We start from the raw sequence: 57,078 nt of genomic DNA, 5'->3' as shown, positions 1-57,078 counted from the left end.
GTCGCTTCCGACCTGGCCGCCTCCCTCGCCTTCTACCGCCGCCTGGGGCTGACCTTTCCCGAGGGGGCCGAGGAACAGCCGCACGTGGAGGCCGAGTTGCCCGGCGGGCTGGTGCTCGCCCTGGACACCGAGGAGACCGTCCGCTCCTTCCATTCCGGATGGCAGCCACCCGCGGGCGCGGGACGGGCCTCGCTGGCCTTCCGCTGCGGCTCCCCCGCCGAGGTCGACGCCCGGTACGAGGAGTTGGTGGCCGCCGGCCACCACGGGGAGCTGAAGCCGTGGGACGCCTTCTGGGGCCAGCGGTACGCCATCGTGCACGACCCGGACGGCACCCCGGTCGACCTGTTCGCCCCGCTACCCGTCCCCGGCGAGTAGCTCCCCGAGCGGCAGCCCCGCCAGCCGCCGCACCTCCCGCGCCAGGTGCGGCTGGTCGGCGTATCCCGCGCGGATCGCCGTCTCGGCGTACGGCGTCCCGGCGCGGGCCAGGGCCAGCGCCCGCCGCAGGCGCAGGATCCGGGCCAGGGTCTTGGGCCCGTATCCGAACGCGGTGAGGCAGCGGCGGTGCAACCAGCGCTCGCCGACGCCGAGTTCGGCGGCCGTCGCCGACACCGCTCGGCCCTCGCCCAGGCACTCCACCAGCCGTCGCAGCAACGGCTCCGGGGCCTCCGCCTCCGCAGCCCGGTCCAGGGCGATGTCCTCCAGCGCACGCGCCGGGTCGGGAGCCGCGGCGATCCGGTCGCACAGCCGCCGGACCCTCGCCGCGGGCCACAGGTCCGCCAACTCCACGCGCAGGTCCCTCAGTTCGTGCGCCGGCACGCCGAGCAGCGCGGGCGCGGTGCCGGGGAAGAAACGGACGCCCGCCCAGGAACGCGCCGGGCCCTCGGGGGCGTAGGGGCGGGTGTCGGGACCCGCGACCAGCAGCCGGCCCTCGCTCCACAGCAGGTCCATGCAGCCGTCCGGGAGCACGGGCCGGACACTGGCGCCGGTCGGGGACTTGGTCCACACCACCGCGCCGGCCAGCCGCGACGCCCGCTCCGCGTACACGGGAGCCAGCCTACGGGCTTCCCGGACCCGCCCGCGGTGCCGCCGCCTGCGCGGGGGCGCCGAACAGCGGGAGGGCGTGGCATATGCGGAAGCGGCGGGCGTGGACGGCGGTGAGCGCGGCGGTCAGGGCCAGCAGGACGAGGGAGGCGGCGCGGTCGAGCAGCGGCACCGTGTCGGCGGGCAGGGTCGCGGCGGCCACGGCGCCCAGCGCGCCATCGAGGAGTTGCCCGGTCCCCCAGAGCACGGTGAGGGTGCGGAGCGCGCGGCGGAAAGGGGCGCTGTCCCGCCAGAGCGCGGCCCGTGCGTGGACCGCGTCGCCCCGGTGCAGCCGCTGGCCCAGCCGGAACGCCAGGGGTCTCGGGGTGAACGCGGTGGCGAGTGCCCAGCCGCCGACCGCCAGGGGCGGCGCCGCGTTCTTGAACAGCAGGGCGCGGGGGCCGCCACCGGTCAGGGACACCAGCGCGGCGGCGAGCAGCAGGAGCGTGAGGAAGAGGTCCACCCCGTCGGTCCGGCGGTGCCGCACGGCACCCGTCAGCAGGCGCAGGGCAGGCGGTGCACCGCTGAGCAGCAGGGCCGGGCCCTGCTCGGCGCCGGCGGCGCGGGCCGCGCAGTACGCGAGGAGCGGGAGGAGGATGTCCACGGCGAGGGACAGCAGGGGGCCGCGGAGGGTGCCGGGTGGCTTCGGCTGTCCCCGGGACCTCGCGGGTCCGTCCGGCCTGGGGGGCAGGGGCGATGACGGCGGCCGGGGAGACTTTCGCAGGCTGGTCGGTCCGCTCGCCTCGGCTGCCCTGGCGTACCTGGTCGACGGGGGCGTCGCAGCCGGCCCGGCCGCCCCGGTCCGCCTGATCGGCCCGGTGGCGGCGCCGGTCGTCCCCGCTGACCCCGCCTGCCTCCCCGTCCTGCCGCGCCGTTCCTCGCGTAGCGTCCGCTCCGTCATGTCCGCTGCCTCCTTGCCCGGTGCCAGGGCCGTGCCGGGTGGTGCCGCGACGGCGGCACCCGGCTGTCCTGCCGCGGCCGGACGGCTCCGGCCTGTGCGATCACGCTAGGCGCGGGGCGGTCTCCGGCGGATCGGAGCACGGGTGGAGCAGCGGGTGGAAAACGAGTGGAGGGTCACCGGCGTGTTCTCCACCGACGGGTCCAGCTCTCGGGGTGGAGACGGCCGGCCGTCGGACGGCTCGGCCGTCGGAGGGCGGCGGGCAGGCGGGCGGGCTCGGCCCTCACCACTCGGGGTGTGCCGGATCCCTGCCGTCCCCGCCGCCGGCCGCACCGGCCCTCCCGCCGCCGGCGTTGCCGAAACCGCTGCCGCCGCCGTTGTTCCAGTAGCCCCCTCCGCCGGCGCCACCGCCACCCCCGGCCCAGTACCCGCCGGCCCCGCCGAAGCCATCGCTCCCGGCACCCCCTGCGCCGCCCCCGAAGCCGCCGCCCCCACCGAATCCACCGGAACCGCCGGCTCCACCGACGCCCCCCGGGCCGTCGGCGCCCCCGCTGCCCGGACCGTCCTCGGGGCCGCCCGTGCTCCCGTTCTCCGCGTTCCCCTTCGCGTTCCCGTCGCCCCGGTGAGCGTGATGCGGGTTCCGGGCATGGCCGCGCAGGCGCGCGGTCACGTCCTCCGGAGGCAGGAAGCGGGACCAGCGCTCGGGGTACTCGGAGGGCATGTCGGGGTCGTCGGGGTCGGTCTCGCGGGCGGCGGCCGCGGCGCGGGCCACGTACTCGGCGACCTGGGCCTCCCGCATCCGCTCGTTGGCCTCGCGCGCCGCGGCCGTGGCCGCGGCCGGCCACACCCGGTCGATGGCCGCGTTCACGGCCGCGCCGACGAGCACGGCGAAGGCGCCCACGCCGATCCACAGCAGGACCGCGACGGCGGCGGCGAGGGAGCCGTAGATCGTGGCGCCCTCGATGGTGTACGTGAGGTAGATGCGCAGCAGGAAACTGCCCAGGACCCACATCGCGAGGGCGACCAGCGCGCCGGGCACGTCCTCGATCCACGGGGAGCGGACCGGCACCGAGACGTGGTACAGCGTGGTCAGGAAGGCGATGGACAGGACGATCACGACCGGCCAGTACAGGACCTGTACGACCGTCCCCGACCAGGGCACGATCCGGACCACCGCGTCCGGCCCGGCCACCATCAGCGGCAGCGCCACCGAGCCGATCAGCAGCGCCACGATGAACAGCAGGAACGCCATGATCCGGGTCTTGACGATGCCCCGGACGCCGTCGAGCCCGTACATGACGGTGATGGTGTCGATGAAGACGTTCACCGCGCGCGAGCCCGACCACAGGGCGAACAGGAAACCTATCGAGATCACGTCCGGCCGGCCGCCCCGCATCACGTCGTGCAGGATCGGCTCGGCGATCTCCTTGACGCCCTTGTCGGACAGCACCGTGCGGGAGGCGTCCAGGAGGTTGGTCTCCAGGCTGTGGATGGTGTCCGCGCCGGTCCAGTCGTCGACGTAGCCGAGCAGGCCGATCAGGCTCAGCAGCAGCGGCGGCACGGACAGCAGCGTGAAGAACGCCGCCTCCGCCGCCAGGCCGAGGATGCGGTACTCCATGCAGGAGTTGACGGTGTCCTTGAGCAACAGCCAGGCGGTCCTGCGTTTGGAGACGTTCCGGTAGAGAGCTCTGGCCCGGTGGAAGCGGCCGGCCGGGCGCTCGGGGGTTTCACTTGCTGGCTGCACGAGCCAAAGGTATCCGCAGCACGGGACCGCCCTCACCTTCCGGGGCCCGCGACCGGTTCCCCGGGGTCCGGGGAACCGGTTCCGGCCCGCCGCGCGACTCCTTTGTGCCACTCTGGGTACGGTCTTGTCGGAGCCGTCCCCCGCTCCCTTCCCCGAGGCGTCCCTGATCCCCTGCCCGGAGAAGTCCCCCATCGGCCTTCCCGGACAGGTTTCCCGTCGCCTTCCCGGGTAGGTTCCCCACCATGGCAGGCACTCCCACCCACACCGTGACGAACCAGCCGCCCCCGCTGGTCGGCTACGACGTCTTCACCGCCGACCGCGCCCTCACCGAGGCCGTCGACCGGTACACCGGAGCGGACGTGCTGGAGGAGGTGCGCGCGGAGCTGTCCGCGCTCGGCCGGGCCGTGGGTTCGGCGCAGGTGCAGGAATGGGCGGTGCGGGCGAACGAACGTCCGCCCCGGCTGCGCAGCCACGACCGGTACGGCCACCGGATCGACGAGGTGGAGTTCGACCCGGCCTGGCACCGGCTGCTCGGCAAGGGGGTCTCGGCCCGGCTGACCGGCGCCTGGAGCCGGCCCTCCGGGCAGGTGCGCCGGGCGGCCGGGTTCCTCTTGTGGACGCAGGCCGAGGCGGGCACCTGCTGCCCGCTGTCGATGACGCACGCGGCCGTGCCCGCACTGCGCGCCGACGCGGAGCTGGCCGCCGAGTGGGAGCCCCGGCTGACGTCCACGGTCTACGACCCGCAGTTGCGGCCCGCCGGGCAGAAGCCCGGGGCGCTGTTCGGGATGGGCATGACGGAGAAGCAGGGCGGCAGCGACGTCCGCGCCAACACGACCGTCGCCCGGCCGCTCGCGGAGGCGGGCGCGTACCTGCTGACCGGCCACAAGTGGTTCTGCTCGGCGCCCATGTCCGACGCCTTCCTGGTGCTGGCGCAGGCCCCGGACGGGCTCACCTGCTTCCTGGTCCCCCGGGTCCTGCCGGACGGCGGACGCAACGTCTTCCTGATCCAGCGGCTGAAGGACAAGCTGGGCAACCGCTCGAACGCCTCCGCCGAGGTCGAATTCGACGGCACCTGGGCGCGCCGGGTCGGCGCGGAGGGCGACGGGGTGCGGACGATCATCGGGATGGTCGCCGCGACCCGGCTGGACTGCGCGCTCGGCTCGGCGGGGCTGATGCGGCAGGCGGTGGCCCAGGCGGTGCACCACTGCGCCCACCGGGAGGCGTTCGGCGGCAAGCTGATCGACAAGCCGCTGATGCGCAACGTGCTCGCCGATCTCGCGCTGGAGTCGGAGGCGGCGACGGCGCTCGCGCTGCGGCTCGCCGCGGCCTGCGACGACGGCGGGGAACAGGAGCGGGCGTTCCTGCGGCTGGCGGTGCCGGCCGCCAAGTACTGGATCACCAAGCGGTGCGCGCCCGTGGCCGTGGAGGCGGCCGAGTGCCTGGGCGGCAACGGGTACGTCGAGGAGTCCGGCCTGCCCCGGCTGGTGCGGGAGTCGCCGCTGAACTCCGTCTGGGAGGGCGCGGGGAACGTGCAGGCGCTGGACGTGCTCCGGGCGCTGCGCCGGGAGCCGGGCGCGCTGGACGCCTGCCTGACCGAGATCGGCCGGGCGCACGGCGCGGACCACCGGCTGGACCGGGCGGTGAAGGACCTGTTCACCGAACTCGCGGACCTGGAGGGCGTCGAGGGGCGGGCCCGGCGCCTGGTCGAGCGGCTCGCGCTGGTCCTCCAGGGATCGCTGCTCGTGCGGCACGCGCCGCCGGAGGTCGCCGACGCCTTCTGCGCCTCCCGGCTGGGCGGCGACCGCGGCGCGTCCTTCGGCACCCTGCCCGGGGGCCTGGACCTGGCGGCGGTGGTCGAGCGGGCGCGGCCGGCCTGACCCGCCCCGGGGGCGCCGGCCTCTCCGGCGCCCCGGCCCGCGCCGGCCGGACCGTCATCGGCAAGGGGTGGTGCTGCGCCGACACGGCACCACCCCCGCCGCGCGGGCCTGTTGGGCCCCCGCGGACGCGCATCGCGTCGTGGTCAAGTCTCGGCCGCCGCCCTGTGGACCACCAGGGTTGCGGGGGGTTGCAACTTATGGGGGCACATGCGCGGAGTCTGTGCCTCCGCCATGAGCGGAGCGGCACTATGTGAGGACAGTCGGACCGGAAACCGCCGCCCGGACGGCTTGACAGGAGTGTTCGACGCCTTCCGGGAGGACCGCAGTGGGGAATCCGCCGATGGATCTGGCGCGCCTGGCCGCGCGGGACGCGGCGCAGGCGGCGCGGGTGCTGAGCGAGGTGCGCGAGGCCGCGCTCGCCGGGAGACGTGCGCGGATCGCGCCCCGTCCGGTGATCGAGCAGTCGTGGCACCGGGTGCTGCGCAACGGTGTCGATCCGGAACGCGATGTCCGCGCCGGGCTGTTGCCCTCCGACGAGGTGCGGCGACGGCGGGAGGAGTCCCCGCTTCGGCAGGTGCTGCCGGTGCTCCGGGAGGGGCTTCTTTCGGTCGCGGACGTGGCACAGCACATCATGGTCGTCGCGGACGCCGACGGGCGGGTGCTGTGGCGGGAGGGCGCGCCCCCGGTGCTGCGCAAGGCCGACGGGCTGGGGTTCGAGGTCGGCGCTGACTGGCGGGAGGACGTCGTCGGCACGAACGGGGTGGGCACTCCCGCGGTGGTGCGGCGGCCCGTCCAGGTGTTCGCCGCCGAGCACTTCGTCCGCTCGCACACGTCCTGGACGTGTACGGGCGCGCCGATCACCGATCCACGGGACGGCCGGCTGCTCGGTGTGGTGGATGTCAGCGGTCCGTTGGAGACCATGCATCCGGCCACCCTCGCCTGGGTGGACTCGGTGGCCAAGCTGGCCGAGGCCCGGCTGCGGGAGCTGCATCTGACCTCGCTGGAGCGGCTGCGGGCGGTGGCGGCGCCGGTGCTGGCCCGGCTGGCCGGACGGGCCGTGGTGGTGGACCGGGACGGCTGGGCGGCGGCGGTGACCGGGATGCCGTACGTGCGGCGGGTGCCGCTGCCCAAGTCGCTGGCGCCGGGCCACCGGTGGCTGCCCTCGCTGGGCGCGTGCGCGGTGGATCCGCTGGCCGGGGGCTGGCTGCTGCGGGCGGAGGAGCGGCCGCCCGCCCCGGCCCGGATCGTGCTGGACCTCGCCGGGCGGGACCGTCGTACGGTCACGGTCACCGGCTCGGGGGGTTCCTGGTCGCGGGAGTTGAGCCCGCGCCACGCGGAACTGCTGTTCCTGCTCGCCGAGTACCCCGCCGGACGGGGGGCGGCGGGGCTGGCCGAGGATGTGTTCGACGATCCCTCCCGGACGGTGACCGTGCGGGCGGAGATGTCCAGGATCCGGCGGTATCTGGGGGAACTTCTCCGCCATCGGCCGTATCGTTTCTGCGAGGATGCGGACGTGGCGGTCGTCCTGCCGGACAACCCCGTTGACCTGCTCCCGCACTCGTCGGCGCCCGCGGTGGTGCGGAAACGGAATGCCGGGCACGCGGGCCGTGGCGCGCGGCCCCCGGCGTAGACGCCTTCCCGGCGCGGCGCTCCCCGGCTGCGGTCGGCTCCGCGCTCCGGGCCCTGTCCGGCCCGTTCCTGCCGTAGCATCCGTACGGGCCGCCCCCTCTGCTCCTCGCGTCAAGGTACGGACCATCAGGCGCAGTTGGGCCGGCCACTGGAGGAGAGATGAAGCATCGCGGCAGACACCGGCGGCGCAGGCGGGGCGCGGCCCTGCGCGCCGTCCTGGCCGGGACCGCGCTGGCGCTCACCGCCGCCGCCACCGTGATCAGCACCTCCCAGGCGGGGGTCGCCAAGGAGCCCGGCGCGCTCACGCCGCTGACCTCCCCGGCGGACACCGGACGGCTCCGGCTCCAGGAGCACCCGGTACCCGCCAGGTCGCTCGACCGGCTCGCCGCCGCGATGGGCCGCCCGGTCGGCGTGGACGCCGTCCTGCGCGGTGCCGACCGCCGGCTGCGCGCGGCGGACGACTGCTCCGCCGACGACCGCGCGTCGCTGCCGGTCGCCCCGGCCGCCGCCCGCGCCTACTGCTGGGACCCGGCCGACACCGGCGGCGACTGGCGGCCGGCCTCGGTGACCACCTCCGGGGACGCGGACGACGACGGCCTCTGGGGCACCCACCGGGTGGTCCTGGCCGGCTGGACCCACAGCACCACCGCCGGCCGCCCCGGTGAACGGGGCCTCGCCCGGGTCGCCTTCGTCGACGCGGACGACCCCGCGCACCTCGTGTACCGCTGGGCGCTGCTGGTGGTGCCCGTGAACGGCGGCCGGGACTACCGGGGACTGGTCTCCGGCGTCTCGGGCATGGTCTGGCACCGGAACAAGCTGCTGGTGACCACCACGGCCGGCGGCGCCGACGCGCTGTACGTCTACGACCTCGACCGCATCCAGCGCACCACGGTCGACGGCCCCGAGGTCGGCCGGGTGCCCGGCGGCTGGTCCGCCGGCGGCCACGGCTATGTCCTGCCCGCCGTCGCCTCGTACCGCTTCACCGCCGGCCGCTGCTCCCCCACCGGGCCGCCCTGCCCCGGGGCGCTCGCCCTGGACCGCGGTACGGCACCCGACAGTCTGGTGGCCGCGGAGTGGACCGAACCGGACGGCGACCGGCCCGCGCGGCTGTGGCGGTACGCGTTCGGCACCGAACCGGCGCGGCCCGGGCCGCTCGCCACGGACGGCGCGGGGCGGGTGGACGCGGTGGAGGCGTACCGCACCCGGGCGGCCGGGATCACGGGCGTGCTGTCGTACCGGAAGGCCGGGGCGGACCGGCCGTCCTGGTATGTGGGACGGCTGCCCGGTACGCAGGACGGGCACGGCGGGCTGTGGCGGCAGGACACCGGGGGGGCCGGGGCGGCCCGCTGCGGCGCCGACGCCTCCGACCGCTGCTGGGCGCGAGACGCGGGCTCCCTGTCCTACTGGCGGGAGACCGGTGAGGTGTGGTCGCTGTCGGACCGCATGCTGTTCACCCTGCCCCTGGCCGACCTGGACGGTGCGCTGGACTGACCCGGCCCGCCGGGCGTCGCCGCCGTCGCCACCCGGGCGCCGACGGCGGCCCGGTCGCCGGGGGCGCGCCACGTCCGCCACGACCGGGGGCGCACCGGACCGTTCGGCCCGCGGAGCCGGACCGGTCCGACGGCGCGCGCCCGGCGGTCGCGCGCACCAACCCGATCGCGCCCCCGCCGGGCCCCGGCAGACCGCCGACCGGTGCAGGCCCCCCGCCACCGGAACCCCCGCCCCGGCGAAGGCCCGGTCCGCGTCCCCGCCGCCGGCCCCCTGCCCGGTGAAGGGCCGCCGCCGTCGGAACCCCCGGCCCGGCGGGCCCCCGGCTCCGCGCCGGCGGACGTCGACAGACGACGCGGCGGGATGATTCCCTGGCCCGCATGAACAGCGTTCCCGTCACCACCTGGTCCCTCGAGCAGACCGATCCGGCCGACCTCCTTCCCGCCGCCGCCCCCGACGGCGATGTCCGGATCGTCCGCGCCGAGGTGCCCTCCCCCGAGTTCAGCCGGTTCCTGTACGCCTCGGTGGGCGGTGACATCCGCTGGACCGACCGGCTGGGCTGGACGTACGCGCACTGGCGGGAGTACCTGGAGCGGCCCGGCGTGGAGACGTGGGTGGCGTACGACCGGGGCACCCCGGCCGGCTATGTGGAGATGGAGCCGCAGGACGACGGCGCGGTGGAGATCGTCTACTTCGGGCTGGTCCCCGCCTTCCGCGGCCGGCGCATCGGCGGTCATCTGCTCGCGTACGGCACGGCCCGCGCCTGGGACCTGGCCGAGCGGTGGCCGGGGTGGGCGCCGACCAAGCGGGTGTGGCTGCACACGTGCAGCAAGGACGGCGAGCACGCCATGGACAACTACCTGCGCCGGGGCTTCAAGTTGTTCGACACCAAGGTGGAGCTGGAACCGGACGTGGCCACTCCGGGGCCGTGGCCCGGGGCATACCCCGCCTGACCTGCCGGGACAAGCCTCCCGGCAGCACATGTGAGCGACACCACCCCTGTTTCACATAGCGGGACAACCATGTCCGGATGATGGACGAAGCTGGACTGTGTCCAGATCGCCGTGACACGCTTCCGTCATGTCCGGAACTGGAATTGCCTTGGTGAGTCGGCGGCACGTCGACCTCGGCCGCATGTCCAGCGCCATCTGTCCGGCGAGCTGACGCCTCCAGCACCGCCGCGAAACCCGTCCCCCTGCCTCCCGCGCAAAGCCGCGCACGCCTGCCCGCGTGCGCGCGTCGGCGCAGGTCAGAGCTGATTCCCACCGGTCCCGAAGGACGTAGAACCATGGCCGCCACCCCACCGAACCCCGCCGCCTCCGCGCCCCGCCGCAAGGTGAGCCGTCACCGCGGCGAGGGCCAGTGGGCCGCTGGCCATTTCACGCCGCTCAACGGCAACGAACAGTTCAAGAAGGACGATGACGGTCTCAATGTGCGGACACGCATTGAGACGATCTACTCCAAGCGCGGTTTCGACTCCATCGACCCGAACGACCTGCGCGGCCGGATGCGCTGGTGGGGGCTGTACACCCAGCGCAAGCCCGGGATCGACGGCGGCAAGACCGCGATCCTGGAGCCGGAGGAGCTGGACGACAGCTACTTCATGCTGCGCGTCCGCATCGACGGCGGGGCCCTGACCACCCGGCAGTTGCGGGTGATCGGCGAGATCTCGCAGGAGTTCGCGCGCGGCACCGCGGACATCACCGACCGGCAGAACGTCCAGTACCACTGGATCCGGATCGAGGACGTGCCCGAGATCTGGGACCGGCTGGAGGGCGTGGGCCTGTCCACCGTGACCGCCTGCGGCGACACCCCGCGCGTGATGATCGGCTCACCGGTGGCGGGCATCGCCGAGGACGAGATCATCGACGCCACGCCGGCGCTGGAGGAGATGAAGCGCCGCGTCCTGAACAACCCGGCTTACTCCAACCTCCCCCGCAAGTTCAAGACGGCCATCTCGGGTTCGCCGCTGCTGGACGTGGTGCACGAGATCAACGACGTCGCGTTCGTCGGCGTACGCCACCCCGAGCACGGGCCGGGCTTCGACGTGTGGGTCGGCGGCGGCCTGTCCACCAACCCCAAGCTCGGTGTGCGGCTGGGTGCCTGGGTCCCGATCGAGGAGGTCCCGGACGTCTACGAGGGCGTCATCTCGATCTTCCGCGACTACGGCTACCGCCGGCTGCGCAACCGGGCCCGCCTGAAGTTCCTCGTCGCCGACTGGGGCGCGGAGAAGTTCCGGCAGGTGCTGGAGGACGAGTACCTGGGCGGGCGCAGGCTCGTCGACGGGCCCGCGCCCGAGCAGCCCGTCCGGCAGTGGCGCGACCACATCGGTGTGCACCGGCAGAAGGACGGCCGGTTCTACGTCGGTTTCGCGCCGCGGGTCGGCCGGGTCGACGGGGCCACGCTGACGAAGGTCGCCGACCTCGCCGAGGCACACGGCTCGGGCCGGGTACGCACCACCGTCGAGCAGAAGATGATCATTCTGGACGTCGAGCAGGACCGGGTCGACTCCCTGGTGGAGGGCCTGGAGGCGCTCGACCTCACCGCCCGGCCGTCCTCCTTCCGGCGCGGCACCATGGCCTGCACCGGCATCGAGTTCTGCAAGCTCGCCATCGTGGAGACCAAGCAGCGCGGCTCCCAGCTGATCGACGAACTGGAGCGCCGCCTGCCGGACTTCGACGAGCCGCTGACCATCAACCTCAACGGCTGCCCGAACGCCTGCGCCCGCATCCAGGTCGCGGACATCGGTCTCAAGGGCCAGCTGGTCCTGAACGACCGGGGCGAGCAGGTCGAGGGCTACCAGGTGCATCTGGGCGGCGCCCTCGGCCTGGAGGCGGGCTTCGGCCGCAAGGTGCGCGGCCTGAAGGTGACGTCCGAGGAACTGCCCGACTACATCGAGCGGGTGCTGAAGCGCTTCCAGGCACAGCGCGAGGACGGCGAACGCTTCGCGGCGTGGGCGGCGCGTGCTTCCGAGGAGGCGCTGTCGTGAGCGAGCGGGCGGCGCCCTTCTACTGCCCCTATTGCGGCGACGAGGACCTGCGCCCGAGCGGCGAGGGTCACGGCGCCTGGGAATGCGGGGCGTGCAACCGCGCATTCCGGCTGAAGTTCCTGGGACTGCTGGCCCGGGGCGTTCAGCGAGCCGACGACGGAGGGGACGGGCGGATATGACGACGACTCGGGACGAGCGGTCCACCGAGGAGTTGAAGGCGCTCGCCGAGCAGGCGGGCCGTGAGCTGGAGGACGCCTCCGCGCTGGAGATCCTCCGGTGGGCGGTGGACACCTTCGGCGACGGGTTCTGCGTCACCTCCTCCATGGAGGACGCCGTGGTCGCCCATCTCGCCTCGCGCGTGCGGAAGGGCGTGGACGTCGTCTTCCTGGACACGGGCTACCACTTCCCGGAGACCATCGGCACCCGCGACGCGGTCGAGGCCGTGATGGACGTCAACGTCATCACCCTCACCCCGCGGCAGACGGTCGCCGAGCAGGACGCCGAGTACGGCGCGAGACTGCACGACCGCGACCCCGACCTGTGCTGCAGGCTGCGCAAGGTCAAGCCCCTCGAAGAGGGCCTGGCGAACTACCGGGCGTGGGCGACGGGCCTGCGCCGCGACGAGTCCCCGACCCGGGCGAACACCCCCGTCGTCGGCTGGGACGAGAAGCGGCAGAAGGTCAAGGTCTCCCCCATCGCCCGCTGGACCCAGGACGACGTGGACGCGTACATCACCGAACACGGTGTACTGGCCAACCCGCTGCTGATGGACGGCTACGCCTCCATCGGCTGTGCCCCGTGCACCCGCCGGGTTCTGGAGGGCGAGGACGCGCGCGCCGGCCGCTGGGCGGGACGCGCCAAGACCGAGTGCGGACTGCACGGATGACGAACGACTCGATTCAGGAGAACGACGTGACGACCGGAGCCACCGTCTGGCTCACGGGTCTGCCGAGCGCCGGCAAGACCACCATCGCGTACGAGCTGGCGGGCCGGCTGCGTGCCGAGGGCCACCGCGTCGAGGTGCTCGACGGCGACGAGATCCGCGAGTTCATCTCGGCCGGCCTCGGTTTCTCCCGGGAGGACCGGCACACCAACGTCCAGCGCATCGGCTTCGTCGCCGAACTGCTCGCCCGCAACGGCGTCAAGGCACTGGTGCCGGTGATCGCGCCGTACGCGGACAGCCGGGGGGCGGTACGCAAGCGGCACGAGGAGAACGGGACGCCCTATCTGGAGATCCATGTGGCGACCCCCGTCGACGTGTGCAGCGTGCGCGACGTGAAGGGGCTGTACGCCAAGCAGGCCGCGGGCGAGCTGACCGGGCTCACCGGGGTCGACGACCCGTACGAGGAGCCCGAGGCGCCTGATCTGCGGATCGAGTCGCAGCACCAGACGGTCCAGGAGTCCGCGGCGTCGGTGTACGCGCTGCTGAGCGAGAGGGGACTGGCATGACCACGGTCGCCAAGACGGAGGACGGCACGGAGAGCCCGTACGCCCTGTCGCACCTGGACGCGCTGGAGTCCGAGGCGGTGCACATCTTCCGCGAGGTGGCGGGCGAGTTCGAGAACCCGGTGATCCTGTTCTCCGGCGGCAAGGACTCCATCGTCATGCTGCACCTCGCGCTGAAGGCGTTCGCCCCGGCCGCGATCCCCTTCTCGCTGCTGCACGTGGACACGGGACACAACTTCCCGGAGGTGCTCGAGTACCGGGACCGTGTGGCGGCCGCACACGGGCTGCGCCTCCATGTGGCCTCCGTCCAGGACTACATCGACCGCGGTGTGCTCAGGGAACGTCCCGACGGCACCCGCAACCCGCTGCAGACCCTGCCGCTGACGGAGAAGATCCAGAGCGAGAGGTTCGACGCCGTCTTCGGCGGCGGGCGCCGGGACGAGGAGAAGGCCCGCGCGAAGGAGCGCGTCTTCTCCCTGCGCGACGAGTTCTCCCAGTGGGACCCGCGCCGCCAGCGCCCCGAGCTGTGGAACCTGTACAACGGCCGGCACGCCCCCGGCGAGCACGTGCGGGTCTTCCCGCTGTCCAACTGGACCGAGCTGGACGTGTGGCAGTACATCGCCCGCGAGGGCATCGAGCTGCCGCAGATCTACTACGCGCACGAGCGCGAGGTGTTCGAGCGTTCCGGCATGTGGCTGACCGCCGGCGAGTGGGGCGGCCCGAAGGACGGCGAGACGGTGGAGAAGCGACGGGTGCGCTACCGCACCGTCGGGGACATGTCCTGCACCGGCGCGGTCGACTCCGACGCCGACACGATCGAGAAGGTCATCGCCGAGATCGCCGCGTCCCGGCTGACCGAGCGGGGCGCGACCCGTGCCGACGACAAGCTGTCCGAGGCCGCGATGGAAGACCGCAAGCGCGAGGGGTACTTCTAAGCATGAGCACGACCACGACCGAGGCGCTCTCGGCCACGACCCTGCTGCGGTTCGCCACCGCCGGCTCCGTCGACGACGGCAAGTCCACGCTCGTCGGGCGGCTGCTGCACGACTCCAAGTCGGTCCTCGCCGACCAGCTGGAGGCCGTGGAGCGGGTCTCCGCGAGCCGCGGCCAGGACGGCCCCGACCTCGCCCTCCTCACCGACGGCCTGCGCGCCGAGCGGGAACAGGGCATCACCATCGACGTCGCCTACCGCTACTTCGCCACGCCCCGGCGCCGGTTCATCCTCGCCGACACCCCCGGCCACGTGCAGTACACCCGGAACATGGTCACCGGGGCCTCCACCGCCGAGCTGACCGTCGTCCTGGTCGACGCCCGCAACGGCGTGGTCGAGCAGACCCGCCGGCACGCCGCCATCGCCGCCCTGCTCCGGGTCCCGCACGTCGTGCTGGCCGTGAACAAGATGGACCTCGTCGGCTACGAGGAGCGGGTCTTCGCGGGGATCGCCGAGGAGTTCACGGCGTACGCGACCGAGCTGGGCGTGCCCGAGGTCACCGCGATCCCGATCTCCGCGCTGGCCGGGGACAACGTGGTGGAGCCGAGCGCGAACATGGACTGGTACGGCGGGCCCACCGTGCTGGAGCACCTGGAGACGGTGCCGGTCAGCCACGACCTGGCGCACTGCCACGCGCGGCTGCCCGTGCAGTACGTGGTCCGGCCGCAGAGCGCCGAGCACCCGGACTACCGGGGCTACGCGGGCCAGATCGCGGCCGGCACCTTCCGCGTCGGCGAGCAGGTCACGGTCCTGCCGTCCGGGCGGACCACCCGCGTCGCCGGCATCGACCTGCTGGGCAAGCCGGTCGACGTGGCCTGGACGACCCAGTCGGTGACGATCCTGCTGGCGGACGACATCGACGTCTCGCGCGGCGATCTGATCGTGCCGACGAAGGACGCCCCGCCCACCACCCAGGACGTGGAGGCGACCGTCTGCCACGTCGCCGACGCCCCGCTCACCGTGGGCCACCGGGTCCTGCTCAAGCACGGCACCCGCACGGTCAAGGCGATCGTGAAGGACATCCCGTCCCGGCTCACGCTCGACGACCTGTCCCTGCACCCGCACCCGGGCCGGCTCGTCGCCAACGACATCGGCCGGGTGAAGATCCGTACCGCCGAGCCGCTGCCGGTCGACTCCTACGCCGACTCCCGGCGCACCGGATCCTTCATCCTGATCGACCCCGCCGACGGCACCACGCTGACCGCGGGCATGGTCGGCGAGTCGTTCGCCGCCCCCGAGCCGGTCAAGGACGAGGCCGACGACGACGGCTGGGACTTCTGACATGAGGACGCCCGACGTCTACTCCACGTTCGCGAAGGAGGGCGGCCGCGTCGGCAGCGGCGCCCTCGGCAGCGGGCAGGGCGGGGTGGCGCGATGTGTGCGCTGACGTACGCGCACCGCTCGCGCGCCCGCTCCCCCCACCCCGCCCCCCATGCTCGACTTCGCCCGCCCGCGACGGGACACCCGTCCCGGAGGCGACGAAGATCTCTGCCGAACTCCCGGCCACGACCCGTCAGACCGTGACCGCCGGGCCAACGAGAGGAAACCCTCCCGTGCCTGCCATCCGCTCACCGTTCCTGCGCCGCGGCATAGCCGCGTTCGCCGCTCTCCCCCTGCTCACCCTGGCCGCCTGCGGCTACGGTTCCGAGTCCAAGGACACCGGCACCGCCAAGATCGCCGACGGCGCCGAGAAGACCGACGGGCTCGACTCCGTCAAGATCGGGTACTTCGGCAACCTGACCCACGCCACCGCGCTGGTCGGCGTGCAGAAGGGCTTCTTCCAGAAGGAGCTGGGCGCCACCACGGTCAAGCCCGCCATCTTCAACGCCGGACCCTCCGAGATCGAGGCCCTGAACTCCGGCTCCATCGACATCGGCTGGATCGGCCCGTCCCCCGCCATCAACGGCTACACCAAGTCCAACGGCAAGAGCCTGAAGATCATCGCGGGTTCGGCCTCCGGCGGCGTGAAGCTGGTCGTCGACCCGAAGAAGATCAAGTCCCTGAAGGACGTCGAAGGCAAGAGGATCGCCACGCCCCAGCTCGGCAACACCCAGGACGTGGCCTTCCTCAACTGGGCCGCCGAACAGGGCTGGAAGGTCGACGCGCAGAGCGGCAAGGGTGACGTCACCGTCGTCCGCACGGACAACAAGATCACCCCGGACGCCTACAAGTCCGGCTCGATCGACGGCGCCTGGGTGCCGGAGCCGACCGCGTCCAAGCTGGTCGCCGAGGGTGCCAAGGTGCTCCTGGACGAGTCGACGCTCTGGCCCGAGAAGAAGTTCGTGATCACGAACGTCATCGTGCGGCAGGGCTTCCTGAAGGACCACCCGAAGGCGGTCGAGGCCGTCCTGAAGGCGGCGGTCGAGACCAACCAGTGGATCAACGACCACCCGGACGAGGCGAAGGCCGCCGCGAACAAGCAGCTGGCGGCGGACTCCGGCAAGGCGCTCGCGGCGAAGATCCTCGACCCGGCGTGGCAGTCCGTCCAGTTCACCGACGATCCGCTGGCCGCCACCCTCGACACCGAGGCCGAGCACGCGGTCAAGGCCGGCCTGCTGGAGAAGCCCGACCTGAAGGGGATCTACGACCTGTCGATCCTCAACAAGGTCCTGAAGGCCAAGGGCCGCCCCGCGGTCGACGCCGCCGGCCTCGGCACCAGCTGACGCCCCTTCCCGACGCGTCCCCAGGAGGTGACGACCATGGCCACGACCCTCGCCAAGACCGACGAGACCGTCGAGTTCGCGGCACGCATCGAGCACGTCTCGAAGTCCTTCGCGACTCCGGGCGGGCAGCAGCTCGTCCTGGACGACATCAGCATCGATGTCGCGCCGGGCGAGTTCGTCACCCTCCTGGGGGCCTCGGGCTGCGGCAAGTCCACGCTGCTGAACCTGGTGGCCGGCCTGGACCGGCCGAGCGCCGGCTCCATCACCACGGACGGCCGCCCCGCCCTGATGTTCCAGGAACACGCCCTGTTCCCCTGGCTGACGGCGGGCAAGAACATCGAACTGGCCCTCAAGCTGCGGGGCGTGCCCAAGCCCGAGCGGCGCGAGAAGGCCGAGGAACTGCTCGAACTGGTCCGGCTGAAGGGCGCCCACGGCAAGCGGGTGCACGAGCTGTCGGGCGGTATGCGCCAGCGGGTGGCGCTCGCCCGGGCGCTGGCCCAGGAGAGCAACATGCTGCTGATGGACGAGCCGTTCGCCGCGCTCGACGCCATCACCCGGGACGTGCTGCACGACGAGCTGACCCGCATCTGGTCGGAGACCGGGCTGTCCGTCCTGTTCGTCACCCACAACGTGCGCGAGGCGGTGCGGCTCGCGCAGCGGGTGGTCCTGCTGTCCTCCCGGCCGGGCCGGATCGCCCGCGAGTGGCGCGTCGGCCTCCCGCAGCCGCGCCGCATCGAGGACGCGCCCGTGGCCGAACTGTCCCTTGAGATAACCGACGTACTGCGTGGGGAGATCCGCCGCCATGGCCAGCACTGAGACGACACCGGTCCAGGACGCCGGGAGCGTCGAGGCCGGCCTGGACGCGCTGGAGACCACGGCCACCGGCCGCCCGCCGCTGCGCGAGACGCTCGTCAACAAGATCCTGCCGCCGGTCGCCGCCATCGCGGTGGTCCTGGTGGTCTGGTACATCCTGTACCCGGTCGTCGACGACCCGACGAGGCTGCCCTCGCCGGGCGCGGTGGGCGGCGCGTTCCGGGACGCCTGGCTCGCGGGCGATCTGATCGGCTACATCTGGACCAGTGTCTCGCGCGGTCTGCTGGGCTTCGCGTTCGCGCTGGTCATCGGGACCCCGCTGGGTCTGCTGGTGGCCCGGGTGAAGTTCGTGCGCGCGGCCATCGGCCCGATCCTGTCCGGGCTGCAGTCGCTGCCGTCGGTGGCGTGGGTGCCGCCGGCGGTGATCTGGCTGGGCCTGAACAACTCGATGATGTACGCGGTCATCCTGCTCGGTGCCGTGCCCTCCATCGCCAACGGGCTGGTCTCCGGCGTGGACCAGGTGCCGCCGCTGTTCCTGCGCGCGGGGCGCACCATGGGCGCCACCGGCGCGAAGGGCGTCTGGTACGTCACCCTGCCGGCCTCGCTGCCCGGCTACGTGGCGGGCCTGAAGCAGGGCTGGGCGTTCTCCTGGCGTTCGCTGATGGCCGCGGAGATCATCGCCCAGTTCCCCGATCTCGGCGTGGGCCTCGGCCAGTTGCTGGAGAACGGCCGCACCGCCAGTGACATGGCGATGGTGTTCGAGGCGATCCTGCTCATCCTGTTCGTCGGCATCGCCATCGACCTGCTGATCTTCAGTCCGCTGGAGCGGTGGGTGCTGCGCAGCCGCGGTCTGCTGGTGAAGAGCTGACATATCGTGCGCACCAGGCCCGTTCTCCTCGTCATCGCCCACGGCAGCCGTGACCCGCGGCACGCGGCGACCGTGCACTCCCTCGTGGAGCGGGTACGGTCGCTGCGGCCCGGGCTGCGCGTGGAGACCGGCTTCCTGGACTTCAACGTCCCGTCGGTGCACGGGGTGCTGCGGTCGCTGGCGGCGGAGGGCGTCCGGGACGTCGTCGCCCTGCCGCTGCTGCTGACCCGCGCGTTCCATGCCAAGGCCGACATCCCGGCCGTGCTGCGGGACGCCCCGGCGCGGCTGCGGATCCGGCAGGCGGAGGTGCTCGGCCCGTCGCCGCTGCTGCTGTCCGCGCTGGAACGGCGGCTGTACGAGGCGGGGCTCACGCCCGCCGACAAGTCCTCGACCGGGGTCGTGCTGGCCTCGGCGGGATCGTCCGACCCGGAGGCGATCGCAGTGATCGCGGCAATCGCGCGGGAGTGGCGGCACACCGGTTGGTGCGCCGTGCGGCCTGCGTTCGCCTCCGCCTCCCTGCCCCGCACCGAGGACGCCGTGCGGGAACTGCGACGCCTGGGCTGCGAGCGGGTCGCCGTGGCGCCGTACGTACTGGCCCCCGGCTTCCTGCCGGACCGCATCGCGCGCGGCGCGGCGGAGGCCGACGTGCGCGCGGAGGTGCTGGGCGCGGCCCCCGAGGTCGCCCGTCTCCTGCTGGAGCGCTACGACCGGGCCCGGCGGCCGGCTTTGGCGGCGCTCGGCGCGTGACCGGGGGTGTGCCGGTCCCGGCCGCCTTCCGTGGAAGGGCCGTGTGGAAGGGCCGTGGGCCGGCCGGTGCCTCGGGCCGCTCGCGTGGCGCCGACGGGCCCGCCGGTACGACGGCGCCCCCCCTGGCACCGGCCGTGGCCGGTCAGAGGTCGAGGGCGTGCAGGAGGTGCCGGGTGTAGTCGAGGCTGGCGGTGCCGGCCGAGGCCGCGATGGCGATCGTCTCCAGCGCGGAGCGGATCCGGCCTCGGTTGGGCGGCAGGCCGTCCTCGGCGGACTGCGCCAGCTGCTCCTCGATGGTCTCGCCGCTGCTGACGAGCCCGGGGTACTCGGCGCGCAGCGCCTCGGTGAGCCGGTCGGCGGCCTCCATCAGGGTCTCCAGGTCCGGGGTGGTGCGGTCGCCGAAGCGGGCCGGGCCGTTGACGTTTCCGAAGTTGTAGGTGCTCATGTCCTGTCCTCGCTCGCGGGCCGCAGGAGCCGTCGGGTGGCGGGCGCCGCAGCCGTCGCCGATGGCGTGGGTGTGGGTGCCGCCGGTTCCGTACGGCCGTGTCGTGGGAACGGTGTCGAGGCCGGCGGGGTGGTGGGCAAGTTGGCGTGTTCTCGTCGGTCCGGGGCGGCCTCGGTGGCCGGCTCCGGCGGCGGACACGGTCCGTCGGGACGGAGCCGCGGGCCCGGGAGGGCCGGAATTCGCCACCCGTCCGGGTGACCGGTGCGCGTTGACCCTCCCCGCCGGGGCCGGCGCGGGAAGGGGCGTGCCGCGCGAGGGTGCCCGGGGGCGGGTCACGCCGCCCCCGCGGTGGCGCGGCGCCGCCGGTAATGGTCCGTTCCTCACCCTGATCCGCCCCTTCCGGCCTTCCGTGGGCTTCACCCTAGGAACAGCCTGACGGGTTTGTCGCGGGCTTCGGCGAGCCGGACCTGCGGGGGGCGGGTGTGTGGTATCGGCGGCCGCGGTCCGGCGTTCCCCTGTGACGTCGGACCGCGGCGGCGTCTGGTTCTGCGCCGGCCGCGGCTCCGGTGTCACCGGCCGCCACGCCGAGGGACGATTATCGGCCAACTCCCGTCCGTGCGACCGCGACACGGGGGCCCGCGCCGGCCGGGACGGAGATCGCCCGTCGGCCGCGCGGGGTCCTACCGTGCGCGGTGGCCGGGCAGTTCGGCCTCGATGAGGTCCGCCGCCCGCCGGGTGCCGCCCTCCCGGGCCGTCTCCGCCTGGATCTCCTGGAGCCGGCGCGCGACCTCCGGGTCGTCCACCAGGGCGAGGGCCGCCTCGCGGAGCCGGTCGGCGGTGGCCTCCCCGGTCGCCAGTTTCCGGGCGACTCCGAGCCCCTGGAGCATGTCGGCGTTGCCGAACTGGTCGACGGCCTGCGGTACGGCGATCATGGGCGTCGCCGTGGCCAGCCCCTCCTGGCTGCCGCCGGCGCCCGCGTGGGTGACGAACAGGTCGGCCTGGCGCAGGATCGCGAGCTGCGGCACCCAGTCGCGCACCTCCACGGTGTCCGGCACCTCTCCCAGGTCGGCGCGGGTCACATGCCGGCCGACCTGGAGGACGACGTGCCAGCCGGGCAGGTCGCCGAAGGCGCGGACGCACTCCCGGTAGAAGGCGGGCTGCTTGGTGAAGGCCGAGCCGAGCGACACCAGCACGACCTTCTCCGCACCTGCGGGCCGCTGCCAGTCGCCCTGGTCGGCGCGGTCGCCCTGGCAGGCGCCGACGAAGGTGTAGACGCGTTCGTCGACCCGGTCGGCGTGCGGCTGGAGCGCCTTCGGCATGAGGACCAGGGAACGCGAGGGGTGGCCGGCGAACGAGTCCGGGTGCTCGGTGATCCCGTTCTCCGCCAGCCACGCCCCGAACCGGGCGTAGTACGCCTGGCCGCGCTCGGTCTGCCGGGGCTCGCGCCACATCGGCTCGGCGACCTCCTCCTCGTAGCCCTCCCAGGCGACGAGGTTCGGGGAGAGGGAGATCGCCGGGACGCCCCAGCGGTGGGCGAGGACGCGGGCCGGGTAGGAGGTGATGTCGTGCAGGACGAGGTCGGGTGTGTCGTCGGCGTAGGCCTCGACGAGCTGCGGGAGCGCCTGGATCGCGTCGTCCAGGAACGGCTCGACGTTGTCCAGCAGGGTGCTCCCCCACGCCTCCGGGTCCGCGTCGGGGCCGGGCAGGGTGGAGTGGTACGGCACGGGGCGGGCGCCGGTGGCGGCGACCTTGTCGGCGAAGACCGGCGGAATGGCGTACGTGACCCGGTGGCCGCGGGCGACCAGTTCACGGATCACCTCCAGGCTGGGGTTCACATGGCCGTGGGCGGCGACGGAGAACATGGCGATGTGGGCGGGGGCGGTCTCAGGGGTCATGTCACCGACCCTAAGCGAGACGATACGTCTCGTCTAATGCATTTCCGCGCACCACCGCGCGGCACAGGGCCGGTCGCTCAGCGCTGGTAGCGGGCCAGCACCAGGTTCCCGTCCCGTTCCAGGCGGTGGCGCAGTGCGGCGAGGGTGAGGGCGCCGCTGTAGTACTCCTGGTAGGCCGGGGTGGCGACCTTGTCCTTCCATTCCGGGTAGCCGCGCACCGACTGCGCCGGCGCCGGGCGGAGCCGGGCCGCGAGGGCGGTACCGGTGGCCCAGCCGTGCCGTGCGGTGTGCAGGGCCGGGTCCTTCAGCGCCTCGGTGCCGGTGGGCAGCATCCAGTCGCCGAGGGCGAGGCGGACCATGTTCCCCGGCCGCAGCAGGAAGTCGAGGAAGGCGACGGCCTCCTTCTTGTGCGGGCAGTCGGCGGAGACGGACAGCGTCTGCGGGCTGACGCCCTGGGTGAGTCCATCGGCGCCCGCCGGGGCGGGCAGCACCTGCCAGTGGAAGCCCTCGGGGGCCTGCCGCGCGATCTGCTGGCGGTAGGAGAAGCCCAGCGGGACCATCGCGTACCGGCCGCCGAAGAGGCCGGGCAGGGTGTCCGAGCCGCCGCTGCCGAGCGTGGAGGCGGGGGCGCTGCGGTCGACGGCGACCTGGTCGTGGATGGTCCGGGCCACCACCGCGTCCCCGGCCGTGAACCGCACGGTGACCTTGCCGTCCGCGCCCCGGTGGAAGAGCCGGCCGCCCGCCGACAGGGACAGGTTGAGCGTGGCGGAGACGGGCTCCTTCAGCGGCCAGGCCACGCCGTACCGCCCGGGCCCGCTGAGCTTCTTCGCGACCTGCCGGAACTCCGCCCAGCTCCAGGGGTGTTCGGGTGTCGGTATGCGCACCCCGGCCGCGCGCAGCCGGTCGGCGTCGGCGATCAGCACCCGGGGTTCCTGGAGGAACGGCACGCCGTAGACACCGCGGCCGAAGGTGGCCGTCCGCCAGCTGTCGCGCGGGATGTCGGCGGTGAGCCGGGCGGGGAGCAGGCCGGTCAGGTCGGCGAGGTAGCCGCCGTAGGCGAAGTCGGCGAGGTCGTCGGAGGCGTCGTGGATGACGTCCGGGGCCTCGCCGCCCTCGAAGGAGGTGAGCAGTTGGTCGTGCACGCCGTCCCAGCTTCCCTGGACGTACTCGACCCGGACGTCCGGGTGGGTGGCGTTCCACTCCCGCACCAGCTTCTTGGTGGCGGCGACGGACTCCGGCTGCCAGGCCAGGGACTGGAAGCGCAGGGTGACCCGGCCGCCGTCCGCGGGGCCGCCCGGGGAGCAGCCCGCGAGGAGGAGCAGGAGCACGGTGAGCGCCAGGGCGATCCGGGTCCGCATCAGCTCTTCACCGCCCCGGCGAGCAGGCCGCCGCTGATCCGGCGCTGGACCAGCGCGAAGAACGCGAGGGAGGGCAGGGTGGCGAGGAACGCGGCGGCGGCCAGCGGGCCGAGGTCGGCCACGCCCTCGGCGCCGATGAAGTGGGTGAGGACGACCGGGAGGGTCTGCCGCCGCGGGCTCTTGAGCAGCACCAGCGCGAAGAAGAACTCGTTCCACGCGGTGACGAAGGCGAACAGGGCCGTCGCCGCGATGCCCGGCGCGAGCAGTGGTGCCGTCACCGACACCAGCGTCCTGAGCCGTCCGGCCCCGTCGACGGCCGCCGCCTCCTCCAGTTCGGCGGGGACCGCGCGGACGTGACCGGCGAGCATCCACAGCGCGAAGGGCAGCGACCACACCACGTACACCAGCACCAGTCCGGTCAGGGAATCGATCAGCCGCAGCCGCTTCAGCACCAGGAACAGCGGGATGATCAGCAGGACGAAGGGGAACGCCTGGCTGACCACCACCCAGCCCGTGGCCGCCCGGGCGGCCCGGGTGCGGTGGCGGGCCATGACGTAGGCCATCGGGGTGGCGATCAGTACGGCGACGGCGGCGGTGGCGAGCGCCACCAGCAGGGAGTTGAGGGCGGCGTGCGCGAGCGGCTGCTCGGCGAAGGCCTGCCGGACGTTGGCCAGGGTGGGGTGGCGCGGGATCCAGGCGGGGTGCGGGCTGCCCAGCTCGCGTGGGGACTTCAGCGCGGTGGACAGCAGCCACAGCAGCGGGAAGGCGAGGAAGAGCAGGTAGGCGAGCAGGGCGGTGTACTGGCCGGCGCGGGCGGCGCGGCGGGCCTTCGGGGCGCGGGCGGTCCTCACGCGTCCTCACCGCCGCGCAGCCGGCCGGCCAGGAAGACCGCGAGCAGGAGGGAGACCGCGGCGACGAGCACACAGCCCATGGCCGCCGCGTAACCGAACTGGCCGTAGCGGAAGGCCTCTTCGTAGGCGAAGAGCATGGGCAGCCGGGTCTTGCCGCCGGGTCCGCCGTTGGTGAGGACGTAGACCAGGGCGAAGGAGTTGAGGTTCCAGATCAGGTTGAGCGCGGTGACGGCGAGGGCCACGGGTCTGAGCGCGGGCCAGGTGACCGTGCGGAAGCGGCGCCAGGCGCCCGCGCCGTCGACCGCCGCCGCCTCGTGGAGTTCACGGGGGACGTTCTGCAGCCCGGCGAGCAGGGCGACCGTGGTCTGCGGCAGGCCCGCCCAGACGCCGACGACGATCACCGCGGGCAGCGCGGTGGCCAGGCCGCTCAGCCAGTCCCGGCCGTCCCCGAGGCCGAGGCCGCGCAGGGTCTCGTTCAGGACGCCCGCGTCCGGGTTGTAGACGAGCCGCCACATGATGCCGACGACCACCTCGGGCATCGCCCAGGGCACGATCGCGAGGGCGCGGGCCAGGCCGCGCAGCCGTAAGTCCTGGTTCAGCAGCAGGGCCAGCCCGAGCGCCAGCAGGAACTGGGGGCCGGTCACGCCCACCGCCCAGACCAGGCCGATGCGGAAGGACTCCCAGAACAGGGTGTCGTGCAGCAGGTCCCGGAAGTTGAGGGCGCCGACCCACCGGGTGGCCGTGGTCCGGCCGGACTGGGCGTCGGTGAAGGCCAGCAGGATGCCGTAGAGCAGCGGGCCGACGCTGAGCAGGAGGATCGGGAGGAGGGCGGGCAGGACCAGGAACCAGGCACCGCGGTCGGCGGTCCGGGGAACGGCGCGGGCATGCGCTTCGGCCGCCTCTGTCACGGAATCAGCCCCTTTGCCTGCTCCGATTGGCGTGTTCATGGTCGTGAAGGCCCGTTACCCCGTCAAGGGCCCGTGCACCACCGCCGACCTGTGCGGATGCGAGACTGGCCGGGAACCGGACGGACACGGCACGGGAAGACGGCACGGAGGCGGGACGATGGACGAGGCACGCGCGCGGGACGTACTGGCCGCGGCGGGGGTGCTGCCGGGGCCGGCCGGGGACGCGCGGCTGCTGGCCCTCGGGGAGAACGCGGTGTTCGCCGCCGGCGGCCTGGTGGTGAAGGTCGGCCGGGACGCCGAGCTGATGGCGCGGGCCGAGCGCGAGCTGGCCGTCGCCGGCTGGCTGGCCGAGGCGGGCGTGCCGGCGGTGCGGGCGGCCGAGCCGGAGCCGCTGCTGGTGGACGGCCACCCGGTGACCGTGTGGCACCGGCTGCCGGACCCCGTGCGGCCCGCCGAGCCCCGGGACCTGGCCGCGCTGCTGCGCGTCGTGCACACCCTCCCCGCCCCCTCGTTCACGCTGCCGCCCCGCGATCTGCTGAGCGGCGTGGAGCGCTGGCTGCGGCTCGCGGGCGACGCGATCGACCCGGAGGACGCGGCCTTCCTCCGCGCGCGCCGCGACGACTTCGCGGCCCGGGCGGCGGAGCTGACGCCCCATCTGCCGCCGGGGCCGATCCACGGCGACGCGCTGCCCCGCAACGTGCACGTCGGGCCGGTCGGGCCGGTCCTGGTGGACCTGGAGACCTTCTCCGGCGATCTGCGCGAGCACGACCTGGTGGTCATGGCCCTCTCCCGCGACCGGTACGGGCTGCCCGCGGAGGCGTACGACTCCTTCACCGGCACCTACGGCTGGGACGTGCGCGAGTGGGACGGCTGCGCGGTGCTGCGCGGCGCCCGGGAGACGGCGAGCTGCGCGTGGGTGGCCCAGCACGCCCCGTCCAACCCGAAGGCCCTGGCCGAGTTCCGGCGCCGGGTGGCGTCGCTGCGGGACGGGGACGAGACCGTGCGGTGGTATCCGTTCTGACCGGGTGCCGCGCCCCGAAGGGTGCGGGGACCGGCGCGACCGGCCGCGGCTCACCCGCTACGCGTGCTGGTCCTCGGTCAGCTCCCTCAGCGGCCACGTCCCGTCCACCACCGCGTCCGTCTCGCCCTTGCGCCGCAGGAACGCCTGGAAGTCCGCGGCCCACTGCGCGTACCACTGGATCTGGCACCGGTGCAGTTCGGCCGGGCCGAGGGCCGCGATCTTCGGGTGGCGGTCGGCTATCGCGGACGCGAGCCGGGCCGCGGCCAGGGCGTCGGCGGTGGCGTCGTGGGCCGCGCCCAGGACTATGCCGTACTCGCCGCAGACCGCCTCCAGGTTCCGCTTGCCCCGGCGGTAGCGGTCGACCCAGCGGTCGATGGTGTACGGGTCGACGACCGGGGCGGGGGCGGCGCCGCCCAGCCGGTCGGTCAGGGACGGCAGGCCGTGGCGGCGCAGTTCGGCGGAGAGCAGGGTGAGGTCGAAGGCCGCGTTGTAGGCGACGACCGGCACGCCCGTCCTCCAGTGACCGGCCAGGACGTCCGCGATGGCGTCGGCCACCTGGTCGGCCGGGCGGCCCTCGGCGGCCGCGCGTGCGGTGCTGATGCCGTGGACCGCGACCGCGTCGGCCGGGATCTCGACGCCCGGATCGGCCAGCCACTCCCGGCGGCCGAGGGGCTCGCCCGCCCTGACCTCGATCACGGCACCCGTGACGATGCGCGCCTCGCGCGGATCGGTCCCGGTCGTCTCCAGGTCGAAGCCGATCAGCAGCTCCCGGTGCCAGCCCATGGGCGGCCCCCCTTCTTGGTGGTGCTTTCCCCCAGTGCCTCCACCATCGCACGCGGCACTGACAATCCGCCGACGGCCGCCCGTCCGCGGGTGCCGACGGGTCAGGACACCGGACGCGAATCCGCCCAGGCCAGCTCGAACTCCTCGCGGTATGTCGGGAAAAGACCGGATTCGCCGACGTCGTCCGACGTGACCAGCCGGCTGCCGTTGCGCAGCACCAGGACCGGCGACTCCATCCCGCGCGCCCCGCGCAGATAGGACTGGACGACGGCGACACCGTCCGCGCCGTCGCCGTCCACCAGGTAGGCGGTGAAGCGGGGCGTCTCGTCGTACACCTGGATCTCGAACGCGCCCGGGTCGCGCAGCCGGGACCGCACCCGGCGCGTGTGCAGGATGTTCATCTCGACCGAACGGCTCAGTTCGCCCCGTTTCATCCCCAGTTCGCGTTCGCGGCGCTTGACCGAGCTGGAGGCCGGGTTGAGGAAGAGCAGGCGCACCCGGCAGCCGGACTCGGCGAGCCGGAGCAGGCGGCGCCCGGAGAAGTTCTGCACCAGCAGGTTGAGGCCGATGCCGATGGCGTCGAGCCGGCGGGCGCCGCCGAAGATGTCCTCGGCCGGGAACTGGCGCATCAGCCGCACCCGGTCGGGGTGGACCGCGACGACGTCCGCGTACCGGTCGCCGACCAGGTCCTCGACCGCGTCCACGGGCAGCCGGCGGGCCGAGGGCACGTCCCCGCCCGCGCCCAGCATCTCCAGCAGCCGGGCGGAGGCCCGCTCGGCCTGGCCGAGCACCGCCTCGGACAGGGCCCGGTTGCGGGAGACGACGTTGCGGGTCACCTCCAGCTCGTCCAGCGCGAGTTCGAGGTCCCGGCGCTCGTCGAAGTACGGCTCGAAGCACGGCCAGTGCTGCACCACCAGCTCGCGCAGCTGGGGCAGGGTGAGGAAGCTGAGCACGTTGTCGTCGGCCGGGTCGAGCAGGTAGCCCTTGCGGCGGCTGACCTCGCGGACGGCGACCGCGCGCTGCACCCACTCCTGTCCGGCCGGGCCGGCCGCGGCCACGACCCACTCGTCGCCGTGGACGGGTTCGTAGACGGGCCGCAGCACGGCGGCCACGACCGCCCGCAGCCGCTGTTCGACGAGGTTCAGCCAGATGTAGGCCCGGCCCGCCCGCTGGGCGCGGGTGCGCACCTCGCGCCAGGCGTCGGCGTCCCAGTCCAGCTCCGGCCCGATGGACCCCGCGTCCATCGGCCGCGCCAGGGACACCGCGCCGGGCGGGACGTCTGCGGAGTTCCCCTCGTGACCCTCGTCACCAGGAGGCAGCTCCAGCCCTCCCGAGCCCACCCGTGCACCGCCTTCCGCTCCCGGGCCTTCCCGTCTCAACGATCAAGAAAGCGTACTCCGCGAGCGGTCGGCGGTGCAGCCCGATGGACAGGTCGGTTCGCCGGCCGCCCGGCTCAACTACGGCACTGGCGGTGGCCGTTCCGCCATGGGGGTTCCGCGGGAGTGAGCGGATTCATAGCCGTGACGTCCCGGGGCGGGGTGCGGCCCCTGCCGGTGCACGGGCAGGGGCAGCCGGTCCGCGTCCCGGGCGATGTGGTCGGAGCCGGCGTTCGCCCCGGGCACGGGGCGAGACGGCGGTGCGCCTCCTCTCGCGTACCCCCCTGCTCCCCCTCGGTTCCCCGGGAGTGCGTCTTCGCCCCGCTGATTCGGCGCGTGGCGGGTACCTGAACCGCCGCACGCACTGGTCGCCTCGCAGGGGGGCGGGTGGACGACGGGAGGCTGGCTCACTTTCGGACAGGACTCGGGGCCGACCCGGCCCCAGGCGGACGGCACACCTGGGAGAGTCGTATCCATGCAGGTCTGGCCTGGAGAGGCGTATCCGCTCGGCGCAACCTATGACGGCGCCGGAACCAACTTCGCGGTCTTCACGGAGGCCGCGGACCGAGTAGAGCTGTGTCTGCTGCACGACGACGGCTCGGAGACGGCGGTGGAACTGCGCGAGAGCGACGCGTTCGTGCGGCACGCGTACCTGCCGGGCGTGATGCCGGGGCAGCGGTACGGGTTCCGGGTGCACGGCCCGTACGACCCCGGGCGCGGGCTGCGCTGCAACGCGTCGAAGCTGCTGCTCGACCCGTACGCGAAGGCGGTCAGCGGATCGATCCGGTGGGGCGAGGAGGTCTACGGCTACCACTTCGGGGAACCGGAGCGGCGCAACGACCTGGACTCGGCGCCGCACACCATGACGTCGGTGGTGATCAACCCGTACTTCGACTGGGGCGACGACCGCCCGCCGCGCACCGAGTACCACCACACGGTGATCTACGAGGCCCACGTCAAGGGCCTGACCATGCGTCACCCGGGGCTGCCGGAGGAGCTGCGCGGCACCTACGCGGGGCTCGCCCATCCGGCGGTCATCGAACACCTGACCAAGCTGGGGGTGACGGCGCTCGAACTGATGCCCGTGCACCAGTTCGTCAACGACCACCGGCTGGTCGACATGGGCCTGAACAACTACTGGGGCTACAACACCATCGGTTTCTTCGCCCCGCACAACGCGTACGCCTCCTGGGGCGACCGCGGCCAGCAGGTGCTGGAGTTCAAGTCGGCGGTCCGGGCGCTGCACGAGGCCGGGATCGAGGTCATCCTGGACGTGGTCTACAACCACACCGCCGAGGGCAACCACCTGGGCCCGACGCTGTCCTTCAAGGGCATCGACAACCCGTCGTACTACCGGCTCACCGACGACCCGCGCTACTACATGGACACCACGGGCACCGGGAACTCGCTGCTGATGCGGTCCCCGCACGTGCTCCAGCTGATCATGGACTCGCTGCGGTACTGGGTCACCGAGATGCACGTCGACGGCTTCCGCTTCGACCTGGCGGCCACCCTGGCCCGGCAGTTCCACGAGGTGGACCGGCTGTCGTCGTTCTTCGACCTGGTGCAGCAGGACCCGGTGGTCTCCCAGGTGAAGCTGATCGCCGAACCGTGGGACGTGGGCGAGGGCGGCTACCAGGTGGGCAACTTCCCGCCGCTGTGGACCGAGTGGAACGGCAAGTACCGGGACACCGTCCGGGACCTGTGGCGGGGCGAGCCGCGCGCGCTGGCCGACTTCGCCTCCCGGCTGACCGGCTCCTCCGACCTCTACCAGGACGACGGCCGGCGCCCGCTGGCCTCCATCAACTTCGTCACCTGCCACGACGGTTTCACGCTGCACGACCTGGTGGCCTACAACGACAAGCACAACGACGCCAACGGCGAGGACAACCGGGACGGCGAGAGCCACAACCGGTCCTGGAACTGCGGAACGGAGGGCGACACCGACGACCCGGAGGTGCTGGGGCTGCGCGCCCGGCAGATGCGGAACCTCATCGCCACGCTGATGCTGTCCCAGGGCGTGCCGATGATCAGCCACGGGGACGAGTTCGCGCGCACCCAGCGCGGCAACAACAACGCCTACTGCCAGGACAACGAGCTGTCGTGGATCCACTGGCCGGAGGAGGACGGTGAGCTGCTGGAGTTCACGCGCGCGATGGTGTGGCTGCGCCGGGACCACCCGGTCCTGCGGCGGCGCCGGTTCTTCCACGGCCGTCCGGTGGAGGGCGAGGGCACCCACGACGAGCTGTCCGACATCGCCTGGTTCACCCCCGAGGGCGCCGAGATGACCCAGCGGGACTGGAACTCGGCGCAGGAGTCGGCGCTGACGGTGTTCCTGAACGGCAACGCCATCTCCGAGCCCGGCCCGCGCGGGGAGCGCATCACCGACGACTCCTTCCTGCTGATGTTCAACGCCTCTCCCGAGCCGCTGGACTTCGTGGTGCCGGTCGACCACGGCCGGCAGTGGCAGGTCGTGGTGGACACGGCCCGCACGGGCGGGGTGGAGCCGGGCACGGGCGACAAGGTCGCGGCCGGCGACCGCGTCACCCTGCCGGACCGCAGCCTGACGGTGCTGCGCCGCCCGGCGGAGTGAACGCGTGGCGGACACGCGGCCTCCTAGCGGGGCCGCGTGTCCGCCGCGCGCGCGTGGAGCGCGTGTCCGGGCTCGCCCGCGTACGTCGTCGGGCGCACCGTCAGGGCGAGGACGAAGGCGAGCCCGGCCGCCGTGCTCGCGGCGGCGAAGGCCGCGGTGGGACCGTGCGCCTCCGCGAGGCGTCCGGTGACGGCGACCGCCAGGGCCTGGCCGCCGACGAGGGCACTGGTGGCCACGCCCATCGTCTCGGCCAGCCGGGACGGCGCGACCGCGCGTTCCAGGAGGCCGAAGACGGTGATCAGGTGCGGGGCGTAGGCGACGCCGAGGACGGTGACGACGGCGTACAGGCCGGGCAGGCCGCTGGTGGCGGGCAGCGGCAGGGACAGCGCGAGCGCGGCACCGGTCGCCAGCCGCCAGCGCGTCCTGGCCCCGACGCGCTGCGGCACGGCGGCCATGGCGAGCCCCGCCGCCGCGCTCGTCACCCCCATGGCGGCGTACACCAGCCCCGCCTGTTCCTCCTGCCCGAGCCGCCCGGTGAACGCCGTGATCCCCGCCTGGCAGGCGCCGAACACCGCCCCCTGGAGCGCCAGCGCGGCCAGCAGACCGGGCAGGCAGCGGGGCATCGGGGGGCGGCGCCCGCCACAGGCGCCCGGGTTCCCGGGCGCGGCTGCGGGCGCGCCCGGGAACCCCGGCTCCACGCGTGCGCGCGCGGACGCGTGGGTCCGGCCCGACTCCCCGCGCGCGTGGGGAGGCGCGTCGACCGGGGACGGCTCCGCGCGCGCGTGCGCGGGCGTGTCGGACGGGCCCGGTGCCCGTGCGGGTGCGTCACGGGCCGGGCGCCCGTCGGCGGGCGCCTCGGGCCGGCCGGGGGCCCGGTGGGCGGGAGTCGTCGCGCGGGCGGTCGGGTGGAGGGCGAAGGCGGTGCCGCAGGTGGCCACCAGGGCCGCCGCGGCGGCCATCGCGCAGGCCGGATGGGCGAGGACCGCGGCCAGGCCGACGAGGGCCGGACCGAGGACGAACGACAGTTCGTCCAGGGTGCTCTCGAAGGACAGCGCGGCGCCGACCGTCCCCTCGGAGGCGCCCGAGCGGCGGGCGAGGGCGACCAGGCGGGCGCGGGCCAGCGGGCCGACGAGCGGCACGGTGGCACCCGCCGCGGCCCCCAGGACGGCCAGCGCCGGCGCCGGCAGCCCCGCGAGCGCGCCGGCGACGAGCGCGGCCACGGCGACGGCGTTGGCGAGCGAGAACGCGAGCACCACCGTCCGCTGGCCGTGCCGGTCCGCGAGCCGCCCCACCAGCGGCCCGCAGGCCACCTGGCCGAGCGCGAGCGCGCCCCCGGTCAGACCGGCCGTGGCCAGCGAACCGTCCGTGCGGGCGACGAGCAGCACGCTGCCGAACTGGATGGTGGCCGTGGGCAGCCGTCCCAGGAACGACACGCAGGGCAGCAGCGGCCCCGTCAGCCCGATCACCCGCCGGTAGGCGTCCGCCGCGCGGTCCCGCCCCGGCTTCCCCGTCATCCCCATCGCTCGAACCTAGACACGCGGGCGTGATCCGGGCACCGGCCGATGACACGAAAGGCGGCGAGCGGGGTACGTAGGTTCCCATGACTTCTGCGCGACCCGGACCGGGAGTGCCCACGGCCACCTACCGGCTCCAGCTCCAGCCCGCGTTCCCGTTCGCCGCCGCCGAGGCGGCCGTACCGTACCTGGCGTCGCTCGGCGTCTCGCACCTGCATCTGTCCCCGGTCCTGGAGGCCGTTCCCGGCTCCACGCACGGCTACGACGTGGTGGACCACGGCCGCGTGCGCGCGGAACTGGGCGGTGAGGAGGGCCTGCGCGCGCTGGCCCGCACCGCGCGGGAGCACGGCCTCGGCCTGGTGGTGGACATCGTGCCCAACCACATGGCGATGGTGCCCCGCCACAACCGCGCCCTGTGGGAGGTGCTGCGCGAGGGACCGGGTTCGCCGTACGCGCGCTGGTTCGACATCGACTGGGAGGCGCAGGGCGGCCGGGTGCTGCTGCCGGTGCTCGGCGGCCCGGTCGGCTCGGAGCTCGAGCGGCTGCGGGTGGACGGCGACGTGCTGCGCTACCACGACCACGCCTTCCCGCTGCGCCCCGGCACCGAGCGGCTGCCGCTGCCGGAGCTGCTGGACGCCCAGTGGTACCGCCCGGTGTGGTGGCGGCTGGCCCGCACCGAGCTGAACTACCGCCGGTTCTTCAGCATCTCGGAGCTGATCGGGCTGCGGGTGGAGGACCCGGAGGTGTTCGACGCCACCCACGCCACGGTCCTGCGGCTGCTGGAGGAGGGCGTGTTCGACGGGCTGCGGATCGACCACCCCGACGGCCTGGCCGACCCCGACGGCTATCTCGCGCGGCTGCACGAGGCGACCGGCGGGCGCTGGACGGTCGTGGAGAAGATCCTGGCCGACGGCGAGCGCCTGCCCGCCTCCTGGCCCGTCGCCGGCACCACGGGCTACGACGCCCTGCGGCACATCGACGGCCTGTTCACGGACCGCACCGGCGCGTACGAGCTGCTGGGGCGCTACCGGGCCTACGCGGCGCCGCAGACCGACCGCGGCGGCAACTGGGAGGCCACGGTCCGGCGCGCCGCGTACAAGGTGCTCACCCACGAGCTGGCCACGGAGGCGGACCGGCTCACCCGGGTGGCGGCCCGGCTGTGCGCCGCCTCGCCCGACCTGTCGCTGCGCGACCGCGCTCCCTGGGCGCTGCGCACGGCCGTGGAGGAGCTGCTGGTCCGGATGCGGGTCTACCGGCCGTACGCCTCCACCGACGCCTCCGCCGTGATCACCGAGGAGGCCGCCGAGGAGGCCCGGCTGGCGTTCGTGGTGCCGGAGGAGGCCGAGGCGGTCTCCGTGGTGCGCCGGCTGCTGGTCGAGCCGCCCGACCCGGCGGCGCCGGACCACGCCGACCGGGTGGAGTTCCGTACCCGGTTCGCGCAGACCGCGTCGGCGTTGCGCGCCAAGTCGGTGGAGGACACGGCCTTCTACCGCTACGTGCCGCTGCTGTCGGCGACCGAGGTGGGCGGCGACCCCGGCAGCCCGGGCGTGTCCCCGGAGGCGTTCCACGCGTACTGCGCGGGCGTGCGCCGCGACCGGCCGCTCACCGGCACGGTCGTCACCACCCACGACACCAAGCGCAGCGCGGACGTGCGCGCCGCGCTGGCCGTGCTCACCGAGTGCCCGGACCGCTGGGCGGCGCTGCTCGCCGAGGTGAGCCTCGCCGAGGAGGGCGCGCCGGACGGACAGCTGGCCTGGGCGGCCTGGCAGACCGTGTTCGGGCTGGGCCCGGCCGAGGAGGACCGCGTCCAGGAGGCGCTGCTCAAGCACGTCCGCGAGGCGGGCATGTACACGAGCTGGACCGAGCGGGAACCGCCGTACGAGGACGCGGTGGCGGCCTTCGTCGCCGCCGGGCCCTGCGGTCCGCCCGGCATGCGGGTGGCCGCCTTCCGCAAGGCGCTGGAGCCGCACGTGCGGGCCAACGTCCTCGGCACCGCGCTGGTGCACCTGACGATGCCGGGGGTGCCCGACGTGTACCAGGGCACGGAGGGCGAGTACCGGGCGCTGGTGGACCCGGACAACCGGCGGCCGGCGGCGCTGCCTCCCGAGGCGCCCGGCGAGAAGGGCGCGCTGACCGCGGCGGCGCTGCGGCTGCGCGCCCGGCGCCCGGACGCGTTCGGCGCGGACGCGTCGTACGACCCGCTGACCGCCGAGGGACCGGCGGCCGACCACTGTCTGGCGTTCGCGCGCTCGGGCGAGGTGGTCACGGCGGTGACCCGGCTGTCGCTGCGGCTCGCGGAGGCGGGCGGCTGGCGGGAGACGCTGCTGCCGCTGCCGCCGGGCCGCTGGGCCGACGTGCTCGTCCCGGGCCGGGAGTTCACCGGCCAGGTGCGCGTGGCGGACCTGCTGGACGGGCTCCCGGTGGCCCTGCTGGAACGCGTCCCGGAGGACTGAGGGGACGGGCCGGGCACGGCGGACGGGCGGCCGGCGCTCGCGGGGCACCGGGTGTGCGGGGCGCGTTCACGGCCGCCCCGTACCGGTGGCGTGCCCGGGACACCGGCCGTACCGGTGGCCCGCTCGCGGGCGCCCCCGTACCGAGAGCGCGCGGAACGCCGGCCGTACCGGTCGATCGCGCGGGACGTCCGCCGTACCGGTAACGCGCCGGGTGGACGGCCGGCTAGCCGTACTCCCGGCGCCGTCGGGCTGCCCCTCGCGCGTTCGGGGGGCGTCCGTCGTCCCGGTGGTGCGCTCGTGGCACACAGTGGAGCGGGTCCCACCGGTTCCGCGCCCCCGCGCGCCCCCGAGAGCCTCCCCCCGCCGACTGCTTGACAGTTCCCCCGTGGCGTGCGGGACTGGGAGGGCGAAGCCGGGCGGACTAGTCGGGGGGTGGGTCCTCTGCCGGAGCTGCGCTATCCCAGCGTTCCCGAACTGGTGGCCCGCGCCCAGGCGTTCGCAACCCTGGAACCCGGGCTGTGCGCGTTGCGCCAGGTGGGTGTCTCACGCGCGGGAAGACCCCTGCACCTGCTGTCGGTGGGACACGCCCGCCGCGCGGTGCTGGTCGTCGCCGGCGCCCACGCGAACGAGCCGACGGGCGGCTCCACCCTGCTGGTGCTCGCCGAACGTGTGTTGTGCGAACGGGAATTGAGGACCGGCACCTCCTGGCACTTCCTGCTGTGCGCGGATCCCGACGGCGCGAGTCTGCACGTGACCCCGGCGCCGCGCAGCCTGCTCGACTACCACCTCGGCTTCTACCGGCCGACGGGCGCGGAGCAGCCGGAGTGGTCGCCGGCGGTGCTGCCGCCGGACCGGCTGCCCCCGGAGACCCGGACCCTGACGAGGGTGATCGACGAGTTGCGGCCCTACCTCCAGGTGACGCTGCACGGCACCGATCTGGGCGGCAGCTGGGTGCAGCTGACCAAGGAGGTGCCGGGCCTCGCCGAGCCGTTCGCGAAGTCCGCGGCGGAGCTGCACATCCCGGTGGAGACGGGGGCCTCGGACGCGGCGGGCTGGCCGGCCTCCGGCCCCGGGGTGCATGTGATGCCCGGCCCGGAGACGGGCGTGCCCTATCCGAGCATGCCGGACGACGCGCGGCACAGCACCTGGTACCACGCGCACCGGTACGGCGGTCTGACGGCCGTGGTGGAGGTGCCGATGTGGGCCAGCGACCTGGTGGACGACCCGGCCCCGCACCCGGAGCCCGCGGCGGCCCTGCGCCACCTGGCCACCCGGCTGCTGCGGGACGCGCGGCAGGTGGAGCGGGTCCTCGCCGAGGCACTGCCCCGGCTGGAGGGCGTGGACGGACCGCTGCTGCGGGCCGCGCGGTGGGCGCTGGAGCTGATCCCGGGCCTGGCCGAGGACTGGGCGCACACCTCCCCGGCGGGCACCACGATGGCGTACGTCGGCAGCGTGGACGCCTTCGGCCGGCGGCTGCCGCTGCGGGCCGCGGCGATGCTGCTGCGGGTGCTGCGGGAGGCGGACGACCGGTCGGCGCCGCGTCTGGAGCGGCTCGTGGCCGCCTGGTGCGACGCCTTCGCGCAGCGGTTCCGGGCCCGCTGGGTCCCGCTGGAGGACCAGGTGGAGCACCAGTCCCGGACGGTGCTGGTGGCGGCGCGGCAGGCCCGGGAACGGGTGGCGTGAGCCGGGCGGCCCCGGCCGGTACGCCCCGCCCGCGCCAGTCCACCGCCCGACCGCGGCCCGGCGCCGGGCATCAGCCGCTGAACCCCGGCCGCTGCACCTCAGCCGCCGGACCTCAGCCGTCGAGGGCGAAGACGTGACGGGTGCGCGCCCGCATGACGCACGCGCTGGTGTACGTCTCCCGGAAGTCGACCGCCCTGCCGTTCCACCGCCCGAGCGCCCGGGTGGTCACCGGGGCGTAGATCATCGGGCAGAAGACGTTCTCGGCCGGGATGCGACCGATGTCACCCTCGGCCGCCCCGAGTTCGGCGCACGCCTCCCTCGCGCGGGCGTGCCACCGAGGCGGGTCGCAGCGCAGCAGCGCGCCGCGGGGGACGCCCGCGCGGGCGTTGCCCCGGGTGACCGTCAGGTAGAGCCAGGTGTCCGCGCGGGCCTCACGGGTGGCTGCCCGGGCGGGTCCCGCGGTGAGGAGTGCCGCGACGGCCAGCAGGGCCGCGGCCATCGCCTTCGCTCTGGTGAGGTGAGTCATGCCGGTTGCATCGGCACGGCGGCCCGCCTTCCCGAGGGCCCCTCACCCGATCGGGACGGCAAAAGGGCCTCGCCGGTCGCCAGTTCGAACGGGCCGGCCGGCGTCCTAGCCCACCGAGAGCCGGAACGCCATCCTGCCGAAGGCGACCTGGTCGCCCTCGCGGACCACGACCGCACCGGTCACCCGGCGGCCGTTGACGGTGGTGCCGTTGGTGGAGCCGAGGTCCTTCAGCACCCACAGGCCGTCCTGGCGGCGGAGTTCGGCGTGTACCCGGGAGACCGTCTCGTGGTTCAGGCGCAGCCCGCTGGCGGGGTCGCGGCCGATCCGCAGCGGGTGGGTGTGCTCCGGGTGCGGCAGCAGCAGCTTGGGCAGCCGCTCGGCCTGCCAGGCGCGGCGCAGCCGTACGGTGAACCCGGACACGGCCTCGACGGTGCCGAGGACCGCGCGGGAGAACCGGTTCTCCTGGGGCAGGTCGGCGACGAGGACGGCGAGTTCGTCGGAGCGGCGCGCGGCGAGCGCCAGTTCCATGCGGCGGACGAACGTGTCGTGCGAGAGCCGGCCCATGGCGACGCCGTCGCGCAGTACCCGCAGCGCCTTGTCGCGCTCCGTGTCGGACAGCCGCGCGGGGTAGGTGGAGAACTCGAAGGACGACGTCACGCTGGTGATTGTCGGACAGTGAACCCCGGGTGTCCACAAAACGCGGAATCGGTGCCGTCGGGGCGGTACTTCCGCGACACCGGCTCGCCGCGGGCGAATTGACGAGCGGAATGATCGTCCGGGACGGCACGATGGGGGCGCGGGACATCACGGTGAGCAGACGAAGGGGAACCGTCCGTGCAGTTCGAGGTGTGGGCACCGCAGGCAGACCGAGTGACGCTCCATTGCGAGGGCGCCACGCGCGCGTTGGCGCGCGACCCCGCGCGCGAGGGGTGGTGGACGGGTGAGGCGGAGGCGGCGGACGGTGCGCGCTACGGGTTCGCGCTGGACGACGGTCCGGTGCTGCCCGACCCGCGCTCGCGCCGCCAGCCGGACGGCCCGGACGGGCTGAGCGCGGTCGTGGACCACGGGCGTCACGAGTGGCGCGCGCGGTGGGCGGGGCGCGGGCTGCCGGGCGCGGTGCTGTACGAGCTGCACGTGGGCACGTACACCCGCGAGGGCACCCTGGACGCCGCCGCCAACCGGCTGGATCACCTGGTGGAGCTGGGTGTCACCCACGTGGAGTTGATGCCGTTGTGTCCCTTCCCGGGACGGCACGGCTGGGGTTACGACGGGGTGTCGCTGTGGGCGGTGCACGAGCCGTACGGCGGACCGGAGGCGCTGAAGCGGTTCGTGGACCGGGCGCACGGACTGGGGCTGGGCGTCGTCCTGGACGTCGTCCACAACCACCTGGGCCCGTCGGGCAACCACCTGCCGCGGTTCGGGCCGTACTTCACGGACACGCACACCACTCCGTGGGGGGCGGCGGTGAACCTGGACGCGTCCGGCTCGGACGAGGTGCGGGCGTTCCTCGTCGGCAGCGCGCTGGCGTGGCTGCGGGACTACCGGATCGACGGGCTCCGGCTGGACGCGGTGCACGCGCTGTACGACACGCGCGCGCGGCACTTCCTGGAGGAGCTGTCTGCGGCCGTGGACGGCCTGGCCGAGGAGGTGGGCAGGCCGCTGTTCCTGATCGCCGAGTCGGACATGAACAACCCGCGGTTCATCACCCCGCGCGCGGAGCAGGGGCTCGGGCTGCACGCGCAGTGGAACGACGACTTCCACCACTCCCTGCACACCGCGCTGACCGGTGAGGCCCAGGGCTACTACGCCGACTTCGCGCGGGAGCCGTTCGCCGCGCTCGCCAAGACGCTCACCCGCGGCTACTTCCACGACGGCACGTACTCGTCGTTCCGGGGCCGGCACCACGGCCGTCCGCTGGACCGCGCGCGGGTGTCCGGGCACCGGCTGCTCGGCTACAGCCAGACCCACGACCAGATCGGCAACCGCGCCCAGGGCGACCGGCTCGCCGCGCTGCTCTCCCCCGGCCTGCTGGCCTGCGCGGCCGCGCTCACGCTGACCGCGCCGTTCACGCCGATGCTGTTCATGGGCGAGGAGTGGGCGGCGGGCACGCCCTGGCAGTACTTCACCGACCACACCGACCCGGAGCTGGCCGAGGCGGTACGGCGGGGCAGGCGGCGGGAGTTCGCGGCGCACGGCTGGGCCGAGGAGGACGTGCCGGACCCGCAGGACCCGGCGACCCGGGAGCGGTCCTGCCTGGACTGGTCGGAGCCGGGACGCGAGCCGCACGCGCGGGTGCTGGACTGGTACCGGCGGCTGATCGCGCTGCGCCGTGCGCAGAGCGACCTCACCGACCCCGACCTCGCCGCCACGCGGGTGGCGTACGACGGGGAGGCCCGCTGGCTGGCCTTCAGGCGCGGAGACGTGCGGGTGGCGGTGAACGCCGGCAAGGAGAGCGCGGCGATCCCGCTGGGCACCGGCCGGGTGGAGGTCCTGGCGGCCTGGGAGCCGGTGCCGGCGCCGGGACCGGACGGTCTGCTGCACGTGCCCGGCGAGTCGTGCGTGGTGCTGACGGGGAGCTGAGGCCCCGGCGGCTTGCTCACGGCCCCGGCTCGTCCTTGGGGAGGTCGGTGACGCGCTCCAGCAGGATCGGTTCCCAGGCGCGGCGCAGCCGGGTCCGCAGCAGGGGCAGCTCACCGCCGGCGCGGCCCTCCAGGTGGTCGGCGAGCCCGATGACGGTGTCGCAGCGGGCCAGCCACAGGCCGCGCAGGCAGGGGCGGGCCCCGTAACCGGCGAGGGTGGCGGCGCGGACGGCCGCCGGGGAGCCGACGGCGACGGCGAGCCCGGCGATGTCCTCGGCGGGGTCGCCGAGGGCCGCCCGCGTCCAGTCCAGGACGCCCCGCACCCGGCCGTCGGCGCTGACCAGCACGTGCGCGCCGGTCAGTCCGTGGTGGGTGAGGACGGCCGCGCCGGGCTGCGCGCCGAGCCGGGCCGCGTTCGACGGGGCGAACTGGTGCAGGCGCGCGGCGTCGAACTCGTCGGCGGCGGCGAGGCCTTCGGCCGCGTGCACGGCCATCCGGCGCAGCGCCTCCAGCGAGCGCGGCGCGGCGCGGGGCACGCCGAGTGCCTCGGCCTGGCGTGCGGACACCGCGCGCAGCCCGGTGAGCAGCCCGGCGAGGTCGGCCTCGCCGAGGGCGGAGACGTCGTGCTCGTCGGCCGTGCCGCCGGGCACCCGGGTGTCGAGGGTGTAGGCGAGACCGGGCGCCCAGTCGCCGTGCGCGACGCTGACCGGGACGGCGACCGGCACCTGCGGGCGGACCAGGTCGCGCAGCCGCAGCTCCCGGCGGCGGCGCGCGGACGCCTCGCGGTCGTGGGCGAGGCGCAGCACATGGCGGGCGCCGATCCACCAGGTGTGCTCGCGCTCCTCGCTCACGGGCCGCACGTCGGGCCCCCCGGTGCCGTCGCGGCCCTCCTTGAGCAGCGAACGGACCAGTCGGCGGACGGTGTCCGCGGTGGGTGTCGGTGCCTGGGTCATGGGTGCGGGCGTCGCCGTTCCGGTGTCGTCGGGGTGGGGTCTCGCGGGGCGTCCTCAGTCCACTGTGACCAGCTCGCGGGTGGTGTTGTTCAGCCGCCGGCCGCCGTCCCCGGTGACCGTGACGATGTCCTCGATGCGCACCCCGAAGCGGCCGGGCAGATAGATCCCGGGCTCCACGGAGAAGCACATGCCGGGCACGAGGGGCCGCTCCTCGCCCTCGATCATGTACGGCGGTTCGTGCGTGGTGACGCCGATGCCGTGCCCGGTGCGGTGGATGAAGTACGGGCCGTACCCGGCGTCGGTGATCACCGCGCGGGCGGCACGGTCGACGTCCTGGCAGGCGGCGCCGGGGCGTACGGCCCGGTAGCCGGCCTCCTGGGCGGCGCGCACCACGTCGTGCACCCGGCGCTCCTCCGCGGTGGGTTCGCCGACGTGGACCGTGCGGGTGGTGTCGGAGCCGTAGCCGTCCTTCAGGCCTCCGAAGTCGAGGACGACCATGTCGCCGGGCCGGATGACCCGGTCGCCGACCTCGTGGTGCGGGTTGGCGCCGTTGGGGCCGGAACCGACGATGGTGAAGTCGACCTGTTCGTGGCCGAAGCGGCGCAGCAGGGCGGCGAGGTCCCGGCCGACGTCGGACTCGCGGCGGCCGGCGAAGGGCAGCTTCCGGATCTCCTCGAACGCCTGGTCGGCGGCGGCTCCGGCGGCCGCCAGGAGGTCCAGCTCGACCTGGTCCTTCACCGCGCGCAGCATGGGCAGGGCGTCGGTGAGGGCGGCGTAGGAGGTGCCGGGCAGGGTCCGCTGGAGGCCCAGCAGATGCATGGCCCAGGCGTTGTCGCTGATGCCGAACCGGCCGCGGTCGTCGAGGAGGGCGGCCGTGAGGGCGTAGGGGTCCGTGCCGTCGGTCCAGTCGCGCAGGGTCAGCGCGGGTGCGCCGGGGGCCTGCTCGGCGTCCGGGGCCTCCAGGGTGGGCACGACGAGGACGGGGTCGCGGCCGGGGGCGAGGACCAGCACGGTCAGCCGCTCGGTGACGGCGGTGGGGGCGTAGCCGGTGAGCCACACCAGGTCCGGGCCCGGGGCCACGAGCAGTCCGGCGAGGCCGGCGTCGGCCGCGGAGCGCACGGCGCGTTCCATGCGGGCCCGGTAGTCGGCGGCGGTGAAGGGCGCGGGCGTGGTACCGGTCATCCGGGCCTCCGGGCGCTGCGGGGGAAGGGGCGCGCTGACGTCTCGGGCAGCATCCTGCCCGCCCGGCCGGATCCACGCGACCCGATCCTGGGAACGGGCGTTCGGCGGCACGCGGGGAAGGGGCTGGGCATGGGCCCATGATGACGCGTGGGACGGATGGTGACCAGCGGATTCACCGGGTCCGGTGGGGCGCTGTGCCGGTTCGCGGAGGGGTCAGGTGACCAGCCCCGGGGTCACCGTCAACTGCTGGAGGGCACCGCTGTGGTGGCGCACGGTGAGCGGCAGCGCCTTTCCGGGCAGCGAGCGGGTGACGGCGCGGGCGAGGTCGGCGGCGGTGCCGACGCGGGCCGCGCCGAGCCGGAGCACGACGTCCCCGCGGACCAGGCCGGCCGTGTAGCCGGGGCCGGGCACGTGGACGGCGACCACCAGCGCGCCCGTCTGCTCGCCGTCGGCCACTTCCACGCCGAGGGTCGCGCCGGGCGGGGCGGGGTCCCGGGGGGCGGCGGGGGACGCGGGGCCGGGCGGTGGGCCCTGGCGGGGCGGCCCGCCGGGTCCGCCGACGCCGGTCATCGTGGCGCCGGCCATGCCGATGCCGATGCCGCAGAGCAGCAGTACGGTGCCGGCGCCCGCGCCGAGCAGCAGGGTCCGCAGCCGCCGTGCGCGCCGGGGCGCGGCGTGCGGGCGGCCGGCGGGGCCCGGGGCGCCCTCGTCCTGCCGGTGCTGACCGGGGATCGGCTTGGGCCGCAAAGCGGTCGGTTCCATGGTTCGCTCGCCTCCGACCGGTGCTCTACCCGGGCGGGCGGGCCGTGACGAGACACGAAAGGGTGAGATTGCCCGGCGGACGGCGGAGGGTAGCCATGTCCGACGGGCCGGCACCCCGACCCACGAGCATCCCCTCCCCTCGGGGCGCCGGTGTTCCGGCCGGAGCCGGCGGGCGGCGGCGCGGACCCGCACCCGGTGATCCGGGTGCCGGTCCGCGCCGCGGTTGAGCAGGCGGCACCCGGCCCGCCCGCACGGCGTGCCCCCGGCCGGCCCGCGCACCGCGCCCCGGCCGGCGTGGCCGTGCCCGCCGTCCCCGGCCGGGGCCGCCGTCCCTCAGCCCGTGTGGCCGTGGCCGTCGTGCGCCCCGTCGTGGGAGAACCTCAGGGCCTCGGGCGGCATGACGACGAAGGGCCGCATCATGCCCATGTCCTCGTGCTCCAGCAGATGGCAGTGGTACATGAACCGGCCGTACCCGCCGTCGAAACGGCCCATGATCCGCAGCATCTGGTTGCCCGGCACCCGGAAGACGTCCTTGTGGCCGTGCTCGTTGGGCGCGAGCGGGATCGCCCTCCCCGCGTCGTACCGGATCGGGGTGCGGGTGCCGCCGGCCGCCGGGTCGAAGCCGGAGACGTCGTAGGCGTCGCGGCCGAGCAGCTGGAAGTCGGCCAGGTGGATGTGCATCGGGTGCTCGATGGGGGCGAGGTTGAGGAAACTCCACTGCTCGTGGCTGCCCTCGCCGATGGTGAAGCCGAGGCCGTCGTTGAACGTGCGCGCCGTGCGCCGGTACGTCTTCGTGACGCCGTCGGGCCCGGTGACCTGCACGATGCCGTCGGCCGGGAGCCGGAGGCCCGCCGGGCGCTCGGTCTCGGTCATCTCCCAGATCTCCGGGTGGCCGCCGGCGCCCTTGGTGGCGGGCGGGGTGAGCAGGATCAGGCGGTGGCCGTGCGGGATGTCGTGGGTGAGGCGGCGGAAGGAGCCGGAGAGCACCTCGGGCAGTTCGAAGGCGTCCTCCTCGCACGTCTCACCGACCCGGAACTGGAGCACGTCCGGGTACGCCACGTCCCCCTGCGGGTCGGGCTCCCCGGCGGGCCGGTTCGGTCCCTTGTTCACCAGGCGCAGGGTCCGGCCGGCCAGGCCGCGGAAGTCGATCAGCAGGTCGAACCGCTCGGCCGGCGCGGCGGTCAGGTCGGGCAGCTCCGCGTCGAAGTCGACCGGCACCGGGCGCGGCAGCAGGCCGCCATCGCTGCCGATCTGGTGGACGATGCCCGGCACCGGCTCGCCGTCCTCGTCGATCAGGACGAGGTGGAAGATGCGCGCGTTGGAGGCGTTGACCAGCCGGAAGCGGTACCAGGCCGGGTCCACCTCGGCGTACGGCCAGATCCGGCCGTTGACCGTGGTGTACGGGCCGGTGAACGGGAGGGAGACCGGCTTGCCCGTCTCCGGGTTGCGGTCCTGGACGATCACCGTCTTGTGCAGCAGCCGGCCGTTGAGCCGGCCGTCCTCGTCGGTGTCGATGTTGCGGTCGGCGAGGAGCAGCGGTATCTCCCGCTCACCGGAGGGCAGACGGAGGGCGTCCTCCTCGTCGTCCCGCACGAGGTAGGTGCCGTACAGGCCCGCCATCACGTTCCAGCGGGTGATGTTCATGGCGTGGTCGTGGTACCACCACTGCACCGCCTGGTGGTCGTTCGGGTACTCCGACAGCTGGGCGTCGCCGGTGCCGACGGCGTTGTCCGTCCAGCCGTCGTTGCCGCCGCCGGTCTGCGCGCCGTGCAGGTGGGTGACCACCCAGGCGGGCAGGGCGGCGACGTCCTTGTTCGGCTCGGCGCCCCCGCGGCCGGGCTCGGTGCCGGGCTGCGGACGGCCGTCCGTGCGCAGCCTCACCTCGACCGCGGTGACCGGGTGCTCGCTCTCCTTGGGTATGCGGTTGGTCCAGGCGATGCGGACCCGCCTGCCGCGCCGCACCTCGATGGTCGGCCCCGGCACCTGTCCGTCGTAGCCCCACATCAGGGTCGGCGGCAGCTGCGGGTGGAGCCGCACCCAGGTCGGGCGCAGCGCGATCTCCGTCTCGCGCAGGACGTCGTCCGTGGCGGGCCGCAGGACGGGCGGCACGGTCAGCGGCGCGAGGTACGGCGTCAGTTCGTTCGTGGTCGGTGCGGGCCCGCGCCCGGTGTCTGCGGCGAGCCTCTCGATCGTCTCGGTCAAGGCCGAACACCCCCCGTGTTGGCGACTTGTTGTTCCCCTTGCTCCTGAAGACTCCCGAGAGCGCACCGAAGTTCCCTGAATGCCCCGTTCCGTACGAGGAGATTCGGCGATTGTCAGCCGAGCGACGGGACGGGCACGGCGGGCGGCCGGTCGGGCAGGAAGCCGTGGGCGCGGCGGCCCAGCCACTCGGCCTTGTAGCGGTCGACGGAACGGTGCCAGTTCAGGATGCCGGCCAGCCAGTTCTGCAGATCCAGCACATAGGCGGCCATGGCGGTCCTGGCCTTCCCGGACAGCGCCAGGTCGTCGTAGAGGAGGGGCAGTTCGTGGGCGATGACGTGCTCGAACTGCCGCATGCGCTGGGTCATCAGGTCGTGGACGACGGTCAGCGCGGAGGGGTAGTCGACGCCGAAGAAGTTCTGGACCACCAGGATGGCGTTGTGGATCTCGCCCTCGTACTCGATCTCCTTCTGGTAGGAGAAGACGTCGTTGAGGAGGCAGGCGTAGTCGATGGCGGCGTTCTCCAGTGAGCGCACCGGGCCGCTGGCGTACACCTCGGCCGGGACGGCGGGTCCCTGTCCCATCCGGCACAGGCTCAGGGTGAGGTCCGAGCCGAAGGTGGCGCGCCGCGTCTCCAGGTAGTCGACCGGGTCCGGGACGCGGTTCTGGAGCTGGTTGGACAGCTCCCACACCCAGCTCTCGGTCATCGCGTCCACGGCCGTCTTCAGGGCGCGCCGCTGGTCGGTGGTCATGGTGGCCGTGGTGCGCGTCCACAGGTCGAGGAGGGCGCGTTCCATGGCGTTGCCGGGGACGACGGGCGGTTCGCCCTCGACCGGCATGCACTGGGAGAGCCGGGCCGTGGTCAGGCGGGCGGCGGCCAGGTCCCTGCGGTGGCCGTACACCAGCGGGTAGTAGTCGTCGCCGTAGGTGCCCCAGGCGAGCCAGTGGGCGCTGAGGTCGAGGGCCTCGGGGGTGGCGTCCGGGTCCAGGCCGGCCGAGCACAGCGCGAGGTCGTAGGCGGCGAGCTTGTCCTCGTCCCAGACTCCCTCCTGGAGGATGCCCATGCGCCGGCACCAGTCGACGAGGTGGCCGCGGGCCTGGTCGAGGTGGGGGCTGAGCTGGAGTTCGTAGGGCATGTGGAGGTCGGGGACGCGGGACGGGCCGACCTTCTGGAAGGGCACGTGCGCGTAGGCGCGCAGCCGGCTTCGCGCGGCGGAGGCGAGGAGCGCGCCGATGTCGGCGGCCGAGGTGCCGGGGCCGCTCGGCGTCTGCCACGGCGAACGGGACCGCACGCCCTCGTTCATGTAGCGGCTGGAGCGCAGGTGCCACTCGTGGCCGCCGGACTGCCAGTCCTGGAGTCCCTTGGTGTAGGCGGCGACGGCGGCGACCTCGCCGGGGGTGAGGCCCTTCTCCAGGGCGACGGCGGGGACTTCGGTGAGCGCGGTGTGCTCGAACTGGTGCAGCCGGGAGGTGAGGACGTCGTTGACGGTGTCGGCGGCCTCCTGGGTGGTGCAGCCGAAGAACGTCTCCAGCACCAGGACGCCGTTGCTGTTCTCGCCCTCCTCCTCGACCTCGCGCTGGTAGGAGAAGAGGTCGTTGCGCAGGTGGACGGCGTCGGAGAACGTCTCCATGAGGACGCGCAGCGGCCGGGTGCCGGCGACGGCGGCGGGGACCTCGGCGGTCGCGTACTCCACGAGCCCGGCCGACCAGGGGGCGCCGCCCACCTTGCGGCGCATCTCGATGTACTCGACGGGGTTGGCGATGCGCCCCTCGTTGATGTTGGACAGCTCCCACATCGACTCGTTGAGCAGGTGTTCGGTGGCCACGGAGAAGCGGCGCCGCCAGTTGACGGACATCGCCGGCACGGTGCGCGCCCACAGGTCCTTCAGGCCCGCCTCCACCGGGTTCTCCGGCTCGGGCACGGGCGTGCCGGGGTCCAGGGGCATGAACAGCGGCAGGCGGTCCAGGTGCGCCTTGCCGGCGGCGCGGTCCTGGGTGCGCTTGAACATGTCGAGGAAGTGGTCGTCGAAGAAGAAGACCCACACGTACCAGTCGGTGATCAGCGACAGGGCGGGGCCGTCGCAGTCGGGATGGGTGTAGGCGCACAGGAGTCCGTAGTCGTGTGCCTCCAGGTCGGCCTGGTCCCAGATCCCGGAGCCCTCCAGCATGCCCATCTCGCGCGCCCACCGGGTGGAGTGGGCGCGGGCCTCGTCCAGGTGCGGGTTGAGCCGCGCGGGGTACGGCATGTAGAAGTGCGGGAGTTCGAACGGTTGCGTCATGGCCGGGCCCTACCCTCGCCCCCTGACTCGCATCCAGCCCAAGGCACATGATCACACCATCGCGTGAACCCTCCGGTAAAGCGGCAACGCGGCCGGGGGTTGTGGCGTTCACTGCCTTGCCGCGCCCGCGGGCGGGGGCCACGGTAGGCGCATGACCCCCTTCGTGCTGCCCCATGAGGTGCACGGCGACGGCGCCCACCGGGTGTTCGCCGTGCACGGCTGGTTCGCCGACCGGTCCGCGTACGCGCCCGTGCTGCCGGACCTGGACCGTACGGCGTTCACCTACGCGCTGGTCGACCTGCGCGGCTACGGCGAGGCCCGGGACGCCCCGGGTCCGTACACGACCGCGCGGGCCGCCGCGGACCTGGTGGAGCTGGCGGACCTGCTCGGCTGGCGGCGGTTCTCGGTGGTCGGGCACTCGATGGGCGGCGCGGTGGCCCAGCGGCTGCTCGCGGTGGCCCCGGACCGGCTGCGCCGGATCGTGGGGGTCTCGCCTGTGCCCGCCTCGGGCCTGCCGCTGGCCGGGGAGCAGGCGGCGCTGTTCGCACAGGCGGCGCACCGCGCGGAGAACCGGCGCGCGATCATCGACTTCACCACCGGGGGCCGCCGCCCGGCCGCCTGGCTGGACCGGATGGTCGCCCGCTCGCTGGAGCGCAGCGACGCCACGGCGTTCCGGGCCTGGCTCGACTCGTGGTCGGGCGAGGACTTCAGCGCCGAGGTCGCCGGCGGCGGGGTGCCCGCGCTCGCCGTGGCCGGCGCGCTCGACCCGGCGCTGTCACCGGAGGTCATGCGGCGGACCTGGCTGTCCTGGTACCCGCGCGCACGGCTGGCGGTCCTGCCCGGCGCCGGACACTGCGCCATGGACGAGACCCCGCTGGAACTGGTGCGCACCGTCGAGGACTTCCTGCGCGCGGACCAGGAGGAAGAGGCGCGCGGCGCGAGCCGGGACGGACGGGCGTGAGCGGGCGCGCGGCCCCGCCGGTGCCGGACGTCTTCGATCCGCGCCGGTACGCCGAGGGCGTGCCCTACGACGACTACCGCGTGCTGCGCGACCACCATCCGGTGGCCTGGCAGGAGGAGCCGGAGGTGCTGGGCTGGCCGGCCGGACCCGGGTTCTGGGCGGTGACCCGGCACGCGGACGTCGTCCGTGTGCTGAGGGACGCGGGGACGTACTCCTCCCACGCGGGCGCGACCCAGATCCGCGACCCCGATCCGGCGGACCTGCCGTTCATCCGGCGGATGATGCTCAACCAGGATCCGCCGGACCACGGGCGGCTGCGCAGGCTGGTCAGCCGCGCCTTCACGCCCAGGCGCGTGGAGCGGTTCGCGGCCATCGCCCGGGAGCGCGCGCGGGCGCTGCTCGCGGGCGCCCTCGCGCGGGCGCGGGAAGGGGACGGCACGGTCGACCTGGTGGCCACCGTCACCGACGAGTACGCCCTGCTGAACCTGGCGGACCTGCTGGGCGTCCCGGCGGGCGACCGGGGGCTGCTGCTGGACTGGACGCGCCGGGTCATCGGCTACCAGGACCCGGACGAGGCCGGTCCCGCGGTGCTGGACCGGGCGGGCAGGCCGGTGAATCCGCGCTCGCCGGCGATGCTGCGGGACATGTTCGACTACGCGGGGCGGCTCGCGGCGCACAAGCGGCGGCATCCCGCCGACGACATCGTGACGACGCTCGCCCACGACGCCGAACTCGCGGGCGCGGAGCTGGAGATGTTCTTCTTCCTGCTCACCGTGGCGGGCAACGACACCGTGCGCGCCGCCGCCCCGGGCGGACTGCTGGCACTGGCGGAGCGTCCGGGGGTGTACGAGGCGCTGCGCACCGGCAGGGCCGGGCTGCCGTCGGCCGTCGAGGAGTTGCTGCGCTGGCACCCGCCGGTGCTGACGTTCCGCCGGACCGCCGTGCGCGACACCGAGCTGGCGGGCCGGCGGATCCGGGCGGGCGACAAGGTGGTGGTGTTCCACGCCGCGGCCAACCGGGACGAGCGGGTGTTCGCCGGCCCGGACCGGTTCGATCCCGCGCGCTCCCCCAATCCGCATGTCTCGTTCGGGGACGGCCCGCACGTCTGCCTGGGCGCGCACTTCGCCCGGCTGCAACTGCGGCTGCTCCACGAGGAGGTGCTGCGCGTCCTGCCGGGCCCGCCGGTCCTCGCCTCACCGGCCGGACGGCTGGTGTCGAACTTCATCAACGGCGTCAAGTCGCTGCCACTGCGACTGGTTTGACGGACGGACCCGCGCCGGCGGGCCGGCGTCGGCGGGGTCCGGCCGCCGGCACCGGTGCCGGTGCCGGCGATCACGGGGACGAAGGGGGCTCCGGGGCGCGGCCGTTGCCGTGCCGCGGCGGTTCAGGCGGCGCGGACCTCCCGTTCCAGTTGCGTGGCCAGGGTGACGTAGCGGGGGCGCCGGTGCACCGGGACGAGGCCCCGGATCACCAGGTGCCACATCTCGGCGACCCTGCGCGGCAGCCGCCCGACGGGTTCGAGCGAACGGCCCGCGACCCGGGTGCCGATGAAGAAGCAGACGAGGGAGTGGGCGACCACTCCGACGTCCAGATCCCCGTGCAGATCGGCTTCCCGGACGGCTCCGTTGAATTTGCGGGTCGCGAAGTCCAGCCATTCCGTGAACGGATGCCGCAGCGGCGGCCGTACGGCGATGTCCGCGGTGGCGAGGCGGAGTCCGGCGCGCGGCACGGGATCCTCGACGGCGAGCCGGGCGATCCCGAAGGTGGTGCGCATCAGGGCCTCCAGCGAGGAACAGCTGCGGCCCTCGATGTCGGCCACGAGCTGCCGCGCGGCCTTCGCCTGGAGTTCCAGGATCGCCTGGGCCAGGTCCTCCTTGGCCGCGAAGTGGAAGTACAGGGCGCCCTTGGTGACCTTCGCATGTGCGACGATGTCGCTCAGGCTGGTGGATTCGTAGCCATGCCGGTCGAACAGGTCGGCGGCGGCCGTGATGATGGTTGCGCGGGTCTGTTCAGCGCGTAACTGCCTCGCCATCCCGTGACCCCTCCTCGCACCTCAAAAGAACAGGACATGCGGTTTGTTTTCGATCCCCCGCATACGATAACTCACCACACGGGTTCGGGAGTCCAGAGGTCCACGCACGCGATACGACACGTGTCAGCGGCGGGACGGCCCCTGGCGGGCTCCGGACGACGAGCGCCGCCCGCCCGGTCGTCGCGGTACGAGGCGGACGTCCGGTATTCAACGAAGCGCCAGGCCGGCGCAAAACAGCAGAACCGGTCGGTGCTTTCGCGCCCCTTGAGAGCCGAACGCGCCCCTCCACGCCCCCTGGGCACGGCGAAGCCGCCGGCGCGGCCGTGTATCCACGGGACGCGCCGACGGCGGTGTGCGCGGCGAGGAGCCCCGGCTCGCGGCTACGACGCGAACCGGGCCCTCCGGGCGGTCAGTTCACGTAGACCCGGGCACCGGCATCGGTGACGGGCGCGTACTTCGCCGTGAAGTAGCCGTTGGTGAAGCACAGCGACGATCCGGAGAACTTGGTGAACTGCTGGTTGGTGAAGGTGATGCTGCTGTCGGCGTTGTCGGCCTTTCCGGTCAGGCTGGGCGCCTGGTACACGCAGGTCACGGAGCCCAGCAGGGTGCGCAGCTGGACCGTGGCCTGGATGACGGAACCGCTCGGGGGCGTCACCGTGAGGGTGCCGCTCGACGTGATCGTCGCCGAGTACGGCAGGTTGTTGATGGTGATGCCGTTGACACCGGTGACACCGGTGACGTTGCTGGTGCAGGTGTTGCTGTCGAAGGTGTGCGCGGTGACGGACTCGGTGGCCGTGCCGGGCGCGGCCGGGTTGGAGGTGGCCTTGGCGGTGAACTGGGACGCGGTGCACTTGACGCCACTGGTGCCGGTCGCGCTGGAGTAGAACGTGGCGGGCGTGCCGGTGGCCAGGGGCGCGGTGAGGGTGTCACCGACGGCGACCGCGGTGCCGCCCGTGCTGCCGGTGGTCAGGACCGTGCCGGCCGCGGACGCGGGGGTGGCCCACACGAGGCCGAGCGCGGTGGCGGTGCCGGCGAGGGCGAGGAGGGAGCGCGTACGCATGCGGGTGCCTCTCTTCCGAGGTGGGGGACAGATGAGGTGCGGTGGGGGGTGGCGGGCGGTGCGTGCGATGCCGCCGGCGCGGGGCCGTGACGCCTTCTCCGTACGTTGCGGATCCGCGACGGCGGCACACCGGGTCCCGGCCACGGGCCTTGGGGGAAGACCTCGGGCCGGTCCGGGCAAGGGGGGCGGCCGGCACGGCGGAAAAAGAGGGAAAGCGACCCGTGCCGGAGCCGCGCTGCGAGGTGGAGCGGTTGCCGTACAGGGCCGGGAACGCGGCCGGTGCAGCGCCGCTGGACGCGACTGGCGCGCCTGCCGGATCCGGCGCCACGGATCCGTGGAAACTGGGGAAGTTGTAGACCTGATCAACCGTCAGAGTCAAGCCATCGGACGCGAGTTGATGCTCGCGGTGACGGCACGCGCAGGTCCGTCACCGGTTTTCCACATCTCCCTTGACCCTTCAAACTAACCGGCGGTAACTTCGCCGGAGGCTACTGCCGCGTAACCAGAAAACCCTCGCACCCGCCGGGAGTCGCGAGGAGGGGTGCGCGGCATTCGCTGTCCGCGCCAGGACACCGCGCCACCTGAAGCCCAATCCGCATTGATTCATGCACATGGGAGCAGACATGGCCTCGTCCCCGGACATCCCGTCCACCGGCAACACCCCCGAGAACCCGGGGGGCGGCACCCCGTCCGGAGCCCCCGGCTCCGGCGGAGCGAGACGAGGGCGGGTCAGGGCCCGCCGCGCCGCGATGATGGCGGTTCCCGCCACCCTCGCGGCCGCGGGTCTCGCGGTCCTCACCGCCCAGGGAGTGCTGGGCGTCCAGTTCGCCATCTCCGGCATGCCGTTCACGGTCGCCGCGCAGGACCTGGACGGCAGTGGATTCGAGCAGTTCGGCGCGCTCGACAACATGGCGGAGGGCAGCCCGAACGCCGGGGACACCGGCGGACAGGTGCTCGTCGTCACCTCCGCGATCAAGGAGGCCACGCTCACCAAGCTGTGTCAGAGCGTCGACCTCGGCGGCACCAATCTGCTGATCACCGCGGGCAACGGCAAGAAGAAGGTCACCGCGACCGACCTGACCACCGACTCCACCGTGCTGTCGGGCGACGCCGAGTTCAACAAGATCGAGATCGGCAACGACGCCAGCACCCTGGACAAGGCGGGCGTGAAGGGACCGATCGGCGTGTTCAGCCAGCAGGCCGACCACGTGCACATCGCCGACCTGCGCCAGACCAACTACGCGACCACGGCGGCGGTGTTCCGGCTGCCCGGGCTCAAGCTGCGCTTCAGCGACTCGGGTTGCTGATGGCCGGGCCGGACCGTACACGCCGGGGACCGAGGCCCGCCTTCCGCGGATGGCGGGCCCGCCGGCCGTTCTGGGGCGGACTGCTGCTCTCCCTGGGCGGCGGCGAGATCCTGCTCACCGAGAAGGCCTCGCTGAAGGTCGTGCTGCACATCGGCATGCAGGGCCTGGCCGGCTATCTCCTGCCGACCCTCATGGTCCTGCTCGGCCTGCTGATCCTCTTCAACCCCGCCCAGCGGCTGTTCTACTCCATCACCGGCATGCTGCTCTCCCTGGGCAGCTGGCTCACCTCCAACCTGGGCGGCTTCTTCATCGGCCTGCTCCTCGGCGCCGTCGGCAGCTGCCTGGCCTTCGGCTGGCTGCCGGACCAGGAACCGCGCGTCGGCCGCCGCGAGCGCCGCAGGCGGGCGCGGGCCCTGGCGGCACGGCAGCCGGAAGGAATGGAGAGGGCGGCCTGACGCGACCGGGAGACCGGACACCACGACACGTCCCACCTCGCCGGCACTCGGTGTGGATCCGTGGAACTTCCCGGCCGCTCCGTTAGTTTCTACGTTGCTGTAGAAGTTTCCGCCGGGTGCCGCGAGAGGTGTCCGGCGGCTCGTACGAGGAGTGCACATGGCCCTGTGGGACCGCATCAAGGAGTCGGCGTCGCAGATGCAGACCCAGTTGGTGGCGAGGAAGAACGATCTGAAGAGCGGCGCGTTCCGCGACGCGAGCATGGCGATGTGCGCGCTCGTGGCCGCCGCCGACGGGACGGTGGACCCCTCGGAGCGGCAGCGGGTGGCCCAGCTCATCGCCACGAACGAGGTGTTGCAGAACTTCCCGGCGGACGACCTCAGGCGCCGTTTCGAGGACAACCTGAACAAGCTGACGACCGACTTCGCCTTCGGCAAGGTGAGCGTGCTCCAGGAGATCGCCAAGGCGAAGAAGAAGCCCGCGGAGGCGCGGGCCGTCGTGCAGATCGGCATCGTCATCGGCGGCGCGGACGGCGACTTCGACAAGACCGAGCAGGCCGTGGTGCGTGAGGCCTGCTACACGCTGGACCTGCCGCCGCACGAGTTCGACCTCTGAGCCGTGGCCCAGGCCCGCGCGGGTGTCCCCGGGAATCGGGGGGACCCGCGCGGGCCGCGGCTGCCCGGACCGGTGGGTGTCAGACGAGCCCGGCGGACTTCAGCCAGGTCCGGGCGACGTCCAGCGGGTCCTTCTTGTCCGCCTGCACCCGGGTGTCCAGCTCCAGCAGGGTCTTGGTGTCGAGCTTGGCGGAGACCGCGTTCAGCGCGTCGACGCCCTTCTGCGGCAGCGCGCCCTTGCGGACGAGCGGCTGGACGTTCTGGAAGCCGAAGAGGTTCTTCGGGTCCTGCAGGACGACGAACTTCTCCTTGGTGATGTGCGGGTCCGTGGTGAAGACGTCCGCGACCTGCACGGCGTTCTGCTTCAGCGCCGCCAGCGTCAGCGGGCCTCCCGTGTCCAGCGCCTTGAAGGACTTGAACTCCAGGCCGTAGACGGACTTCAGGCCCGCCAGCCCCTGCTGCCGGGCCTGGAACTCCGGTGAGCCGCCGATGACCAGGTCCTCGGCGACGTCCTTCAGGTCGGCGATGGAGGACTTGTCCGTGAGGTGGTACTTCTCCGCGGTGGCCGCGTTGACCGTGACGGAGTCCTTGGACTGCGCCGACGACGGCTGGAGCAGGGTGAGCCGGGAGTCCAGCCTGGCGTTGATGGCGTCCCCGGTCTCCTCCAGGGTCTTCGGCGTGGCCTTCTTGTCGAGGTGGGCCAGCAGGGCGCCGTTGTACTCGGGCATCACCGAGAGGGAGCCGTTCTTGATCAGCCCGTAGGTGGTCTCGCGGCTGCCGATGTTCGGCTTGTACGTGACCTTGATGCCCTTGGCCTTGAGGGCCTCGCCGTAGATGTCGGCGAGCAGGGTGGACTCGGGGAAGTTGTTGGAACCGACGACCACGCTGTCGCCGTCCGCCTTGCCGCCGGTCAGGGGGTTGTCGGCCTTGTCGTCGCCGGAGGAACAGCCCGCCAGCAGAGCCGCCGCCAGGGCGACCACCGCCGCGCCTCTGCTCCCCCGGATGGTCCTGCTGATGTGGGTCGTTGAAGTCACCCGTCGATCCAATCCAGCCGCTCGTCCGTCAGTCAAGTGCCGCCGGCCGGCAATCCGCGTCGATCCGCGTCCGGTGGCGCACACCCGGTGCCCTCCTTGCGGTGGTTTCCCGGTCCACGCGCGCCGGCCCCTGCTCTCCGCCGCGGCGGCCGTCAACCGCGGCCGCCCCGGCGCACTCCCGGCGACACCGCGAGCCGGGACACCGCCCAGAACACGGCCAGGGTCACCAGGGCCAGACCGGCGACCAGGGCGGCGCCGCCGACGACCTTCTCGTAGTCCTTCTGGTAGAGGCCGTCGATGATGTACCGGCCGAGGCCGCCCAGGCTGACGTAGGCGGCGATGGTGGCGGTGGAGACGATCTGGACGGCCGCCGTGCGCAGCCCGCTCAGGATCAGCGGGAGCGCGACCGGCACCTCCACCTGGAACAGCACCCGCGTCTCGGGCATGCCCATGCCCCGGGCGGCGTCCACCGGCGAGGGGTCGACGGAGCGGATCGCCTCGTAGGTGGTGACCAGGATCGGCGGGACGGCGAGCACGACCAGCGGGATCATCGCCGGCAGCAGCCCGATCCCGATCCAGATGACCATCAGCACCAGCAGGCCGAAGCTGGGCAGCGCCCGGCCGGCGGTGGCGAGGAGCGCGAGGACGTTGCCGCCCCGGCCGGTGTGGCCGGTGAGCAGGCCGATGGGCAGACCGATCCCGGCGGCGATCGCCAGCGCCTCCAGGCAGTACCCGACGTGCTCGGCGAACCGGGTGGGGATGCCGTCGTAGCCGTGCCAGTGGGCGCCGTCGCCGAAGAAGGCGCGCGCGAAGTCGAGGACGTTCACCGGCCGGCCCCCTTCCGCGGCATCCAGGGCGTGAGCAGGAAGCGGAGCAGCACCAGCGCGGCGTCGGCGAGCACGCCCAGCACTCCGATGGTCAGCACCGCGTTCACGGCCAGGGCGGGGCGGCCGTAGGTCTGGGCGGCGTAGAGCATGTTGCCGAGGGCGCCCTGGTTGCCGATGAGCATGCCGACGCTGACCAGGGAGATGCTGGACACGGTCGCCACCCGCAGCCCGGCGATGAGGGCGGGCACGGCGAGCGGGAGCTGGATCTGGAAGTACCGGCGTACGGCGCCGAAGCCCATGGCCTGGGCGGCGGCCAGGGTCTCCGGCGGCACCGAGCGGACGCCGTCCACGATCGCCGGGACGAGCACCACCAGGCTGTAGAGCGCGAGCGGGATCATCACCGTGGTCTCGCTCTGCCCGAAGTAGTCGATGAGGACGACGAAGAAGGCGAGCGACGGGACGGCGTAGAGGATCGTGGCGACGCCGAGGACCGGCGGGTAGATCCAGCGGAAGCGCACGCACAGCTGGGCGACGGGCAGCGAGACGAGCAGTCCGGCCAGCACCGGCAGCAGGGCCTCGCGCAGGTGCAGCCCGACGAGGCCGAGCCAGCCCTGCCCGAGGTCGCTCGGGAGGTCGAAGAAGCCGTTCACCGCCCGGCCGTCCCCTCGGCCCGCTCGGCCACCCGGCTGTGCGCGGCCCGGATCGCCTCGGCGATGACCTGCTGGGACACGACGCCGACGGCGCGCCCGTCGCCGTCGACCGCGACCGCCCATCCGGTCGGCGACAGCACGGCACCGTCGAGCGCGGCCCGCAGCGAGTCGGTGCCGGCCACGAACGGCCGTCCGTGGTCGAGGAGCCGGTCCCGGTCCACGGCACCGGCGGTGAGCCGGCCGGGCTCGCTCCAGCCGAGCGGCCTGCCGTCGGAGTCGGTGACGAGGAGGTAGGGGGCGGCCGTGGCCCGGGAGGCGAGCGTGCCGGCGTCGGCGTCGGCCGGCACGAGGGGCTCGGTCTGCAACTCCAGCCCGGCGGACGGGAAGAAGGAGAGCCGGCGGATGCCGCGGTCGGCGCCGAGGAAGTCCTCCACGAAGGAGTCCGCGGGCGCGCTCAGCAGTTCGGCGGGCGGGGCGTACTGGGCGAGCCGGCCGCCGGTGCGCAGTACGGCGACCTTGGTGCCGAGCTTGATCGCCTCGTCGATGTCGTGGGTGACGAAGACGATGGTCTTGCCCAGTTCCTCCTGGATGCGCAGCAGTTCGTCCTGGAGCCCCTTGCGGACGACGGGGTCGACGGCGGAGAACGGCTCGTCCATCAGCAGCACCGGCGGGTCGGCGGCGAGCGCGCGGGCCACGCCGACGCGCTGCTGCTGGCCGCCGGAGAGCTGGTACGGGTACCGCTTGGCGAGGGCCGCGTCGAGTCCGACCCGTTCCATCAGCTCGGCGGCCCGGGCCCGGGCCTCGCGCCTGCTCCGGCCGAGCAGGCGCGGGACGGTGGCGATGTTGTCGAGGATGGTGCGGTGCGGGAAGAGGCCCGCGTTCTGGATGACGTAACCCATCGAACGGCGCAGGGTATTGACGGGCTGCTGCCGGATGTCCCGGCCGTCGAGGAGGATGCTGCCCTCGGAGGGCTCCACCATCCGGTTGATCATCCGCAGGGTCGTCGTCTTGCCGCAGCCGGAGGGTCCCACCAGCACGGTGATCGCGCGATCGGGTATCTCCAGCGACAGCCGGTCGACCGCGACCGTGCCGTCCGGGTACCGCTTGGTGACTGCATCTATCCGTATCAAAACGCCGCGTACCCTTCGGTCCGACCGCTCGGGGCTGATGCCGGGAGAGTCTAGACCGCACGCGTCACGAGCCCCGGGAGGAACACCGGCCGGTACGACGGCCCCGGCGTCCTCGGCGCGCCGGGCCCGCACGGGCGTGCCGCGGTGCGGCACGCCCGGCCGGTGGTCCGGGCTCGGCGGCGGTGGCCTCAGCCCTCCGTGGGGCGCAGCCGCAGGGAGATCGAGTTGATGCAGTACCGCTGGTCGGTGGGGGTCGGGTAGCCCTCCCCCGCGAAGACGTGCCCGAGGTGGGAGCCGCAGCGGGCGCAGCGGACCTCGGTGCGGACCATGCCGTGGGAGCGGTCCTCGATCAGCTCGACGGCGCCGGAGTCCTTCGGGTCGTAGAAGGACGGCCAGCCGCAGTGCGACTCGAACTTG

50 protein-coding genes and 1 pseudogene (2 of these 51 running past the window's edge) are annotated in these 57,078 nt (G+C 73.7%); 26 read left to right on the top strand and 25 right to left on the bottom strand.

The window, feature by feature from the left end; all coding sequences use genetic code 11:
* On the top strand, positions 1–375 hold the 3' portion of the coding sequence (locus ACZ63H_RS12780) for a VOC family protein (protein WP_469864203.1). Its footprint begins 30 nt before the window's first position; 375 of the gene's 405 nt are visible here — the last part of the coding sequence; the start codon falls outside the window, past its left edge; its stop codon occupies positions 373–375.
* Here ACZ63H_RS12780 and ACZ63H_RS12775 read toward each other — a convergent pair.
* The 3 genes and pseudogenes from ACZ63H_RS12775 to ACZ63H_RS12765 form a co-directional block, all read right to left on the bottom strand.
* The gene (locus ACZ63H_RS12775; protein WP_469864201.1) at positions 355–1,044 is read right to left on the bottom strand and encodes a helix-turn-helix domain-containing protein; all 690 of its coding nucleotides are present in this window, start codon (positions 1,042–1,044) and stop codon (positions 355–357) included. The genes ACZ63H_RS12780 and ACZ63H_RS12775 overlap by 21 nt on opposite strands.
* 10 nt (positions 1,045–1,054) lie before the next feature.
* Positions 1,055–1,981 carry a VC0807 family protein gene (locus ACZ63H_RS12770; protein WP_469864199.1) on the bottom strand — a complete coding sequence of 309 codons (927 nt, stop codon included), beginning with the start codon at positions 1,979–1,981 and terminating at the stop codon, positions 1,055–1,057.
* A 610-nt stretch (positions 1,982–2,591) separates the two neighbouring features.
* A pseudogene (locus ACZ63H_RS12765) lies at positions 2,592–3,722 on the bottom strand (YihY/virulence factor BrkB family protein); the annotation flags it as partial.
* A gap of 242 nt (positions 3,723–3,964) precedes the next feature.
* On the opposite strand from ACZ63H_RS12765, the gene ACZ63H_RS12760 reads away from it, so the two are divergent.
* The 15 genes from ACZ63H_RS12760 (at position 3,965) to ACZ63H_RS12690 (ending at position 19,233) form a co-directional block, all read left to right on the top strand.
* Positions 3,965–5,599: an acyl-CoA dehydrogenase family protein gene (locus ACZ63H_RS12760; RefSeq protein WP_469864198.1), complete on the top strand. Its 1,635-nt coding sequence runs from the start codon at positions 3,965–3,967 to the stop codon at positions 5,597–5,599.
* A gap of 340 nt (positions 5,600–5,939) precedes the next feature.
* The gene (locus ACZ63H_RS12755) at positions 5,940–7,229 is read left to right on the top strand and encodes a GAF domain-containing protein (RefSeq protein ID WP_469864196.1); all 1,290 of its coding nucleotides are present in this window, start codon (positions 5,940–5,942) and stop codon (positions 7,227–7,229) included.
* A 158-nt stretch (positions 7,230–7,387) separates the two neighbouring features.
* A complete protein-coding gene (locus ACZ63H_RS12750) occupies positions 7,388–8,719 on the top strand; it encodes a hypothetical protein (RefSeq protein ID WP_469864195.1) in 1,332 nt (443 codons plus the stop codon).
* Positions 8,720–9,096: 377 nt separating this feature from the next.
* Positions 9,097–9,669 carry a GNAT family N-acetyltransferase gene (locus tag ACZ63H_RS12745; protein ID WP_469864193.1) on the top strand — a complete coding sequence of 191 codons (573 nt, stop codon included), beginning with the start codon at positions 9,097–9,099 and terminating at the stop codon, positions 9,667–9,669.
* Between the two features lie 127 nt (positions 9,670–9,796).
* Positions 9,797–9,880 (top strand): putative leader peptide, encoded by an 84-nt coding sequence (locus tag ACZ63H_RS12740; RefSeq protein ID WP_309486338.1) that lies wholly within the window; start codon positions 9,797–9,799, stop codon positions 9,878–9,880.
* A gap of 124 nt (positions 9,881–10,004) precedes the next feature.
* The gene (locus ACZ63H_RS12735; RefSeq protein ID WP_469864191.1) at positions 10,005–11,705 is read left to right on the top strand and encodes a nitrite/sulfite reductase; all 1,701 of its coding nucleotides are present in this window, start codon (positions 10,005–10,007) and stop codon (positions 11,703–11,705) included.
* Complete coding sequence (locus ACZ63H_RS12730) at positions 11,702–11,884, top strand: hypothetical protein (RefSeq protein WP_469864189.1); 183 nt, start codon at positions 11,702–11,704, stop codon at positions 11,882–11,884. Before ACZ63H_RS12735 ends, ACZ63H_RS12730 begins: the two co-directional genes overlap by 4 nt.
* Entirely contained in the window at positions 11,881–12,591 is a 711-nt protein-coding gene (locus tag ACZ63H_RS12725; protein WP_469864187.1) for a phosphoadenylyl-sulfate reductase, read from the top strand. Before ACZ63H_RS12730 ends, ACZ63H_RS12725 begins: the two co-directional genes overlap by 4 nt.
* 26 nt (positions 12,592–12,617) lie before the next feature.
* Positions 12,618–13,154, top strand: coding sequence for an adenylyl-sulfate kinase (gene cysC / locus ACZ63H_RS12720; RefSeq protein WP_469864186.1), 537 nt, complete (start codon positions 12,618–12,620; stop codon positions 13,152–13,154).
* Positions 13,151–14,086, top strand: coding sequence for a sulfate adenylyltransferase subunit CysD (gene cysD / locus ACZ63H_RS12715; protein WP_469864184.1), 936 nt, complete (start codon positions 13,151–13,153; stop codon positions 14,084–14,086). Before cysC ends, cysD begins: the two co-directional genes overlap by 4 nt.
* A 2-nt stretch (positions 14,087–14,088) precedes the next feature.
* Entirely contained in the window at positions 14,089–15,423 is a 1,335-nt protein-coding gene (locus ACZ63H_RS12710) for a sulfate adenylyltransferase subunit 1 (protein WP_469864182.1), read from the top strand.
* Positions 15,424–15,695: 272 nt separating this feature from the next.
* Entirely contained in the window at positions 15,696–16,805 is a 1,110-nt protein-coding gene (locus tag ACZ63H_RS12705) for an aliphatic sulfonate ABC transporter substrate-binding protein (protein ID WP_469864181.1), read from the top strand.
* 36 nt (positions 16,806–16,841) lie between these two features.
* A complete protein-coding gene (locus ACZ63H_RS12700; protein ID WP_469864179.1) occupies positions 16,842–17,621 on the top strand; it encodes an ABC transporter ATP-binding protein in 780 nt (259 codons plus the stop codon).
* Complete coding sequence (locus ACZ63H_RS12695; protein ID WP_469864178.1) at positions 17,608–18,486, top strand: ABC transporter permease; 879 nt, start codon at positions 17,608–17,610, stop codon at positions 18,484–18,486. Before ACZ63H_RS12700 ends, ACZ63H_RS12695 begins: the two co-directional genes overlap by 14 nt.
* A gap of 6 nt (positions 18,487–18,492) precedes the next feature.
* Positions 18,493–19,233 carry a sirohydrochlorin chelatase gene (locus tag ACZ63H_RS12690; protein WP_469864176.1) on the top strand — a complete coding sequence of 247 codons (741 nt, stop codon included), beginning with the start codon at positions 18,493–18,495 and terminating at the stop codon, positions 19,231–19,233.
* A gap of 142 nt (positions 19,234–19,375) precedes the next feature.
* Here the strand turns inward: ACZ63H_RS12690 and ACZ63H_RS12685 are convergent, their stop codons facing one another.
* The 5 genes from ACZ63H_RS12685 to ACZ63H_RS12665 form a co-directional block, all read right to left on the bottom strand.
* Complete coding sequence (locus tag ACZ63H_RS12685; protein WP_469864174.1) at positions 19,376–19,678, bottom strand: hypothetical protein; 303 nt, start codon at positions 19,676–19,678, stop codon at positions 19,376–19,378.
* 680 nt (positions 19,679–20,358) lie between these two features.
* Positions 20,359–21,573 (bottom strand): macrolide-inactivating glycosyltransferase, encoded by a 1,215-nt coding sequence (mgt, locus tag ACZ63H_RS12680; protein ID WP_469864173.1) that lies wholly within the window; start codon positions 21,571–21,573, stop codon positions 20,359–20,361.
* 77 nt (positions 21,574–21,650) lie between these two features.
* Positions 21,651–22,931: an ABC transporter substrate-binding protein gene (locus tag ACZ63H_RS12675; protein ID WP_469864172.1), complete on the bottom strand. Its 1,281-nt coding sequence runs from the start codon at positions 22,929–22,931 to the stop codon at positions 21,651–21,653.
* Positions 22,931–23,782: a carbohydrate ABC transporter permease gene (locus ACZ63H_RS12670; protein WP_469864170.1), complete on the bottom strand. Its 852-nt coding sequence runs from the start codon at positions 23,780–23,782 to the stop codon at positions 22,931–22,933. The genes ACZ63H_RS12675 and ACZ63H_RS12670 overlap by 1 nt, the downstream gene beginning before the upstream one ends.
* Entirely contained in the window at positions 23,779–24,729 is a 951-nt protein-coding gene (locus ACZ63H_RS12665) for a carbohydrate ABC transporter permease (protein ID WP_469864169.1), read from the bottom strand. The genes ACZ63H_RS12670 and ACZ63H_RS12665 overlap by 4 nt, the downstream gene beginning before the upstream one ends.
* Before the next feature lie 118 nt (positions 24,730–24,847).
* Between ACZ63H_RS12665 and ACZ63H_RS12660 the strand changes: the two genes are divergently transcribed.
* Positions 24,848–25,711 carry a phosphotransferase enzyme family protein gene (locus ACZ63H_RS12660; RefSeq protein WP_469864167.1) on the top strand — a complete coding sequence of 288 codons (864 nt, stop codon included), beginning with the start codon at positions 24,848–24,850 and terminating at the stop codon, positions 25,709–25,711.
* A 57-nt stretch (positions 25,712–25,768) separates the two neighbouring features.
* Here the strand turns inward: ACZ63H_RS12660 and ACZ63H_RS12655 are convergent, their stop codons facing one another.
* Complete coding sequence (locus ACZ63H_RS12655; protein ID WP_469864165.1) at positions 25,769–26,494, bottom strand: exonuclease domain-containing protein; 726 nt, start codon at positions 26,492–26,494, stop codon at positions 25,769–25,771.
* 101 nt (positions 26,495–26,595) lie between these two features.
* Entirely contained in the window at positions 26,596–27,834 is a 1,239-nt protein-coding gene (locus tag ACZ63H_RS12650; protein ID WP_469864164.1) for an SAV2148 family HEPN domain-containing protein, read from the bottom strand.
* 511 nt (positions 27,835–28,345) lie between these two features.
* Here ACZ63H_RS12650 and glgX point away from each other — a divergent pair.
* Positions 28,346–30,463 carry a glycogen debranching protein GlgX gene (gene glgX, locus ACZ63H_RS12645; RefSeq protein WP_469864163.1) on the top strand — a complete coding sequence of 706 codons (2,118 nt, stop codon included), beginning with the start codon at positions 28,346–28,348 and terminating at the stop codon, positions 30,461–30,463.
* A 23-nt stretch (positions 30,464–30,486) separates the two neighbouring features.
* Here the strand turns inward: glgX and ACZ63H_RS12640 are convergent, their stop codons facing one another.
* The gene (locus ACZ63H_RS12640) at positions 30,487–31,983 is read right to left on the bottom strand and encodes an MFS transporter (protein ID WP_469864161.1); all 1,497 of its coding nucleotides are present in this window, start codon (positions 31,981–31,983) and stop codon (positions 30,487–30,489) included.
* Between the two features lie 80 nt (positions 31,984–32,063).
* On the opposite strand from ACZ63H_RS12640, the gene treY reads away from it, so the two are divergent.
* Positions 32,064–34,430, top strand: coding sequence for a malto-oligosyltrehalose synthase (treY, locus tag ACZ63H_RS12635; protein WP_469864160.1), 2,367 nt, complete (start codon positions 32,064–32,066; stop codon positions 34,428–34,430).
* Positions 34,431–34,862: 432 nt separating this feature from the next.
* Entirely contained in the window at positions 34,863–36,113 is a 1,251-nt protein-coding gene (locus ACZ63H_RS12630; RefSeq protein WP_469864158.1) for a M14 family zinc carboxypeptidase, read from the top strand.
* Between the two features lie 112 nt (positions 36,114–36,225).
* Here ACZ63H_RS12630 and ACZ63H_RS12625 read toward each other — a convergent pair whose 3' ends face one another.
* The gene (locus tag ACZ63H_RS12625; protein ID WP_469864157.1) at positions 36,226–36,639 is read right to left on the bottom strand and encodes an SSI family serine proteinase inhibitor; all 414 of its coding nucleotides are present in this window, start codon (positions 36,637–36,639) and stop codon (positions 36,226–36,228) included.
* A gap of 105 nt (positions 36,640–36,744) precedes the next feature.
* Positions 36,745–37,296, bottom strand: a complete 552-nt coding sequence (locus tag ACZ63H_RS12620; protein WP_469864156.1) for an FHA domain-containing protein — start codon at positions 37,294–37,296, stop codon at positions 36,745–36,747.
* 177 nt (positions 37,297–37,473) lie between these two features.
* Between ACZ63H_RS12620 and treZ the strand changes: the two genes are divergently transcribed.
* Positions 37,474–39,219, top strand: coding sequence for a malto-oligosyltrehalose trehalohydrolase (gene treZ / locus ACZ63H_RS12615; protein ID WP_469864154.1), 1,746 nt, complete (start codon positions 37,474–37,476; stop codon positions 39,217–39,219).
* 16 nt (positions 39,220–39,235) lie between these two features.
* Here treZ and ACZ63H_RS12610 read toward each other — a convergent pair whose 3' ends face one another.
* From ACZ63H_RS12610 to cyc2, 5 genes are all read right to left on the bottom strand, one after another.
* Positions 39,236–40,171 (bottom strand): aminoglycoside phosphotransferase family protein, encoded by a 936-nt coding sequence (locus tag ACZ63H_RS12610; RefSeq protein ID WP_469864153.1) that lies wholly within the window; start codon positions 40,169–40,171, stop codon positions 39,236–39,238.
* A 54-nt stretch (positions 40,172–40,225) separates the two neighbouring features.
* On the bottom strand, positions 40,226–41,353 hold the full coding sequence (locus ACZ63H_RS12605; RefSeq protein ID WP_469864152.1) for an aminopeptidase P family protein: 1,128 nt from the start codon (positions 41,351–41,353) through the stop codon (positions 40,226–40,228).
* A 213-nt stretch (positions 41,354–41,566) separates the two neighbouring features.
* Entirely contained in the window at positions 41,567–42,115 is a 549-nt protein-coding gene (locus ACZ63H_RS12600) for a PDZ domain-containing protein (RefSeq protein WP_469864150.1), read from the bottom strand.
* A gap of 333 nt (positions 42,116–42,448) precedes the next feature.
* A complete protein-coding gene (phsA, locus tag ACZ63H_RS12595; RefSeq protein WP_469864149.1) occupies positions 42,449–44,317 on the bottom strand; it encodes an O-aminophenol oxidase PhsA in 1,869 nt (622 codons plus the stop codon).
* 113 nt (positions 44,318–44,430) lie between these two features.
* Complete coding sequence (gene cyc2 / locus ACZ63H_RS12590) at positions 44,431–46,593, bottom strand: germacradienol/geosmin synthase Cyc2 (protein WP_469864147.1); 2,163 nt, start codon at positions 46,591–46,593, stop codon at positions 44,431–44,433.
* Between the two features lie 151 nt (positions 46,594–46,744).
* Here cyc2 and ACZ63H_RS12585 point away from each other — a divergent pair, with 151 nt between their 5' ends.
* Positions 46,745–47,554: an alpha/beta fold hydrolase gene (locus ACZ63H_RS12585; protein WP_469864146.1), complete on the top strand. Its 810-nt coding sequence runs from the start codon at positions 46,745–46,747 to the stop codon at positions 47,552–47,554.
* The gene (locus tag ACZ63H_RS12580; RefSeq protein WP_469864144.1) at positions 47,551–48,816 is read left to right on the top strand and encodes a cytochrome P450; all 1,266 of its coding nucleotides are present in this window, start codon (positions 47,551–47,553) and stop codon (positions 48,814–48,816) included. Before ACZ63H_RS12585 ends, ACZ63H_RS12580 begins: the two co-directional genes overlap by 4 nt.
* A 122-nt stretch (positions 48,817–48,938) precedes the next feature.
* On the opposite strand, the gene ACZ63H_RS12575 is transcribed toward ACZ63H_RS12580, so the two are convergent.
* Both ACZ63H_RS12575 and ACZ63H_RS12570 read right to left on the bottom strand, forming a co-directional pair.
* Complete coding sequence (locus ACZ63H_RS12575) at positions 48,939–49,586, bottom strand: ScbR family autoregulator-binding transcription factor (protein WP_469864142.1); 648 nt, start codon at positions 49,584–49,586, stop codon at positions 48,939–48,941.
* A 409-nt stretch (positions 49,587–49,995) separates the two neighbouring features.
* Positions 49,996–50,646, bottom strand: coding sequence for a Tat pathway signal sequence domain protein (locus tag ACZ63H_RS12570; protein WP_469864141.1), 651 nt, complete (start codon positions 50,644–50,646; stop codon positions 49,996–49,998).
* A 623-nt stretch (positions 50,647–51,269) separates the two neighbouring features.
* On the opposite strand from ACZ63H_RS12570, the gene ACZ63H_RS12565 reads away from it, so the two are divergent.
* From ACZ63H_RS12565 to ACZ63H_RS12555, 3 genes are all read left to right on the top strand, one after another.
* On the top strand, positions 51,270–51,953 hold the full coding sequence (locus tag ACZ63H_RS12565) for a DUF6230 family protein (protein ID WP_469864240.1): 684 nt from the start codon (positions 51,270–51,272) through the stop codon (positions 51,951–51,953).
* Positions 51,953–52,408: a DUF6114 domain-containing protein gene (locus tag ACZ63H_RS12560; RefSeq protein WP_469864139.1), complete on the top strand. Its 456-nt coding sequence runs from the start codon at positions 51,953–51,955 to the stop codon at positions 52,406–52,408. The genes ACZ63H_RS12565 and ACZ63H_RS12560 overlap by 1 nt, the downstream gene beginning before the upstream one ends.
* Positions 52,409–52,565: 157 nt before the next feature.
* Positions 52,566–53,021 (top strand): tellurite resistance TerB family protein, encoded by a 456-nt coding sequence (locus ACZ63H_RS12555; RefSeq protein WP_469864137.1) that lies wholly within the window; start codon positions 52,566–52,568, stop codon positions 53,019–53,021.
* Positions 53,022–53,100: 79 nt separating this feature from the next.
* Here the strand turns inward: ACZ63H_RS12555 and ACZ63H_RS12550 are convergent, their stop codons facing one another.
* The 5 genes from ACZ63H_RS12550 to msrB form a co-directional block, all read right to left on the bottom strand.
* The gene (locus ACZ63H_RS12550) at positions 53,101–54,054 is read right to left on the bottom strand and encodes an ABC transporter substrate-binding protein (protein WP_469864135.1); all 954 of its coding nucleotides are present in this window, start codon (positions 54,052–54,054) and stop codon (positions 53,101–53,103) included.
* A 152-nt stretch (positions 54,055–54,206) separates the two neighbouring features.
* On the bottom strand, positions 54,207–54,881 hold the full coding sequence (locus ACZ63H_RS12545; protein ID WP_469864133.1) for an ABC transporter permease: 675 nt from the start codon (positions 54,879–54,881) through the stop codon (positions 54,207–54,209).
* The gene (locus tag ACZ63H_RS12540; protein ID WP_467938208.1) at positions 54,878–55,531 is read right to left on the bottom strand and encodes an ABC transporter permease; all 654 of its coding nucleotides are present in this window, start codon (positions 55,529–55,531) and stop codon (positions 54,878–54,880) included. The genes ACZ63H_RS12545 and ACZ63H_RS12540 overlap by 4 nt, the downstream gene beginning before the upstream one ends.
* The gene (locus ACZ63H_RS12535) at positions 55,528–56,661 is read right to left on the bottom strand and encodes an ABC transporter ATP-binding protein (protein WP_469864131.1); all 1,134 of its coding nucleotides are present in this window, start codon (positions 56,659–56,661) and stop codon (positions 55,528–55,530) included. The genes ACZ63H_RS12540 and ACZ63H_RS12535 overlap by 4 nt, the downstream gene beginning before the upstream one ends.
* Positions 56,662–56,849: 188 nt before the next feature.
* Positions 56,850–57,078, bottom strand: partial view of a peptide-methionine (R)-S-oxide reductase MsrB gene (gene msrB, locus ACZ63H_RS12530; RefSeq protein ID WP_469864129.1) — the 3' portion only. The gene runs 179 nt beyond the window's last position; 229 of the gene's 408 nt are visible here — the last part of the coding sequence; its start codon lies beyond the right edge, outside the window; it ends in the stop codon at positions 56,850–56,852.

This window comes from Streptomyces sp. NPDC104831 (assembly GCF_055583025.1).
Note: the sequence above shows the minus strand (reverse complement) of the source record. Positions and strands in the feature narration are given on the sequence as shown.

Excerpts from the sequence above, each read along its gene's own strand:
- ACZ63H_RS12565 (WP_469864240.1), top strand. The coding sequence starts at position 51,270 with ATGGCCTCGTCCCCGGACATCCCGTCCACCGGCAACACCCCCGAGAAC.
- ACZ63H_RS12660 (WP_469864167.1), top strand. The coding sequence starts at position 24,848 with ATGGACGAGGCACGCGCGCGGGACGTACTGGCCGCGGCGGGGGTGCTG.
- ACZ63H_RS12745 (WP_469864193.1), top strand. The coding sequence starts at position 9,097 with ATGAACAGCGTTCCCGTCACCACCTGGTCCCTCGAGCAGACCGATCCG.
- ACZ63H_RS12575 (WP_469864142.1), bottom strand. The coding sequence starts at position 49,586 with ATGGCGAGGCAGTTACGCGCTGAACAGACCCGCGCAACCATCATCACG.
- ACZ63H_RS12600 (WP_469864150.1), bottom strand. The coding sequence starts at position 42,115 with ATGGAACCGACCGCTTTGCGGCCCAAGCCGATCCCCGGTCAGCACCGG.
- ACZ63H_RS12685 (WP_469864174.1), bottom strand. The coding sequence starts at position 19,678 with ATGAGCACCTACAACTTCGGAAACGTCAACGGCCCGGCCCGCTTCGGC.
- ACZ63H_RS12735 (WP_469864191.1), top strand. The coding sequence starts at position 10,005 with ATGGCCGCCACCCCACCGAACCCCGCCGCCTCCGCGCCCCGCCGCAAG.
- ACZ63H_RS12625 (WP_469864157.1), bottom strand. The coding sequence starts at position 36,639 with ATGACTCACCTCACCAGAGCGAAGGCGATGGCCGCGGCCCTGCTGGCC.
- ACZ63H_RS12610 (WP_469864153.1), bottom strand. The coding sequence starts at position 40,171 with ATGACCCAGGCACCGACACCCACCGCGGACACCGTCCGCCGACTGGTC.
- ACZ63H_RS12760 (WP_469864198.1), top strand. The coding sequence starts at position 3,965 with ATGGCAGGCACTCCCACCCACACCGTGACGAACCAGCCGCCCCCGCTG.
- cysD (WP_469864184.1), top strand. The coding sequence starts at position 13,151 with ATGACCACGGTCGCCAAGACGGAGGACGGCACGGAGAGCCCGTACGCC.
- ACZ63H_RS12750 (WP_469864195.1), top strand. The coding sequence starts at position 7,388 with ATGAAGCATCGCGGCAGACACCGGCGGCGCAGGCGGGGCGCGGCCCTG.
- ACZ63H_RS12570 (WP_469864141.1), bottom strand. The coding sequence starts at position 50,646 with ATGCGTACGCGCTCCCTCCTCGCCCTCGCCGGCACCGCCACCGCGCTC.
- ACZ63H_RS12655 (WP_469864165.1), bottom strand. The coding sequence starts at position 26,494 with ATGGGCTGGCACCGGGAGCTGCTGATCGGCTTCGACCTGGAGACGACC.
- mgt (WP_469864173.1), bottom strand. The coding sequence starts at position 21,573 with ATGACCCCTGAGACCGCCCCCGCCCACATCGCCATGTTCTCCGTCGCC.
- cyc2 (WP_469864147.1), bottom strand. The coding sequence starts at position 46,593 with ATGACGCAACCGTTCGAACTCCCGCACTTCTACATGCCGTACCCCGCG.
- ACZ63H_RS12695 (WP_469864178.1), top strand. The coding sequence starts at position 17,608 with ATGGCCAGCACTGAGACGACACCGGTCCAGGACGCCGGGAGCGTCGAG.
- ACZ63H_RS12725 (WP_469864187.1), top strand. The coding sequence starts at position 11,881 with ATGACGACGACTCGGGACGAGCGGTCCACCGAGGAGTTGAAGGCGCTC.
- ACZ63H_RS12740 (WP_309486338.1), top strand. The coding sequence starts at position 9,797 with ATGTCCGGAACTGGAATTGCCTTGGTGAGTCGGCGGCACGTCGACCTC.
- ACZ63H_RS12755 (WP_469864196.1), top strand. The coding sequence starts at position 5,940 with ATGGATCTGGCGCGCCTGGCCGCGCGGGACGCGGCGCAGGCGGCGCGG.
- treY (WP_469864160.1), top strand. The coding sequence starts at position 32,064 with ATGACTTCTGCGCGACCCGGACCGGGAGTGCCCACGGCCACCTACCGG.
- ACZ63H_RS12555 (WP_469864137.1), top strand. The coding sequence starts at position 52,566 with ATGGCCCTGTGGGACCGCATCAAGGAGTCGGCGTCGCAGATGCAGACC.
- ACZ63H_RS12640 (WP_469864161.1), bottom strand. The coding sequence starts at position 31,983 with ATGGGGATGACGGGGAAGCCGGGGCGGGACCGCGCGGCGGACGCCTAC.
- ACZ63H_RS12700 (WP_469864179.1), top strand. The coding sequence starts at position 16,842 with ATGGCCACGACCCTCGCCAAGACCGACGAGACCGTCGAGTTCGCGGCA.
- ACZ63H_RS12585 (WP_469864146.1), top strand. The coding sequence starts at position 46,745 with ATGACCCCCTTCGTGCTGCCCCATGAGGTGCACGGCGACGGCGCCCAC.
- glgX (WP_469864163.1), top strand. The coding sequence starts at position 28,346 with ATGCAGGTCTGGCCTGGAGAGGCGTATCCGCTCGGCGCAACCTATGAC.
- ACZ63H_RS12665 (WP_469864169.1), bottom strand. The coding sequence starts at position 24,729 with ATGAACACGCCAATCGGAGCAGGCAAAGGGGCTGATTCCGTGACAGAG.
- ACZ63H_RS12710 (WP_469864182.1), top strand. The coding sequence starts at position 14,089 with ATGAGCACGACCACGACCGAGGCGCTCTCGGCCACGACCCTGCTGCGG.
- ACZ63H_RS12675 (WP_469864172.1), bottom strand. The coding sequence starts at position 22,931 with ATGCGGACCCGGATCGCCCTGGCGCTCACCGTGCTCCTGCTCCTCCTC.
- ACZ63H_RS12560 (WP_469864139.1), top strand. The coding sequence starts at position 51,953 with ATGGCCGGGCCGGACCGTACACGCCGGGGACCGAGGCCCGCCTTCCGC.
- ACZ63H_RS12770 (WP_469864199.1), bottom strand. The coding sequence starts at position 1,981 with ATGACGGAGCGGACGCTACGCGAGGAACGGCGCGGCAGGACGGGGAGG.
- ACZ63H_RS12605 (WP_469864152.1), bottom strand. The coding sequence starts at position 41,353 with ATGACCGGTACCACGCCCGCGCCCTTCACCGCCGCCGACTACCGGGCC.